The organism is Amphibacillus jilinensis Y1, from assembly GCF_000306965.1.
In the GTDB taxonomy this organism is placed as follows: domain Bacteria; phylum Bacillota; class Bacilli; order Bacillales; family Amphibacillaceae; genus Amphibacillus_C; species Amphibacillus_C jilinensis.
Genome location: NZ_JH976434.1, coordinates 955,111 through 1,012,781 on the forward strand (window position 1 = coordinate 955,111; position 57,671 = coordinate 1,012,781).

The following is a 57,671-nucleotide window of genomic DNA, read 5'->3' on the forward strand; positions in this document are numbered from 1 at the left end:
GTTTTACTGATGATCATCTGTGATAAGGCACTAATATCAAACCGTCCGCTTGAACCGATCACCGATCCTCCTTACCCTAATTAACACCATATGTTATCATACGTAACTAAACCGACCTCTCATTCGTCAATAATTATATATGAAGATTCGTTCATTTCAAATACTTGGTTTATAGTCTAAATGTACCCTTTTTGCAGGACAGAAATGACAAAATCGATTTTGACTAACCATTTACCCAGAAAACCTAGCTCCTATTGATTAAATAAAACGAAGCTCCAATCAGGCGTCGTATTCGTTCTTCCACACTACTTGGTAGTTGAGTAAATTAGGACATTAACGTCTGTTATCGCCCCCTAAATAGATGTAGCTCTGTTATTTATTTTGAGGTGGATGCTTTACAGACAAATTACCTATAATAAAAAATTCTATGTTATCTTCTATTTTTTATTGGAAAACATAGTTATATAGAAAAGTAAAAGCGGACAAGATGTTGCAGATGTTGTAAAATAGGAATAGGTTGGCGAAGAACTAAAAGATGTTTATTAAAAAGGAGATTATTCAAATGAGAAAATTAATAGCTACAAGTTGTATCACTTTACTTGCTGTCACTTTTTTTATATATACAAGTATCCCGATTGCATTGGCTGATGCCATTGAAGGGGAAACGATTGTGACATTAGGTGAAGATTTATCACAATCACAACGAGCGACAGTTTTAGAAGACATGGAAATAACTGATGAAGACGAAATAGAGATTATTTATGTCACTAATGAAGAAGAGCACAATTATTTAGGTGATTACATTCCGGCAAGCCAAATTGGTTCAAATGCTATTTCATCTGCAAGAATTACATTACGAAATGATAATACAGGCGTTGCGGTAACGACGAATAATATTAATTATATTACTGGCGCCATGTACACAAATGCTCTTGCCACAGCAGGTGTCAGTGGTGCAGAAATTTACGCTACAGCACCTTTCACCGTTTCAGGAACAGGTGCATTAACCGGCATCATGAAAGCATACGAAGCATCGACAGGGGAAACAATTGATGAAGAAGTTAAGCAAGCAGCAAACGAAGAAATGGTCGTTACCGCTGAGCTAGCTGAAGATGAAGACATCGATGAAGACGAAGCGGTTGATTTTATGAACCAAATAAAAGAGCGTATTGAACAGGAAAACCCACAGTCTGCTGAAGATGTGCGTGATCTGATCTCACGCTTGGCTGACGAGCTCGGTATTAGCTTAAGTCAAGACCAGCTTGAGCAATTGGTTTCGCTGTTCAATAACCTACGTAATTTGAATATTGATTGGGGTAAAGTAACAGATACGATCGATGCTACACGCGACTGGATTAGTGATTTCGCAGAGAGTGAAGAGGGACAAAATGTTATCCAGAGCATTATCGGCTTTTTCCAATCTATTTGGGAATGGTTCCTATCTGTTTTCTCTAACAATTAATCAGAGCGACGTGCTACATTTGGATTAAAGCTATAATAAAAAAGAAACGCTGAATTCAGCGTTTCTTTTTTATATTGTTAATCCTACTCCTTTTAATCAATGTGCTGAATCGCTCGATATAGGCTGGAAAATGTATCAATTGATGTAAACTGTACATCTCGTTGAACAAGCTTTTTAGCAAGGTCTGGACGTATACCGCACAGAATCGCTTTAATTCCAATAACCTTTAAGGCTTGATACACTTTGATAAGTACATTAGCAACCATTGTGTCCACCACTGGGACACCAGAAAGATCTAGCATGAGATATGACAACTTCATAGAGCGCCCTTGTATCAATGCTGTGTCCATAAGTTGATCGGATTAATTGGACTTTGAAATCAATGGGAATGAGCGAATGATTTTGCTTAGACGCATGCATGAATAGGTTGGATATATTTGCAAATTCAAAACTGTGCGTCCAAATCTTCTTTGATAATAGATAACTAACCTTTGTTAGTTCATTGATATCCATTGTTTTAACCAGCTCCAAACGGGGTAATGATAATACGAAACTTTAATCAGCGGACGGTTTCATCCCTCGCCTACTGATTATGAGTTCGATGAATCAGGCGATTAGTGTCCGTTAACTCACACCTAAACAGAAATTCTAACCTCTACTTTGTTGTCGGTGTTCTACGGACGATTATCTGTAATAAATGCTCATTATGAAAATATTTATCGCTTTATCCCTTTATAAACCAAGTAAGCTATATTATTGTTACAAAATGTTTACTACTTCTATATTATTACCACTATTAGTAATGAAGCAAGAAGGCCTTTTTGGTGCGTTACTAACAAAAGAATAGATAAGGATGAAGATAATGAGTCAAGTTAATACACACCCAATTGCAGTTACCATGGATGTCGTTTGTGGAAAATGGAAAGCACAAATTCTTTTTCAATTGCTAGACGGTAAAATGCGGTATAACCAATTACAACGGACGGTAACTGGGATTAGCAAAAAAATGCTTACACAACAATTACGTGAGTTAGAAAAAGATTTACTTATTAAAAGAGTGGACTATGCCGAAACGCCACCTAAAGTAGAGTACTCACTAACCAGATACGGTAGAAATTTAGAAGCAACATTACGGTTTATGGCTAAGTGGGGAAAGGAACACAAGGAGATAATGGAAAAAAGCGGAGCCTAATTTTCGCCAAGCATCCGTGATTTTGGGACAAAAATAAATGTCTTAATATAATGAGGCTGGGACATAACTAGCCTAAAATGAAAGAAAAAGCATTTGATCACCGATTCTTGGTGATCAAATGCTTTTTTGTCCTTGCCTTTTGAATTGTTTGGGGATTGGCTGTTGTCCGAGGCAGTGTATTTCCTCAAATTCACTGCCATGAACGCGAAGCCCATTTCATTTTTCACCTTTTCGTTTCCTCTTACGGAGAATCGGGTGAACGCCAAATTAGCCTTCAAGAATCCGAAGACTGGCTCTACATCAATCTTTCGCTTGCCGTAGATTTCACCCGTTTTCTCTTCTGAAAGCTTTTCTCGAATATAGGCTTTTTGGTTCTCCCATGTTTCATTAATATACAGTCTCCGGTTATTTCCTTCTTTCGCTTTTGTACACCGGTCACGCAGTGGGCAGCCAGAACAATCTTCACATTCATAGGTTTTGAAATGACGTATGAATCCATATCTATCTTTTCTTGTTGAAGGATGACAGAACGAGAGCGTGCGATCGTTCGGACAAGTAAATGTATCTGTTTCCTCATCATATGCCCAATTGGCTGTATTCAAAGGGTTATTCTTAACCTTCTTTTTCTTCTCTTTCCGATATTGGTTGTAGGTGATCAAAGGGGAGCGATCTCTATTATTCACGACATCCATGTAATTCTGTTCACTGCCATAGCCGGCATCCGCTACAATATATTCGGGAAGATCGAAAAAGTCTTTTTCGATTGTATCCAGGAAAGGAATGAAGGTGCGTGTATCCGTCGGATTTGGAAAAATATCATAAGCAAGCGCATACTGGCCTTCGGTTGCCAGTTGCACATTGTAGCCGGCCTTAAGCTGTCCATTTTTCATATGGTCGTCTTTCATGCGCATAAAGGTGGCGTCATGGTCCGTCTTAGAATAGCTGTTTCGGCCGTCAAAAATCTCCATATCCACACGGTATTTCTCTTTGCGTTGTAAAAAATTTTGGAACTGTTTGCGATACTGCTTTGGTTCCTTGCGCTCCGAGCGTAACTCTTTTCGTACAGCAGCATCCTCACTTGCTTCAATTTTCTCATCATATGCCTGGACTGTTTCATCCAGGTTTTCAATAATGCTGGATAGCTCTTGTTCAGAAAGTGCGTCCCAACTTTCCCTTTCTAGCTCTGGGATAATCTCTTTTTCCAGAAGCTCTTCGTACATACGATTCGACCGTTCCACCAAACTGGCACTGTATCCTTCGACCGACTTTTTCCAGACGAATGTGTACTTGTTCGCGTTCGCCTCAAGTTTTGTTCCGTCTATAAAAATGGCTTCTTCCTCAATTTGTTTCTCCTCAACCAGTTTACAGCGGAACTGTACAAAGCACTGACGCAACAGTTCATTCACCTCAGGATGAACCCGGAAACGATTGATCGTACGATAGCTTGGCTCATAACCCTGGGCCAGCCACATCATACGCACACTGTCCTTCAGTAGCCCTTCTATCTTTCTTCCGGAGAACACAGACTGGGTATAGGCACACAGAATAATCTTCAACATCATGCGTGGATGGTACGCTGGGCAGCCTGTTGCACGCAAAAAGCCTGCGAAGGCTTCTTCAGGAATCGACTCCGTGAGCTCATTCACAGCGTAAGCAATATCATTTTCCTGCAATTTCATCTCCATATCGAGCGGTAAAACAACCTGATTTATGTTATAATCTTTAAACATAGGGAGACCTCCTTTGGATTAGGTTGTGGTGACTTTAATTCTAACAGAAGGTTTCCCTATTTTCCTGTCTAAAACATCAAAAAAAACGGATCTGAAGGAGATTTCTTCAGAATCCGTTTTTTTCTTTTAGTGGGTTTTGTCCGACTAATTTACCTGTATATACCACACGTTCTATAGCAATTGAAATAGAGGAGACTCTTGCGGGAATAGCACGAGTCCGAAGATCCACTTTAGAAGCGGGTTTTGCTTCTAAAGTTAGCTGAGGCCGTGCCCGCAGAAAGCGAGTCTATTTCACATTGCAATGACTTTTTGAAAGAACCCTTCGTGTTTTAGACAATCATTTTTGTTTCGTCCCAGCCTCGATATGTTCGATCAGCTTTCGCACGTAAAAGCCCTTACCTTCAGTCCTATTTAATACTTCACGTTTAATATAAAGAACAATGGGGTTGACATTAAATATACCATATGATCTAATAAGTATTAAAGTCAAGGTTGTTACCAATAATGTGGGCTATACTTGATTTCTATAACATATGATTTAAATTAGCTAGCTGATTCAGTCTCACTAAGGAGATAGCATTTGTGAAAGTAAAAAAGGTGATTAACAATAACATTGTCAAATCTGTTGATAGCGCAAACAATGAAGTGTTGGTCATGGGAAGAGGGATTGGCTTTAAGAAGCAGATTGGCGATCCTATCGATGAAGACGCTGTTGAAAAGGTATACACAAGTAATAAAGATACAACTACTAATAAATTGACGCAACTGCTTGCTAATGTTGAGTTAGAACACTTACAAGTTGCCAATGAAATCATTAGCTTTGCTAAAGTATCTTTAGGAAAGAAATTGAGTGAAAGTATTTACCTTACCCTTACTGACCATATTGATTATGCTATCGAACGTCATAAAAAAGCTTTACCGATTAAAAATGCGCTATTGTGGGAAATTAAGCGCTTTTATAATCATGAATTTTTAATTGGGAAAGAAGCTTTAGTCATTATCAAAAATAAATTAGGTATTTCTTTACCTGAGGATGAAGCCGGTTTCATCGCGTTACACATTGTTAATGCAGAATTAGATATGTCTAAAGTTAGCGAAGTATCTGAGATGACTCAGGTTATTCAGAATATCCTAAACATCATTAAATACTACTATAAAATGGATTTAGACGAGTACTCATTGAATTATGAACGCTTTATTACCCATTTAAAATTCTTTGTCCATCGCTTATATAGCGGTGTAGAGCTTGAAGAAAATAAGGATGCTGGATTTCTATTCATGCTTAAAGAACGTTATAATGCAGAGTATTTATGTGCATTAAAAGTTCGCGATTATATTATTAAAGAATTTGGTCGCGACTTAAAAGAAGATGAAATGATTTACCTAACCATTCACATTAGACGAATTACAAATAGTAAATAAATATATATAGGATTGTTACTGGTTAAGCAGGCTATACCTAGATAAATTCCTTACTCAATCTCAATTGAGTCCAAGGGATCTATTTAGGTATTTTTTTTGCAATCCTTAGAGGAGGAAATGTAAGATGAGTTACAATGATTTAGCTAAAACGATATTAGATAACATTGGTAGCGAGCAAAACGTCTCTAGTTTAGGGCATTGCGCCACCCGTTTACGATTCAACCTAAAAAATGATACAGTTGCCAATACCGATAAATTAAAGAATACAGCCGGAATTATGGGTGTGGTATCTAAAGGCGGCCAATACCAAATTATTATTGGTAGTGACGTCAGCAGTGTATACAAAGAAATTATTAATGAAGCCCCCTCACTGGGAAGTCATGCGGATCAAGATGACAATAAAGATGACCGCTCTGCATTAGCTAAGGTAATTGATACGATTACTGGAATTTTTACACCGATATTACCAGCGATTACAGCGGCAGGGATGTTAAAAGCCGTGCTATCTTTGTTAGTCGTTTTTAACGTGGTTAATGATGAAAGTCAAACCTACCAAGTCGTTGACTTTATGGCAGATGCTGCTTTTTATTTCTTACCTATTTTATTGGCCGCTTCATCTGCACAAAAATTTAAAACAAATGCTTATCTCGCTATGATGGTTGGTGGAATTTTGTTACACCCTAACTTTGTCGCCATGGTTCAAGCATTAGAAGGAACAGAGGGGATTAGCGTATTTGGCTTACCTGTTACACCGGTCACTTACTCTTCTTCTGTTATTCCCATTATATTAGCCGTCTGGTTTATGTCTTATATAGAACCTATTGCTGACCGTGTATCACCAAAGGCGATTAAGTTCTTTAGTAAACCTTTAATTACGATTGCCATAGTAGGAACAGTTTCAATTGTTGTTATTGGGCCGCTTGGGCACTTTATTAGTGATGGTATTTCTGCTGGGATTACAACGCTTGAAAATGTTAGCCCTTGGTTAGTCCCTACATTATTAGGTGCATTTTCGCCACTTTTCGTTGCTACAGGTACACATTATGGACTTGTTCCGATTGGCATTAACAACCGTATGGTATCGGGTTACGATACGGTTATTTATCCCGGCATGCTAGCATCAAACGTCGGACAAGGTGCTGCTGCTTTAGCTGTTGGCTTCAAGAGTAAAGATTCAACGATCAAACAATTAGCTTCATCAGCTGGTTTAACAGGGATCTTTGGTATTACTGAGCCGGCTTTATACGGTGTTAATTTACGTTTTAAAACTCCCCTGTACGCTGCAATGATTGGTGGCGGTATCGGTGGGCTATTTATGGGTATTTTCAGAGTCCGTAACTTCGCGGGTGGAGCACCAGGTCTATTAACTTTACCTAGTTATATTGGTGATGATACATTAAGCTATTTTACTTTCGCTGCAATTGGCGCTGTTATCAGTATCATCATTGCTTTTATCGTTTCTTATATTCTTTATAAAGATCCAAACCCTGAGGAAGATGCATTGGTAGCTGATAGAGAAGAAGTTAAATCTGATATTGGTGAAGCAACACTTGAGCCAACAAGTAACAAAGTTTCTGAAGACGTTATTCTTGCGCCAATAAAAGGGGAAGTTGTCTCACTATCCGCAGTAGAAGATGGTATGTTTTCAGAGGAGATTTTAGGAAAAGGCGTTGCAATAAAACCCGCCGAAGGGGTCGTTGTCTCACCAATCTCTGGAACAGTATCTGCAATCTTCGACTCCAAACATGCGATTGGCTTAACGGCGGATAATGGACTTGAACTCCTTATCCATGTAGGTATTGATACGGTTCAATTAGAAGGGGAAGGTTACCAATATTTCATTGAGCAAGGACAGCACGTTGAAACCGGAGACCAACTGATGACTTTTGATTTAGAGGGAATTGCTAGTAAAGGCTTCCAAATGATAACACCTGTTGTGATTACCAATTCAACAGATTATGGTGATATCATTAGCCTAAATGCATCACAAGTAGACACAGGTGCAGAAATTATTAAAGTTATCCGATAAAAAAACAGGAAGAAGCGTTAGTGAAATGCTTCTTCCTGTTTCTATTATAACTTTGATATCATAAACTTTAGTTACTGAAGATATCATCTACTGAATGTGTTTGTTTAAATCACTCGCCACACCAGATAAAATATTAGCAGAACTAGAAATTTCCTGCATCGATGCATTCAATTGCTCAATAACAGCAACGATATTCTCAATGTTTCCATTAGAATCATTAACTGTATTCGATACCGTTTCGATAGATTTGTGAACTTGATTCATATTTGTTGTCACATCAGTAATCGCTGTGTTCAAATCTTGCACAAATTCATCCACTTCATCAACGTTCATTGCAATATCTTGGAACACCTGTTTAACATCATCATTTAACGATACACCACTCTTAATCGAGTTTGCACTCTCAGTAATGACATCGATAACTTGTGACGTACCAGCTTGTATCTCTTGAATAAGAACTTGTGTCTTGCTCGTTGCACCATTTGTTTGTTCCGCTAGCTTACGAACTTCATCAGCAACGACAGAAAAGCCTTTACCATGCTCTCCTGCACGAGCAGCTTCAATTGCTGCATTCAAGGCAAGTAAATTGGTTTGATTAGAAATATCTGTTATTAATGAAAGAATATCATTAACTTGGTCTGTCTTCTGATCCAGTTGATGTACGACCTCAATCGATTCTTTAACTTGATTTCCAATTAAATCCATTTGATTCGTGATTTTTTCAACAGCTTGATCGCCGTTTTTCGTTTTATCAATCGCTTGATGTGATGTTTCTGAAACAAATTTAATACTTTCCCCTATCTCTTGTAGACTGAAAAATATTTGACCTGATGTTTGATTAATGTCATGAATTTCATTCGCCTGTGCATCTGCTCCAGCAGCCATATCTTGCATCGTTGAAGATATTTCATTAACCGCATGACTCGTTTCACTCGTTGTTGACATCAGCTGCGCTGAAATAGAATCTGCTTGCCCAGCTAGGTCTTTTATCCCTTCATCTGCCGTCTGACTCTCAATAGGGGCCACTGTTTCTCGTTCTGATGATAGCATGGATTTGGCCATCTCACGAGCATAAACAAATGAGCCAAACATTACAATTGCAATCACCGCGATAACCGTCAACCAATAAATCCAACTTGTTAAACTAAAAACAAATAAACTGTTGATTAGTGTTAACACTATAATCGGCACAAGTACAGCTATAAAAGCAATCGATACTACCTTTATCATAAAGCCATGATCTTCTGTCAATAAATCTTTTTTCTTTACATTCATAATTATATTCGCCCCAATTTTATTATAGAGTCATATCTGGAACACCTAAGAATTTTAACGCGTCATCTAAACTAGTAAAGGCTTTTACCGTATCATGTGTACCAGCACCTCTTGATAGTCGATTTAACTGCATTTTTAATGTCACATTGGGAGCTACGGTAGCATTCTTCTCGACATGCTTAGCTATATCTTGCATAAGCTGTCCCCAAACTTGATTGACTTCTGGTGTTGCAACGGCTTGAATCGTACTATTGTCGTTTAAGAATTTTGTAATATGGGGCTTCTGTAAAGCTTGTCTCACCACATCAGCTTGTTGCTTTGCTTCTTCTACTGTCGTAGCCATTTCATTATATTTAAAATAGAACACATCTTTATACTCTTTCGTTTCGAATTTTGCCATTTTATTTTCCTCCTAGTTTGTTGTTTCGTCTTGTGAAAGTACATCTTTAAAAATATGTAGCGCATGAATTGATTTTGGAAAACCAGCATAGGCACTACAATGATTGATAACCTCTAATATTTGCTCCTGCTTTAAACCAACATTTAATGCTGCGCGAAAATGATAGGATAAACCTCTCCCAGGATCACCTTGAGTAATCAATGAAGACAAGGTGACAAGTGCGCGTTGCTTCAAATCAAGCTGATCATCTGCATAAACATCTCCATAACCAAACTCTAACGCCAGTTTGGCCAACCGAGGGGAAAATTCTTCTACTGCCTTCATCGAATCAATACCCGATTTCCCAGCTAATTCTTCGATTTTTTTCCATCCCATTTCCCGTTTATCCATTATCTCACCCTCTTTTGATTAACTTCGTTTTAACGTTGGGGGGACTTCATCTTGCCAGGTTAGTACTTCAATGACTGTTGGACCTTGGGCCGATAACCCTTGTTCTACTGCTATTGTTAGATCATCTAGTGTCTTACAACGTGTACTATTTGCACCTAAAGACGCCGCAAATTGGGTTGCATCAATACCAGAAGCATATTCAACACCGATTGATTTACCCCCAGTCATTCGTTTCATTCCCTTGTCAACCATGTCAAGCATACCGTTATTTAGAACAATAAATATCACATTTGCGTCTTGATCAACAGCCGTCGATAATTCCATGCCGTGCATCATTAGACAGCCATCACCAACCAAGCATACAATCGGATCATGTGGCTTTGCTACTTTAGCACCAATGGCAAGACCCAATCCATGCCCCATAGCACCAAAAACATCATCAAAATAGAACGTGCCATGTTTTAAAATATCAAAGTACTTGATTCCATAAAACGTATGACTACCATCATCACCAAATACAATCGTTTCAGATGGCAAAAGATCTCTTAGTTTCAACATAACAGAGGCTGTCGATAATCGTCCTGAGCGTTCAAAATTATTTTTGACCGTATCTCTTAGCTTCTGTTCATCCAACCAACATTGCGTTAAATCACGTTCTGCCACCTCTTGTTCAGGTTGAAAATGCCTATTTAACTGCAAGAGATTTTCTCGCGCATCACCTTTAACAAACAAAGTCTTTACTGGTAGGTTTTTACCAATAAAGGTAGGGTCCGTATCAAAGTGAATAATCGATTCAGGGTATAAAGCTTCACTTAATCCAGCCGTTGACATATCAGAAAGCTTTGACCCAATGACAATCATGACATCGACACCGTCTTTAAGATAAGCTTCCGAGGCTGTTGTTCCACCTAATCCAAAACTACCTATAGATAGCGGATGATTAGTAAGGAAAGCACCCTTCCCTCCAGGTGTTGTCATAACAGGAATTTGCCATGTTTCTGCAAATTTCTGAACAGGATGATAAGCATTTGCAATATGGACACCTTTCCCTAGTAATAAAAGTGGACGTTTGGCTTCAATTAATTTGTCTTTAACAAGACTTAAATGTCCAGAAATTGTGATATCATCAATCTCCCAATTAGGTAACTCAATACCTGAAACTTCAGCCATTAATACATCCATCGGAATCGATAAATGAACTGGACCTTTATCACCGGTTAAAGCATGCTGCAACGCATGTTGCAAATAGCTCTTTAACAACTTAACATCGTCTATTCTGGCACTAAATTTGGTAAGCGGCTTAAATAACTGAACTAAATCCGTTCCAAAAAAACTTGAATCTTGTCCTAATGCTTTCCCTTCATCTTGTAAAGGCGGGTGACCGGTAATAAACAATACAGGTGCATGAAAGGCTTTTGCTTGTCCAGCAGCAGTTAGTAAATTCGTTCCACCTGGACCTGATGTCCCTACAGCTACACCTAATGTACGATTTTGCATGGCATATCCAGTGGCCATAAAGCCAGCTCCACCTTCGTGACGGGCCAAGACAAAATCTAAGCCTTGTTGTTCAATTGCACTAATCAATGGAACAAGTGGTTTTCCTGGGATACCAAAAACTTTCTCACAGCCTTGCTGTTGTACAGCTTTAACAATGTATGTTGCCAAATTTGCCATACTTTTCACCTCCTTTTAGATAAATACTTTTAGATGTTCTACAACTAAAGTCACATAGAAATATAGAGCTTCTAAAATAGATACTCCCTTTATATCGACAATTATCGGCAAATATATCTATTAATTGAATATTTTTTAAAAAATATAACAAAAGACCCATTTCTTTTTAACTTTACAGATGTCATGCAAAAATGAGAATTTAGGTTATACTTTTTACTTTTATATCCTACTTTTATAATGATTTTGCCTTTCCCCCCACACACTGCTCATCAAATAGGTATAAATAACCACGCCAGGGTAACTACCTTACATTTTACGTTTTTGGCAAATACCTTACCTTTTGTCACAAAACATATGTATCAATGCTTAATTTTGTCGACAGTTATCAAATAAATTAATTTAAACGATAATAAAAAGAAAAACTTCCCATCAGTTATTCACTAAAATTGTTTACATGTATATTTAAACAAATCTGTTATACACTATTGAAACAACAGACTTTTTCATTACTATTCATTTCTAATCATAATCCTTGACAAATAAAATAGATACTTTATAATAACTTATATCGAATTAGAATTATTATCGTTAATCATTTGATCAGTTTAGTTATGATTAACAATAAATTCTATTAAAAAATTTAAGGAGGACGACAGTTTATGTCTCTTATTGGAACAGAAGTACAACCATTCTCAGCACAAGCATTTCAAGCAGGTAAAGATTTCTTTGAAGTAACAGAAGAAAATTTTAAAGGTAAATGGAGTGTGGTTTGTTTTTATCCAGCAGACTTTTCATTCGTTTGCCCAACTGAATTAGAAGATCTACAAAAAGAATATGATGAACTTAAAAAATTAGATGTTGAAGTATATGGTGTATCTACAGATACGCATTTTGTACACAAAGCATGGCACGAGCATTCAACAGCTGTAGGTTCAATTGAATATATTATGATTGGTGACCCATCTCAAACGATTTCTCGTAACTTTGATGTTTTAGATGAAGAAAGTGGATTGGCTGATCGTGGTACATTTTTAATTGATCCAGATGGTGTTATTCAAACCGTTGAGATTAATGCAGGTGGTATCGGTCGTGATGCAAGTACAATTATTAATAAAGTAAAAGCAGCTCAATATGTACGCAAGAACCCAGGTGAAGTTTGTCCTGCAAAATGGGAAGAAGGACAAGAAACACTTAAGCCTAGCCTAGATATCGTCGGCAAAATTTAAGGAGCTTGATAATTATGTTGGATCAAGAGATTAAACAACAACTTAAACAATATATGGAGCTCTTGGAAAGTGATATTGTTATTAAGGTAAGTCTTGGTGACGATAAATTTTCTACAGAAACAAAAGAGCTTGTGGATGAAATTTCATCTATGTCTTCAATGATCACCGTTGAAGAGACTAAATTGGAGCGTACACCAAGCTTCAGTATTAGTCGTAAAGGCGAGGAAACCGGCGTTACTTTCGCCGGTGTTCCCCTTGGTCATGAGTTCACTTCACTTGTTATGGCTCTCCTTCAAGTAAGTGGCCGTGCACCTAAAATTGAAGACAACCAAATTGAACAAATTAAAGCCATTGAAGGCGAATATCACTTTACAACTTATGTTAGTTTGTCTTGTCACAACTGTCCTGATGTTGTTCAGGCTTTAAACATTATGAGTGTATTAAATCCTAACATCACCCATACAATGGTTGATGGTGCGGCATTTAAAGATGAAGTTGAAAGCAAAAACATCATGGCCGTTCCATCCGTTTATCTAAATGGGGAATTCATGGAATCAGGACGTATGACACTTGATGACATCTTAGCTAAAGTAGGCTCCGGCCCTGATGCAAGTGTAATCAGTGAAAAAGATCCATTTGATGTGCTTGTTGTCGGTGGTGGCCCCGGCGGTGCCAGTGCAGCAATCTATGCAGCGCGTAAAGGGATTCGCACAGGTCTAGTAGCAGACCGCTTTGGTGGGCAAGTGATGGATACATTAGGAATTGAGAACTTCATTAGTACTTCTTATACTGAAGGACCTAAATTAATGGCAAGTGTAGAAGGACATGTCAATGACTATGACGTTGATGTCATGAAGAGCTTGCAAGCTACAAAACTCGAAAAGAAAGACTTATTTGAAGTTGAGCTTGATAATGGGGCTACCCTACAAAGTAAATCTGTTATTATTTCTACAGGTGCTCGCTGGCGAAATATCGGTGTTCCAGGCGAAGCAGAGTTCAAAAATAAAGGTGTCGCTTACTGTCCCCACTGTGACGGCCCATTGTTTGAGGGGAAAGAAGTCGCTGTTATTGGCGGAGGTAACTCTGGTGTAGAAGCAGCTATTGATTTAGCTGGTATCGTGAAGCATGTAACCGTACTTGAGTTCTTGCCAGAGTTAAAAGCTGATGCAGTCTTACAAGAACGTCTTCATAGCCTACCTAACGTCACGGTTATATTGAACGCTCAGACTACAGAAATTACAGGTGATGAGACGGTTAATGGGATCACTTATGTAGATCGTGATACAAATGACGAGATTCATATTGAGCTTGCTGGTGTCTTCGTTCAAATCGGTCTCGTTCCTAACACTGATTGGCTAGGCGATACCGTCGAACGTAATCGTATGGGTGAAATTGTAATTGATAAGCATGGTCAAACAAGCTTACCAGGTGTATTTGCTGCAGGCGACTGTACAGATACCCCGTATAAGCAAATTATTGTATCAATGGGATCTGGTGCGACAGCTTCACTCGGTGCATTTGATTACCTGATCAGAAATTAACGATTTAGAAAAATAAGCCAACGCACCTCCAGACGTTAGAGTCAAAAACTAACGCCTGGGGGTGTTTTTTGGTTCTGCGTCAAATGACGTTGGTAAGTCCTAGTAGTCAACTAAATTATCATGTGTTCGAGGCCGGGACGAAACAAAAACGGTTGTCTAAAACACGAACGGTTCTATCAAAAAATCATTGCAATGTGAAATAGTATTTCCTCTGCGGTTCAAGCATCATTCTGTCATCATTTAACGATGTTGAAATGAAGATCAAACGATCACTTGAAACATAGAATTGAAAAATGACGTTAGTGCGTTTTTTTAATCACCAACGTCATTTATTTTACAACCTGTTTTTTAAGCTTTTTCTGTTTGCAGATTGTTACCCCCCATTTCAGAAACGTTAAAACCCAAGGCATATCAAGATTCAACACATACGCTAATTAGAAAATATAAATCGTGATATAAAACCCTTACACCCCACGCACGATTTGCAAAACGAAGTCAAAAATAGTATAGTTAAATCGTAATAATTACTATTTAAGAAGGGGTGTAAGCATGTTACCAAAAGATATGCAAATTCCCGTAACCATATTGACGGGTTATCTAGGTGCAGGTAAAACAACGTTGTTAAATAGAATTCTTGCAGAAAAACACAATCAAAAAGTAGCGGTCATTGTAAATGAATATGGTGAAGTAGGAATTGACAATCAACTTGTTATTAATTCTGATGAAGAGATTATTGAAATGAATAATGGTTGTATCTGCTGTACAGTTAGAGGTGATTTAGTTAAAATACTTCGTACGTTAATTATGGCTAAAGATAACAATCACGTTCATTTTGATCGTGTGGTAATTGAGACGACTGGCTTAGCAGACCCAGCTCCCGTTGCACAAACCTTTTTAATGGATCAAGATTTGACTGCCCAATTTATGATTGATAGTATTGTCACTGTTGTTGATGGCAAGCATATTTCTCGCCATTTAGATGAGAAAGATGAAGCTCAAGAGCAAATAGCCTTTGCCGATATCATTCTTTTAAATAAGTTAGATTTACTGCAAAAGCATGAACGACTTGAATTGCAGCAACGAATAAACATGATTAATCCAACTGCAAAGTGGTTATTTGCAAAACATTGCGCTATAGCAATCGATGACATATTAAATGTCCAATCCTTTAATTTGGACGACAAGCTACGAATTCACCCTCAATTATTAGAAGATCATCATCACCATCATAATGACCACATTAAATCAATAGCCTTTGTTGAAGAACAACCACTTAACCTATTAAAAGTAGATCGTTGGATGAGTTGGCTAATTCAAGAAAAAGGTGAAGACCTTTTAAGGTACAAAGGCATTTTAAATATTGATGGTGTTGAAGAACGTGTCATCTTCCAAGGCATACATATGCTATTTGCGGGAAGAACAGATCGCAAGTGGAGAGTTGAAGAGCCAAGGGTGAGTAAATTTGTCCTGATTGGCAAAAACCTTGATGAAGAAATGTTAACAAAACAATTTAAGCAATGTTTAGCTTAAAAGATCAATTTCAAGGATGACCGGTGAATTCTTCAAGTTTAATGCCTTAACAACAAAACATAACCATTACAGCAGGTGAAAACATATTTTTGAAAGTATCCATAGCCCTTCTATTTAGGCCATGGATACTTGTTTTTATGAGGATGTGCGTTCGCCACCATTAGGATGTAAGGTTTGCCCCGTCATAAATCTAGAATCATCTGAAGCTAAGAAAACATAAGAAGGTGCAAGTTCAAATGGTTGTGCCATTCTTTGCATTGGGTTTTGTGATCCAAAAATGGCGACATCGTCTGCTGGAAAACTAGCTGGAATTAACGGTGTCCAAATACGCCCAGGTGCTACTGCATTGACACGGATTCCCTCTTCGATAAGATTCATTGCAAGCGCACGTGTAAAACCAATATTAGCTGCTTTAGTGGCTGTATAATCAATCATTTGTGCTTCACCCGCGTATGCAACAATAGAAGCGGTGTTAATAATTGAACTACCTGCCTTTAAATGTGGAAGGGCTGCACGCGTTGTATAAAATGGAGAATAAACGTTCACTTTAAGGGTATCATCGAACTGTTCATCGGTAATATTTAATAAACCAGGTTGGCGAAACTGAATACCAACATGATTAACCAAAATATCTAGCCCGCCAAATGTAGCCACAGTATCTTCCACTATGCGTTCACTCTGTGCTTTTTTTCTTAAATCGCCTGGCAACAATAAACACTTTTGTCCCCGTTCTTCGACCTCCCTTTTTGTGCGGTTCGCATCTTCATGCTCATCTAAGTAGGCTATCGCTACATTTGCTCCTTCTTTTGCAAATGCAATGGCCACCGCTGCGCCAATTCCGCTATCTCCACCGGTAATAAGTGCTACTTTTCCTTTTAACTTACCACTGCCAATGTAGTTTGGGTTGTCTATAATTGGCTTGGGTTCCATTAATTTTTCCACACCTGGTTGACGAAGTTGTCTCTGTTCAGGCGCACTTAGTGGTATATCTTCGTATTTTGTTATTGTTCCGAAATATGGATAAATAGGATAGGCTTGTTGTCTTTCTTTTTCGTCATTGTCCTTCTGATACATTAGGCATCCTCCTTATTTTTATCACTATGCTAAATTATGTTTGTACGTAAAAAAGGTGCCTATTGATTGATATCAAACAGCTTTCACGTTTCCAGCAGATCAACAACATAGATCATAGAACAAAATAATACAGGTTGCATAACTTATAATTAAACGAACCTTCAATCAGTGGGCAGCTTCGTTCTTCACCGCTGATCAATCGTTGAGTGAATCAGAACATTAGCCTCTGTTAGCTCCCGCTTAAACAGATTCATTCTATGGCGGGCGTTTGACGGAGGGTTATCTGTGATAAATAAAGGAGGAAATGAACGTGAACCCTTATCAATACTCTGGTGTTCAGCTATTGTTACTCGATCAGTCGGATCAAACCGTCCAAATGAGGTATAATGATAATCCCTATACATGGCCAATGCGTTTAATCGGCCAACGACCACCCTATTATACAAATCCGCGCTACACTCAAACATTTCCAATTATTTAGTAAAGATAAAACGAACCTTCAATCAGTGGGCATATTCACTCTTCTCCCACTGATTGGTCGTTGAGTCAATCAGGACATTAGCGTCCACTTAAACAGATTCATTTTGCTCTCTATTTTGTGATCAGCGTTTTACGAACGCTTATCTGTCATAAATCTCACCTGCGCGTCTAAATCGAAAATCCATATCCAAAGTCAACGCTTATATTTACTATGAGGTTTACCCTTATGCTATCTTAGTTGCACCTGAAAATTCAGATGAGAAAGTTGAGTTATTTAAAAATACAGCTACCATTTTTAAAATCTACACTTTTACTCGAATGAAGGTGAGGGTGTTCGGTTAAGCTAATTTAAAATGAACGCAAAGGATGAAAGAGATGACAGTAATCAGTGAGATTGGTTTAGTAATTGGACGAATATTAACAATAATCCCTTTACTATTAGCAGTTGTTTTATTTATGGGAAAACGCGCCATTGGTCAATTGCCCGTTTTTGACTTTATTATTATTATTGTGCTGGGTTCTGTCGTTGGTGCAGACATCGCTGACCCCGATATTGACCACCTACCTACTGCTGTTGCTGTCTTGGCTATTGCAGGCTTTCAGCGTCTTATTGCTAATAGGAAATTGGCTAACAGGAAACTAAATCAGTTACTTACCTTTGAACCAACTGTTATCATCCATGAGGGGAAATTTATTTATCCACACGTAAAACGCATTAAATACACAATTGATAATATTCTTCAGATGCTCCGAGAAAAAGATATATTTGATATTGGAGAAGTCGAAACCGCGATTATTGAACCTAATGGTAATTTAAGCGTTCTGAAAAAAAAAGGCGGACAAGCCAGCGAAGCCTATCCGATTATTATGGATGGTGTTATTGAACGTGATATTTTGAAGTTTGTAAAAGTAGATGAAAAATGGGTATTAGACCAACTGACGAGGCTAGGCATTACAGATCTTGGGTCCGTCTTTTTCGCTTCGATCAATATTAATCACGAATTACATATCTCACTAAAAAATCAAGTGCAACCTCAAGTACCTCCCATTAAGTATTAATATACTCACCTTAGTTTAATAGGCTAGTTGAGTTGCCAACTAGCAGTCAAATCTACTGACTTAACTTTTATCAACGGGTGATTTTTTCACTAATACATAGGATGTAATCGCAGCAGTTACCGGAATAATAAGTGCAACACCAATACCTGCACACAAAATAGTAATCATTTCAGCACTAAAGACTTTTGAATTGATAATTTGACCAAAACTATAAGACAAATCCTTATAACGCACAAGCAATGCTAAATAACCACCAAAAAAAGCAAAAAATAATGTATTTGCACTCGTGCCTAATAAATCCTTACCAATGCGCATTCCTGCATGAAACAAGGCACTCATACTAATCGTTGGATGGTGACGGTGAATCTCAAACATAGGCGAACTAATTGAAATCGCTTCATCTGTTACCGCTCCAATTGTGCTCATAATCACAACTGACGTTGCCACCTGTAAAAAGTCAATGCCTAAATAGAAGGAGTAAATCGTTAAACCTTCGACCTCTTCATCACCAAACCCTTGTACCATGACCCGATCGGTGACAAATTGAATAAATAATAGCAAAAGAACCGTTGTTATAATGGTAGAAACAAAAGCTGTTTTTGTTTTGACATTTGATTCATTAATAAAGAATAATGTAACAGCACTAATTAATGCACAAGCAATAGCCGTTAAAATAACGGGACTCGCATTTGAATCCGTCATAATTAATATGGTTACTAACAGTACTAAGAAGTTAATAAACAAAGCTACAAAAGAACGGACTCCTTTTTTGCCACCAACTAGTGTCATTAAAAAAAACAAAATAGCTGTTAAAATGACTAATGCATTCATACACTCGCTCGCTTTCGATTAATAAAAAAGATCGTCGTATATAACCCAATTGGAATAGTTAAAACAATACCAATACCGCCCGCCAAGGCTCTTGTCAACTCTAGTGATAAGTTTAGTGATAATGTAAATCCTAGCGGTGCTCCATTCATAAAATAAACTAACAAGGTAGGGATCGTTCCACTAACATAAGCAAAAAACAAAATATTTGTCATCGTTCCCATAATATCTTTTCCTATCTCAATTCCTGATTGCTTTAGATCATGATCAGAAATCTGATGATTTTTATCATAAAGACTAAATAGTGATGAGGAAATGGTGACCGCGACATCCATGACAGCTCCAAGCGCACCAACTAAAATACCCGCCATAAATACAGCTTCAGGTGGTCGCGTTAGAAATTCCATCTCTTCAAACCGCAAACCCTCCGCATTAGTCATTGCCAAAACCAACATTGTAATAAAAAGCAAAGAAAATGTTCCTATTAAAGTTGCTATAATCGCTGCATAGGTTTGGTGTGTAAGCCCACTAACCAACACTAATGATAAAGCGGTCATAGCGATCACTGCTAGACTCATAATAAACAATAGTGTTACATCATTTGTAGCAATATACACATCTAGAGCTAGGCTGATCAAAACCGCATTAACGACTAAACTAATCACAGCAAATAATCCTTGACGCCGACCAACAGCTATCAAAACCAGCATAAAAAACCAACCGACTAGCAACAAATAATGATCGCGTTTAGCATCGATAATACTACCCGTCAAGTCATCTCCCTCTTGCACTTGATCTATTGTAACAAACACGTCATCCCCCACTTGAAATTCTGGGTGATAAACACGAGATTGACTAAATTCATTCTCCAAATAAACGCGCTCACCTTTTTGTAGACTATTTTTCAACTTGCCCTCAATTGCTTGCGTATAGATAATATCGATATGCCCTTGCCCGTCGGTGACTTCTTGTTCGTCAATGATCGTCACTTTAGTAACTTCAACAATGGGATCTTGGTAAAAAGCGTGATTGTGATAAACAAAATAAATCGAACTAACCAATACAGTACTTAATATAAACAAGAATACAAGTCGCTTTCGCGGTATTTTTTTTATCATATTCATAAGAAAACCCTCCGCTTTTCCCAAATAACCAAGTTCATCTTAACATATTTTCAGCAAAGCTAGAAAAAATTTCAGCTCTGACGACTTAAAATTTTGATTTTAAACAACAAAATATTTAAACTTAACCGAAAGGAGTGAAGCGAAGTGCAAAACAACATTCGAACAATTCAAGCAAACAGCATGCGAACGAAAGCTTACCAAAATCAACATAAGCTACGAAATTTCAATTTTATGATTGATATCCCTCGTGCTTTAGGGGGTGAAAACAAAGCAGCTACGTCAACCGAATATTTGCTCGGTTCATTAAACGGTTGTCTGATGATCGTTATCGAAATGGTAGCCAAAGAACGCCAACTGACGATCCAGTCGCTTGCTATTCATTCAGAAGCGACGAGTGATCGCCGTGGCATGCTAGGAACAGCAAACGTACAACCCTACTTCCTCACTATTGACCTTTATATTACATTGACGGTTAAGGAAGATATAGATATTGAAAAATTTATCGAGATGTCACTCTCACGTTGCCCAACTTATAATTTGATTTACGATAGTCGAACTAAAATTAATATCCATATCTGATATCTGAGCCATATTCGTTCATTTTTCTTCGCTTAGGATTAATTTTGTACTTCGGAACAAGTAACAAGAAGCAAAAACTCACATGAGATTATGTGAGTCTTCACTTCTTAACTTGAGCTTTATTCAAATAAATAGTGCTTTGTTATGGCCAAGAATGCTTCTTGAATCACAGTTAGGGCGCGTTCATCAAAGTCAAACAGTGGATGATGATGAGGATATCCTGTAGCCTCATTACTTTTCGAACCCACTCTAAAGTATGTGCCAGGCTTTTCTAATAAAAAGTAGGAAAAGTCTTCTGCCCCCATCATCGGTTCAAACGCGACAACCCGCTCACTTGAAAAGTAATCTTTAAAAACATCGGTGACTTGCTCTGTCGTTTGCCTGTCATTGTTTAACGCCGGGTAACCATTTAAATAATCAATGCTTATATCAGCTTGATAAGCTGAACCAATACCAGCCACCATCAAGCGAATCTGCTGTTCAATCATCGTTCGTACAGTTTGATCAAAGCTACGCACGGTCCCTTCAAGTATTGCTTGGTCAGGAATGACATTAAAGGCATGGCCAGCTTGAAAAACACCTATAGTGACTACGGCTGATTGCAATGGATCTACACGCCGACTAACAATTTTTTGCAAGCCATTAACCACATCACTACCAATCACTATTGGGTCATTAGAATCTTGAGGCCGGGCGCCATGCCCCCCCTTCCCTTTAATCGTCATCTTAAATTTATCAACAGCAGCCATTTTATAACCCGGACCAATGGCTAGCTGGCCAACTGGCAAATCTGACGCCAAATGGGCAGCGAATACATAATCGACATCTTTTAAAAAATTATGTTCTAGCATCGCCTTTGCCCCGCCTGGCGGTGTCTCTTCTGCCGGCTGAAAAATAAAAACAACTTCTCCTTTTAATTGGTTCTTATAATTTGTTAGTGCTTTAGCTAACCCTAATAATGCAGCAGTATGGCCGTCGTGGCCGCAAGCATGCATCACACCTTTAACTTTCGATCGGTAAGCCACTTGTTTTTCATCTTCAATAGGTAAGGCATCAAAATCCGCACGAAATGCAATGGTTGTGCCAGGTTGATGACCAACTAACCTTGCAACCATACCATAACCCCCGATACCCGCTTGCACTTCTAATCCAAAACCTTGCAACTTCTCTTCAATAAATGCTGCTGTTTCTTTCTCGTGAAAAGATAGTTCAGGATGCTTGTGTAAATACCGACGCCACTCCATTACTTCAGCTTCCTGCTCTCTAATCTCCAAAGCAATTGCAGCTTCAATTCCCGTCATGACTTGCTCCCCCTTCACAGAAATAATCCGATTGAATCGATAGGATTAATACGTATCATACTTGATTTATAATATGCTTGCAATGCTTATTTACAAAAAAATAAACTTAATCATATGTCGCTAGTAATCTGAGAATTTCGCTCGAATCCAGTACCCGTTCGCTCGGATTTCAAGAATTTCGCTCGAATCCAGTACCCGGTCGCTCGTATTTCAAGAATTTCGCTCGAATCCAGTACCCGGTCGCTCGTATTTCAAGAATTTCGCTCGTATCCTACACCCGTTCGCTCGTATTTCAGAATTTCGCTCGAATCCAGCACTCGTTCGCTCGTATTTCGAGAATTTCGCTCGAATCCAGCACCCGTTCGCTCGAATTTTAAGAATTTCGCTCGAATCCAGTACCCGTTCGCTCGTATTTCAAGAATTTCGCTCGAATCCAGTACCCGTTCGCTCGAATGGACACGCTCAATATACAAAATGAAAAACCTCATCCCTGACTAAGGATGAGGCTCTTCACTATGTTAAGTCTGCTCCATTTGTTTCAATGACTTTCTTATACCAATCAAATGATTTTTTCTTCTTACGCTCTAGTGTTCCATTACCATAATCATCTTGGTCGACGTAAATAAAACCATAACGTTTGGACATTTCTGACGTACTGGCCGAAATCAAATCAATACATCCCCAACTGGTGTAGCCCATCACATCAACACCGTCTTCGATTGCATGACCCATCTGCTCAATGTGAGCGCGGAGGTAATCTATACGATAGTCATCATTTATTGATCCATCTTCCTCAACAGTATCGTAGGCACCAAGCCCATTTTCCACTATAAATAAAGGCACTTGATAGCGATCATACATTTTTTTCAATGTTATCCGTAGCCCTTTAGGATCAATTTGCCAACCCCAATCTGAAGCCTCTAAATAAGGGTTTTTCACGCCACTAAAGAAATTCCCTTTCTCTTTTTTCTTCTCAGGTGATCCACTTGCCACCATTGACATGTAATAACTAAATGATAGAAAGTCAACAGGATGGGCTGCTAATATCTCTTGATCTCCTGGTTGCATCTCAATGTTAATGTTATTCTTTTTAAAATAATCTAACATAAAGTTCGGATATGCACCCCGGACTTGAACATCAGTGAAGAATAAGTTCTTTTGATCTTCTTCTAGCGCTGCCAATACATCATCTGGGTGACAGGTTTCCGGATACACTTCCATACGCGCAAGCATACAACCGATCTTCGCTTCTGGTATAACCTGGTGACAAGCTTTCACCGCAAGTGCACTTGCAACAAATTGATGGTGCAACGCTTGATAAATACTTTGTTCTCGATTCGTTAGTCGTTCTACTAACATACCACTACCAATGTATGGAGAAAGTGTAGAAATATTAATTTCATTAAATGTTAACCAAAGTTTAACTTTATCTTTATAACGATTAAAAAGGGTCTCTGCATAACGAACAAAGAAGTCAACTAGGCGACGGTCTTCCCAGCCATTATATTTTTGTACAAGGTTAAGTGGCATTTCATAATGTGAAATGGTCACTAATGGCTCTATATCGTGTTTCAACAATTCATCAAACACTTTATCATAAAAGGCTAAACCCGCTTCGTTAGGTTCAGCATCATCACCGTTAGGAAAAATACGTGGCCACGAAATCGACAATCGGTATGTTTTAAAACCCATCTCAGCAAACAATGCAATATCTTCTTTATAGCGATGATAGAAATCAACACCACGACGTTTGGGGAAGTTATCACCCTTTTCACCTGCTAATAAAGAGGCCAACTCTGCTTCACTTTTTATATCCATTTCAATAGCGCCACGCTCTTCTTTCGGAACAAATGTAACCATATCAAAAATAGAAAGGCCTTTACCATCCTTATCAAAAGCACCTTCTACCTGGTTAGCCGCTGTAGCGCCTCCCCATAGGAATTCTTTTGGAAAACGACTTTTTGTCATCAAATATACCTCCTCATTTTATGCTTACATGTTGTACATATTTAAGACGTTGTACTTCTAGGATATAAGGCGTCACCTAGTTTGTATAGTGGTGTTGCATAATCTGTTCCATATCACATCATTCGTCACTTGTAACAAATTTGTAACGCTGTGTTTTAAAACGTTTGTATGTTATAATCAAGCTATCAATTTGACGTGATAGAAGTGAGGAGAATCCTTTGTTTTCCAGTGAAATAATTGCATCATTCAATGATTTAGAAATATCCATTTACAATTACATTTGTCAAAACAGCGAAAAGGTCGCTTACATGCGGATTAGAGAACTCGCCAATGCCACACATGTGTCAACAGCTACGATTCTTCGATTTTGTCGAAAATTAAATTGTGAAGGGTATTCCGAGTTCAAAGCTAAGTTGAAAATGGAATTAAAAAAGGACAAAAAAACATCAATTAAAAGTAGTCAGCACGCCATGCTAGAATTTTTCGAACGAACCTTAAACACCGATCGAGATCAACAAATAACTGAAGCAGCTAAACTCATTTCGCAAGCGGATAATGTCATTTTTATTGGTAACGGAAGTTCTGGCATCCTCGCTGAATATGGTGCCCGTTACTTTTCAGGGCTAGGCAAATTTTCAACCTATATTAAAGATTTTTCATATCCGATTCATTCGAAACTTAGACAAAATAGTGTCACGATTGCCTTGTCCGTCTCAGGCGAAAATATGTTTACATTGTCGCAATTAAATCAACTAAAGCAAGAGGGAAGTCAAGTGATCAGCATTACAAACAACAAACTCTCTACCCTTGCCAAGATTTCAAACATTAATATCTCTTATTATATTACTGAAGAATTTTATCAGGCAACGAACATCACCACACAAGTGCCAGTTGTTTTTATCATTGAATCGATCGCAAGGGAAATTCACCAATTATGACATTTTTATGCTAAGTAGAAGGAGTAAACGGAGCAGATGAAAACACTTATTTTCGATGTAGACGACACATTGTACGATCAATTATTACCTTTTGAACATGCAGTTAATGAAACATTACATATCAATTCAGACAAACATTTCATTCACGAACTCTATTTAGCGAGTCGCAAATATAGTGATCAAGTCTTTGAACAAGAACAGCGCGGTGAATGGTCAACACTGGATCTTCAGATTTATCGAATTCAGCAGGCTTGTCTCGATTTTGATATTCAGATAACAACTAAGCAAGCGATAACCTTTCAGAAAAACTATTTAAAACATCAAAGGCAAATCACCTTATTCCCTGAAATCAAGCAATTACTCGATCACTTAAGTCATCAAAATGTGCAATTAGGCGTACTGACAAATGGGAATGCTGATCATCAAGCGATGAAAATTGAACAGCTTAATCTTAAACGGTGGATCGACCATGACCATTTTTTTATATCAGGCGCTATTGGCATGGCTAAACCAAACCCCGACATTTTTAAATATGTCGAGCAACATTTAAAACACAAACCTACTAAACGTTGGTATATCGGTGACTCATATGAAAACGATGTACATGGTGCTAAACGAGCAGGGTGGCAAGTGGCCTGGTTTAATCATCGAAATCGTCACATTCCAAATTCCACACATATACCTACGGTTACATTCAAAGATCCGAACGCGATTTTCGATTTCTTTTCCAACCACTCATATTAACGATACTTAAGGCAGTATGTCATACACGTACTGTTTTTTCTTTCCTATATGCTCCCATGTTTATACTATTTAGAAAGTGGGAATAGCTTAGAGCTTAGCTAATACAAATAGATAAACATCGTATCATAAGTATGAATCTTAGCGATTCGTACTATTTATAAGTAGTCAGGGTTATCTGACTATCCATAAAATGACCCTATAATCAGGGGCGGTTTTGTTCTTTCCACACTAATTGATAGTTGCGTGACTCAGGACATTAGCGTCGATTAGCTACCGCCTTACTCCATTGCACTCGATTCTCGATTTTGTGGCGGTCGTTTTAGGGACGGTTGTCTATGATAAATACAAAATAGCTCTTTGAAGGGATGATTGCTCGTGTTTTTAGCTTGGAACGAAATAAAATATTCAAAAGTTAGGTACTTATTGATCATCGGGGTGTTATTTCTTATCTCATACCTCGTGTTTTTTTTAACTGGATTAGCTTATGGGCTTGCCCAAGAAAATCGGACAGCGATTGACAGCTGGGATGCTGATGGCATTATATTACCAGAAGAGGCAAATGGAAATTTTAACATGTCGCTTTTTTCTGCTGAGGAGCTTGACAATATACAAGCAGATGAAAAAGCAATCTTAGGTCAAACCCCCGCTGTCATTGAAAAAGACCAAGAAGATTCAGGTGAGGATCGACTTGATGTTCGATTTCTAGGCATTGATACCGAACAGTTTTTAACGCCCGATGTCGTAGAAGGACGCTTAGTTGAAAGCGATGGAGAAGTTGTCGCAGATATCAGTTTAAAAGAAGAAAACGGTCTAAATTTAAACGACTCAATTACACTAGTTGGCGGTGAACAAGCGTTTGAAATTGTTGGTTTTATGGAAGATGCTAAATTAAGTGTAGCACCTGTTCTATATACAACAATCGAAGCTTTCCAAGAGATTCGTTTTGGTGAGCCTGTCTCAGACGATAGTGAGCTAGCAATTAGTGCGATTGTTGTCAGAAGTGAGACGGATGAATTAGATCAAATAACGATCGATAATGATCAATTAGAATTGATTCCGATTGGGGACTTTATCAATGACTTACCTGGGTACAATGCTCAACTTCTAACTTTTGTGTTCATGATTAGCTTTCTCATTGTCATTGCCGCAATTGTTATTGGTATATTTATTTACGTCTTAACCATGCAAAAGGTAAACATATTCGGGGTCATGAAGGCACAGGGGATTTCCAGTGGCTACATCTCAAAATCAGTTATTGCACAAACATTTTTACTAAGTTTGATCGGTGTTCTTGTTGGACTGCTAGCAACACTTGGAACGGCTCTATTACTACCAGCAGCAGTACCCTTTAGAAGCAATGAACTTTTTTTAATTGTTGTCAGTATGCTAATGATTGGCATCGCTATCCTAGGTGCACTATTTTCCGTACGAACCATTGTAAAGATTGACCCATTGAAAGCGATTAGTTAACAAGGAGGTAAACATATGAAAGCTATAGAATTTATAAATGTAGATCGAGCCTTTAAAGACGGTGATAAAACAGTAAAAGCTTTACAGCCAACCAATTTTTCAATTGACAGAGGACAATTTGTCGCTATTATTGGTCCTTCTGGTTCAGGGAAAAGTACATTTCTTACGATAGCCGGTGGACTTCAAGCACCTTCTCATGGTGAAGTTAAAATCAATGGGCAGCGTTTTAGTACAGAATCTGAAAAGAAACGCTCAAAAATTAGACTATCTGAAATTGGATTTATATTACAAGCTTCAAACCTTGTCCCATTTCTAACGATCAAGCAACAGCTTCAATTAGTTGATCGCGTTGATAAAGGTAAGGCGAATAGAGAAGAGATCCTGACATTGCTCGAACAGTTAGACATAGCCGATTTACAAAATAAGTACCCAGGCGAGATCTCAGGCGGTCAGCGCCAACGTGCGGCAATCGCCCGTGCCTTATACAATGATCCGACGATTATATTAGCAGATGAACCCACAGCGAGTTTAGACACAGATAAAGCTTATCAAGTTGTTGAAATCCTTGCCCAAGAAACAAAAAGGAAAAACAAAGCAACCATCATGGTGACACATGATACCCGCTTAATTGAATATTGTGATCAAGTGTTTGAAATGAAAGATGGTGTACTACAAGAAGTTCAACTAACTGCTACAACATAATCAAACAGGCTGGGAGATAACTATATAATGAAATGGCGTATCCGAACATTCTGAACAAAGCGTAGGAAAAACACGTAGACGCCTCGAAAATAAAGAACGATTTTCTTCGTGCTATGTATGATCAATGACGCTTTCCTTATCCTGTGGGAATAGCACGAGCTGAGGATCCACGGAAAGCGAAGTGTTTTACCGAAGCGCTACATGTATCAGACATTAATGTTCGGATTTTTCTTATCTCGTTACTCTTTTGTCCCAGCGTCTTTTAAATGTTTTATAAGATTAGCGCACCAATCATTTCCTCTTACATTTTCATTACCTGTTAACTACTAAATATGATAAGATCAAATAACGTAGGAGGAGAGAACAATGAATAAAAAAGATATTGCAAACGTACGCAAGCAGTTTAAGCGAGAAAATGATCTACTACATATTAGTGAAATTTTAAATGTATATATTATGAAAGAATCTAGTGAAATTTATCATCAGGTAAGTCGACCTTTTTCCATCCTTGATCAAGATGAACAAGAATTGTTTTTAGCTAATTTTAAAAAAGTATTAACAGGCTCACTAGATGAAAAGCTATTCGAATTAAAATTTCAAACAGATATAGAAGATTCAAGTCAATTAATCTTGCATCAAGGCTTACTTGCTAACGAAGGGGATCGTTGGCAAGAACAAATGCTTAAGCTTGTAGAAAAGATGTTGAATGAGCGTGAGTACGACATGGATATTGTTGTTACCTTTATCAAAGGGGACTATTTAAAGCCAATCAAAAAACGCAATGATGCAACTGAAGAAAGTGACCGTGATTCAGTCTATTCGCACAACTTTATCCTTTGTACCATTAACAAGACACAAGATCCTAAAAAAGAATTGTTATTTGATTATGTTGAAAAACAGTTTAAATACAATGTGATTGTGGATCCCATTATTAACTTAAAAGCACCTATTGGTGGATTCTTGTTCCCATGCTTTACCGATCAGGCATCAGATGTCAATCACATTCTTTACTCAGCACCAAAGGCAAATGAACCTGATCCAGACTTTATTAACGACGTTCTTAATGCAGAAGAATCCATCACCGCTCAAGAAGATAAAATTATCTTTGAAGAGATTGTCAGGGATGCGGTTGGACATCAGCTTAACACGTCAACGCTCGCAAATGTCTATCAAGAAGTAAACCGTATCGTTGAAGAAAATGAAGCAGAAGACGACACACCTAAATTAGACTACAAAGACGTTGAACAGGTGTTAAAACACAGTGGTATTGAAACCGTTGATCATGAGAAGCTCCAGACAGCATTTCAAAATGTTGTTGATAATGATCAATATGAGCTAAAAGCCAAGCATATTGTACCTAAATATAACTCAAAATCAATTAAAATCAATACAAAAGTAGCTAATGTTGCGGTTAGTCCAGAAGATTTACGTTTCGTTAAACAAATTCACTTTAGCGGAAAACGCTATTTAATGATTGAAGTTGAAGAAGATACTATCATTGACGGGTTCACTATGATTCCAGAGGTATTTGGTGAGAAGAGAGAAGACTAATATATGTATGCTTAGGACTTGCTACCTGATTTTGTGTTTCACTTGTGATTAAATTAGTCAGTCAAACCTGCACATAGAAAGGCGCGTGAGGCCATGCACATAGAAAAAATCAAGTATTTTATTGATCTTGTCCAATGTCGAAATTTCACGGAAACTGCAAAACTAAATTATGTCTCACAAACGACCATTAGTCAGCAAGTTGCTTCACTAGAAAAGGCATTTGGCGTAAAGTTAATTGATCGAAATCAACTACCCATTGAGCCAACTCAAGCTGGTTGGGTATTTTATCGTGAAGCGAACATACTCTTGAAGCAGTACAACCATATGAAGGAAAAAATGGCTCAATTTCAATACGACCAGCGCCATGTGCTCAATATCGAATATTCTACATTAACAGATATTCAAGGGGTACTTCAGTTTATCCCAAGTTTCAAACATAAACACCCAAACATTAAGCTTGCATTAAATAAAGTCTCTTTAAAGGATGTTGCTACCTTCCTTGAAAAGGGCCTTTATGACCTTGCTATATCTGTTAATTCTGAATTTTACGGGAAGGAAAACATTGCAACCTACACCCTCTACAGTGGTAAATATTGTGCGGTTGTGAGTCGTAATCATCCGCTTTTTCACAATGAAACGCTGACGAAAGCTGAACTCTATCAGCATCCTTTAATCATGTTAAATTCAAATGCCATTGGTAATTCTTATGACCTAATGATTCAACACGCCGTTGAAGACGGTTACCAACCTCATATCGTGCGTACCGTTGAAGATGTAGAAACTGAGCTTTTTCATATTGTCACTGACAATGTGATTGGCTTCTTACCAGATAATTATTTATTAAACTATCCAAAAGAAGACTTACGTCTAATCGCTATTCAAGATACTCATCATATTTATCAGATTCAAATAGGGTATTTAAAAGAAAATACAAACCCAGCCTTAAAACCATTTATTCAAGCGATTCATCATTGGTTTTCCCAATAGGCTATTTGTTTTTTCTATTAGATTTTGTTCATTTTTTCACATAAACTATAATTAATAATTGTGAAAGGGTGAACAAATAATGGGGAAATTATTATTAACAGGTGTTGATGGCAATTTGGGAAGACAAGCTGCCGAAGATTTACTAAAAATCGTTGATATGGATCAAGTAGTCTTATGTGGTTATAACCCTGAAGCATTAAAAGATTTTGAGGAAAAAGGAATTGAAACGTACGTGACCAACTTCAATCAAATTGACGGGCTAAAAGAAGCATTTTCTGGAGCGGACAAACTCGCCCTTATCTCGATGCCTTTTGTTGGCCAAAAACGGCAACAAGCACACAAAAACGTTGTTGATGCCGCCAAAGATGCTGGTGTTAAGCAGATCATCTACACGTCTCTTGTTAATGCTGCCGATCCATCGAACCCAAGTGTTGAAAAAATAGATCATATCTACACTGAAGACTATATTAAAAAGATTGGACTCGATTATATTTTCTTGCGTAACTCACAGTATGCCGAAGCAATGATTACAAATTACTTTACCTATGTCAAGGGGGATGGGGTATTAAAAAATAGTCAAGGCGATGGAAAGATGGCTTATATTTCACGGAAAGATTGCGCGAAAGCGGTCGCTCACGCACTAGCTACAACAGACTATCATGAAGCTGTACTTAATATCAATGGCCCAGAACTAATGACAATGACCGACTTTATTGAAATCGGCAACAAGGTAACAGGACATCATGTGACTTATAAGGAAATTACCGATGAAGAAAACTATCAGATCTTTGATGCGATGGGCGTCCCTCGAACAACCGACGGAACATTCAAAGACGGTTCAGAGGCTCCCTTTTCTTCAGAGGGGATGGTAACCTTTGCCCAAGCAATCCGATTAGGAAAAATGGATACATTTACTGATGATTTCTACACACTAACTGGCCAAAAACCACTTACTGTAGCCTACATGTTCAGACATGCCAATGACTTTCAAGTGGGAGAACGCCATTCAATGGATGATTAGTATGACTGGTGAAAACCATTAATACAAAGCGCGCATTTGCTAATTTGAAGCAGATGCGCTTTTTCTATAGATGAATAGGGAATAAAGTATATTGACGAACATTTTAATAAATTTAATCTAAAAAGTTCGTAAAATGCATTGACGAAAATTGTCTAAAAATGATATAAATAATACTATTAGTTTTTACACCCGACATATTCTTAAAGGAGGGGCTTATGGTTTTATCAAATTACGACGAAGACATTAAAAAAATAGCAGATGATATTTATCAAAATCCAGAGTTAGGTTATAAAGAAACCAAAACAAAAGCCACAGTTATTAAATTTTTAAAGCAAATAAATCCTAATATTGAATTGGAGTACTTTAGTACAACTGGGTTTAAGACGCGTTTAGGTAATGCAAAGTCACTTCATATCGCTTTTATTGCTGAACTTGATGCCGTATATGCACCAACGCACTTTAAAGCGGATCCAAGCAATGGTGCCGCTCATAACTGCGGGCATTATACCCAAGTCGCTATTGCACTTGCACTATATCAAGAGCTTTTTCAAACAAAAGCATACGAATCATTTGATTATCAGCTATCTTTTATCTTTGTTCCAGCTGAAGAATATTTAGATTTAGGCTATAGAGAGCAATTACGACATGAAAAAACGATACATCATTACGGTGGAAAACCGGAAGCTATGCGATTAGGCGTATTTGATGAAATCGATGCGGCCATTTGTGTACATGCAATCGGTGGGGAATTTGAAAAACGTACGATTGAAATAAATTGCGCTTTAGCTGGGTTTCTTTACAAGAAATATGATTTCCAAGGAGAGGCTTCACATGCTGGCTTTGACCCCTTTTCATCTGTAAATGCCTATAATATATCGACGTTGTTTAACACTGCGATTGGACTATCACGACAACAACTTGATGAAAAAGAAATGGTAAGAATTAATCCGATTGTGATCGAATCAGATATGTCAACAAACGTCATACCTAACCGTATTACCGTTGGTACGGATCTTCGAACACAATCGATAGCATACATGCAGGAAGTCGCCAAACGATTAGACAACGCGGCCTATGGTTCTGCCCAAGCGTTGAATGGTAAAGTAGCTATTAACACAGAAATGGGATACTTACCTTTCAAACAAGATCGCTATTTATCAAGTTTTGTCGCAGATGCGTTTGATAAAAACCATCAGATTGAAGCGTTATTAAATAACAATGCGATTAGTGCAGCAGGCGATATTGGCGATCTTTCTTACATGATCCCATGCATCCAAATCGGCTATAGTGGCTTCACGGGTACGATTCATGGTGATGATTTTATTGATATTGATCCTGAATTTATATACGGAATTTTTCCAAAATTCTTAAATCAGATCCTTCATGAAATGAACGGTGCTATCGACCGAAGTAAATTATATAAAAAGAGTTACAACGATTATTTACAGTTAATTAATCAAATTTAAGAAAAAAGCAAAGGGGCTAAACAGATGAAACGTCAATTAATTTTTTTATTATTATTTGTTCTTTTTGTTATTACAACAGCTGAATGGATTGGGTTCCAAAACATTACGATTGGGGCCATCACCATTACGTTGCTGCCACTTGTATTTGCCATTTTAATTACCATGGTATTGGGGATGAAACTTTTCAGACAAGGGTTTATGAAACAAATTTATAGCAAAGCAAACGTTAGTTTTGCCAGTAAGTATCTTATCTTCATTATGCTACCTTTAATGGCGAGATACGGAGCAGATGTGGCTCCACAAATTAATGATATTCTTCAAGTGGGCTGGGTTTTTATCATTCAAGATTTAGGTAATCTAGGAACGGTTCTTATTGGTTTACCTATCGCGGTGTTTATTGGACTTCGTCGCGAAGCTATTGGGGCTACCTTAGGGATTGGACGAGAGGGTGAACTCGCTTATATATCAGAGAAGTATACATTAGAATCCAAAGAAGGGCGTGGCGTACTATCGATTTATATCATCGGTACACTTTTTGGCGCATTATTTTTTAGTATTTTCGCTCCTATTTTACTCGATATTGGCTTGCGACCAGAAGCTTTAGCAATGGCATCCGGTGTCGGCTCGAGCAGCATGATGACCGGGGCTTCATCAACCTTAGTCGCACGATTACCTGAAATGGAAAGTACTATTCTCTCTTATGCTGCAGCGAGTCAATTATTAACAAGTTTCTTAGGCACTTTCACGATGATCTTTCTTGCTGTTCCGCTTCAGCGATTTATGTATAAAATCTTAGTCAGAGGTGATCAATCATGACCGAAAAACAAGGGCTACCTTCATACGTTAAATATGCACTCATTCTATTATTAAGTATCACACTGATTCTCTTTACACAAAGTATTAAACTCGTTTTTAATCCAGCTAGCACACCGGTTAATGGCATGACGATTGCAGGACTTGCAAGCTTGTGGATCTTCTCTGTCATCGGTATTGGGATATCCCAACTTCTTAGTAAAACGAATATTGCAATACTGAAGAATTTCCCTATACTTGGTTGGGTTTCCATCACTTCGCTTGTCATGTGTCTTATCTTTGATTTTTTCGTAACCGCTATTCAAGCTGTTGACTTTCTGTCGATAACAACTCCTATTTTGACTTTTGCTGGTATTTCAGTAGCTGATCGCCTGGTTGATTTGAGAAAGACCTCTTGGAAGGTTGCGATTGTAGCGATCTTTGTATTTATTGGTACCTATTTAGGAAGTGCGTTACTTGCCCAATTCGGATTAATGGTATCAGGAAATTGAGCGAACGACGCCCACCACTTACCCCCTTTGCGGTTTGCTTGATGCGGGGGCTTCTTTCGGAAGTGCGTTAAATAAAGATGAGAAACAACAGTCAGGCATTCTTAATGTGCCTGACTGTTTATCTTTATCACAGATAACCATCCGTTCAACGCTCGCCTCAAGCAAATCTATTAAGGCGAGAGTTAACAGACGCTCATGTCCTAATCCAATCCGCGGGGAAAGAGCGAACACACCACTGATTGAAGGTTCAATTTATTTAATGATCATCGCGTAGCATTCATTATAACGGTGCAAGGCTTAGGCTTGTTTTCTGTTATTCAAGTAATCCTTAATGATCTATTAGTAAACAGGTATGAACGTTGATCACGCAGCACCCACACCCTGTTCTTCTTTCACTAATTTTTTATCGTATGCTTTAATAAATGGATAATAAATAAGGAAAGCCGCCGCCACACATATAAATGCCACAATTGCTGCGCGCCAATCTCCGCCTGTACCTATATATGCACCAATCCCTACAGGTGATGGCCAAGGTAACAACGCAATGATCGGATTAATCCATTCTAGTGTAATCGCAAAGTAGGCGATTGATGCACTTACCATCGGTGCTAAGAAAAATGGAATCGCTAAAAACGGGTTATAAATTAACGGGAGACCGAAAATAATTGGTTCATTGATATTAAATAGCGCAGGAACCATTGCTGCTTTTCCAATCGCTTTTAATTGTTCAGATCGAGCTAAGAACGCAATAAACAACGTAAGTACTAATGTTGCACCTGAGCCACCTACTGTAACATAAGCATTGTTAAACTCACCAGCTAGTGGAATATTGGCACCGGCAGCATTTGCTGCTAAATTCGAAAGTGTAATCGGCGTAATTAAAGCAAAAATAATATTGGCACCGTGAATCCCGACCAACCATAGCGCATGTACTAAAAAATAGATAACCATAATACCAAGCCACGTATTAGTGAGATTGGTTACAAAACCAAATGGCACCTGAATAATTTGGAATACATCTGTGTTAAAGACGACAAGCATACCATTAATAATTAGCACAACAAATGCTACAATAAATGCAGGAATTAACGCTGTAAAAGCACGCGAGACACCTGGAGGAACTTCTTCTGGCAACTTAATCACCCAGTTTTTACTGACACATAGCTTATATAAATTAACTGCAATGATCGCCATTATAATCCCAGTAAAAATACCAACTGTACCTAAACGTTCAACACCATCAGCCCCAATTCGCCAACCATTAATAATATTTGTTTCTCCCGTTATTTCACTGACACGCGTCACTACACCATTTTCAAATATCAGTTCAGGAATAGTCATAAAGAAAGCAAACATTGATAGAAGTGCACCATTTAATCCACTCATATTTAAATCTTCTTCTTCAGCAATGATTTTGGCATACTCATAACCTAAACTAATATTAAAATATAACGCTAATAAACCCATAGTTGTGGCATTAGCTAACATATATAAATCACTGAATCTAAAAAAAGATGCATTGAAAAAGTTCTCCAAGAATGGAAAGGTTAAGGGTAAGACATTAAAGACTAAAAACATAGACCCTACAATGGTAAAGGGTATTGATGCCATACCGGCACCCATAATGCCACGAACGACTTTATACTGCGCAACCTTACCTAATGGTCCCATTAGATATTTTTCTAACATACCGAATAATTTATTATTTTCACTCCCCATATGACTCACTCGCTTTCATTGATTTTTTAAAGTCGAGAAACAGCTTATATCCACGATCATGATTTAGTTGAATAGCTTTTATCTTTTTCAAACAAAGTAAACTTAACATCATTCCTATGATTAAGATCGCAACGGTTCCTAATACACCATGCAAATTGACATTCATAAATGGAAAGGCGATGGTAAACGTAGGCGAATAAAAAGATAAACTGATTAAAAAGCCATTAGCTACTAATTGAGCAACAAAATAAAGAGACGTCATTTTAAGAGTGACACCCTCTGGTTGACTATATAATTTAAATAACTCTTGTATCGGTAATAAAGCTAAGAAAAGCATGATTAACGGGAGCATCATCACAACTGATCGACTAGGCAACATAAAAATAAACCAATTCAAATTAGCGAAGAAAAAACCAGCTATCGTATAGCGTAATAAAATATAGCGATTGTACTTCATATGTTTAAGAGCCATCTTTTGTCTAGCTCCCATGGTCATCGCTCCTTTTCTAATTTTTGATACAAGATCATCATTTCTAATGCGACTTCCCTTAATGTCATTGTTGTCATTAGATGATCTTGGGCATGTACCATAATCACCTCTATCTTAATTTCTACACCATTCGCGTACTCATGTAATAAGTGGGTTTGAATGCTATGCGCTTTAACTAAACTGTCATTTGCTTGTTCTAGTTTCGTTCGCGCCTCGATAAAATCCTCCTCTCTCATCGCCTTAAATCCTTCATGGACTAAGGTGCGCGCTTCACCACTATTTAAAATGATTTGAAATGCAATTTCTTGAATTTTTGTTGAATCCATTTTAAATCCCCTTCACTCTGTTAATTGTAAAATAAGTTTATGTCTAAAACTGGTAAAATCTTTCGACTCAATAAGCGGTTGAAGCTTATCGTTATCTTCAATAAGGGGTAACAGCATTTTACTTACCTCATCCAATTGATGCTGCCCTAAGCGATCAGGAAGCATGAGCATGGTTAGTTTTATATGTTCATACTTCCCATCCCAACTTATCCCTTTCGGAGTGATTAATATCGCAACGCACGGTTGATGGCACACTCCTTCTAACGGATGAGGGATAGCTACATAGTCTGAGAACACAACACTGCTAAAGCGTTCTCTAAGTTTGAGCTGTCTTTTCAAAAAAGGTATATTAATACTCTGGTCGAATTTGATGCTCTGATTAATTAACAATTCAATCGCTTCTTCTCGGTCTGTCACTTGTTCCGAAATCATAAATAATTCTGAATCAAAATACCTATCTATCAATGGGATGACGCATTTTGAATCAGTCCCTAATGATGGATTGGTGTTCTTTATCATCGTTGTATGTGCACCTATCGCCTGATTAATGGCTTTGATATCTTTATCATTTAAAAGTACACTCACATTGACAACAGGAATCTTAAAAACAACATTGGATAAATCAATAGATGATACAATCAAATCGATGTTTTTTAATGATAAATCGTTGATCTGATAATAACTAATGACATCAACAATATTTAATTTTGATCGAAATTCATTTTCCAAGCGCACTTTTAACATTTGTGAACTACCTAAACCCGTCGCACAGATGACGAGTGTATCCTTTTTTTCCACGGCAATATTTCTCTCCATTGCTGCAATGACATGCAAAGAAATATATGCCCACTCATCATCAGAAATCGCAAATTGATTTAAGCCAGCCATTTCAGAAAAGTGTTTCTTCGTTAATTCAAAAGCAGCCGAGTATTTTGCTTTAATCTCATCCAATAATGGATTAGCTAAATCATTATTGTTTTTCAGACGCGTTAAGAAGGGCGAAAAATGATCAATTAATCCATTCAGTAAAATCTGGTCTTCAGAAAGAGGCAACCCAGATTCTGTTTCCATTCGTCTCAGTATAGCTATAATTTTGTCTTTTATCGTTTGTGTTTCAGCATCAATTGCACTAAAGTCACTCTTTGAGCGTTTATTTTTTAAATGAAGAGCAATATTGTAGATCTCTTCATCAGGTAATTCTAGAGATGACCGCTTCCGCAAGCGATTGACTATTTTGATAGCAGCCTTATATTCATTTACGTTACTTTCCGGATCAAATGAGGGATCAAAATTTATTTGATACCCTTCTTCCACCCTCTTTAAGGCTAGAGCAATATGTGTGACGATATTTAAAATGACTGTATCACTTAATGTTAAATTAGCACTTCGACATTCATCTATAACTATCAATAAGATTTCTTCTGAACTAATCGTAGTTAATAACTTGGATATTTCACCAAGAGATCTCAAATTATTCTGTAAACGTTCAACAAAAAAGTAATTCATAATAAAATGACGTTTTTTCTGTTCTTCTCCAGTGATGTAGATCCCTATTTTTTTACTTGTTTTCAAGGCTAAATCATAGGGCGTTAACTGTCTGTTTATGTCTTTTAAATCATTGAGTAACGTAGAGTGGGAAATCGCCAATTCAATGAGAATCTCATCGATAGAAAAGGCTTCATCTTCAAAGAATATCTTTTTTAAAATCACATACTGACGGTCTTTAGATTGTTCAATTGACGTAATATCAATTTTTTCCTCTAACGCCTGCTTATTTCGGTGATAAAAAGCCATGTATGCTTTTTGATCATGGACTTTAAGCATAAACCCATGTCCCGGCACAGATAAAACCTCCGCAACTTCATCGTCAAGCCAACTATTAAGTTGTTTAATATATTTACGGGCTGTTTTTTCTGTTACACCTAAATAATGAGCAATGGTTTTACTTTTTAAATAATGAGCATCGTGTTGATTGAAAAAATCTAAAATTGATAATTCTTTTTGATTGAGCACATTCATCCAACCTTTTTTAGATATTATCTTCAACTAATTTTGCCATTTTTTCAATGCCTATTAGAATCGGAACATATGCTTGAGGTGGAATATTTACAATCGGCTTTCCAGTTTTATTAGCTGCTTTTTCAAGACTATTAAAATACATTTTTGTTTGTGGGCTGACTAAATAGAGATCAAACGCATCTTTTTCTATCATCTTAGCTCCTTGTGCTTGGCTAGTTGCATCCAATTCAATTTCCTGGCCTTGACTTTGTAAATAATCTGTTGTTTTTTTGGCAATTAAAGATGAAGACATACCGCCTGCACAAATGATTAAAGCTTTTTTCATTATCTTTCTCCTCCTTATCTTTGGGTTAACTCCACCATAAAATAAAGCGCTTACAATTAATAGCTAACAATTTACCGTTGCGTAACGGTCTTCTCTTAGAATATGTTCAGTTAATCATTGCTGCAAAAAATAATCTTCCTGTATAGCTTTTAAAAAATGACACAAACTAAAACCGTTCCCATACATATGCAAAATTAATTAATATTAAATGAGGTGTAGCGAATGATTTTCGACTGTATTATTGTAGGTGGTGGACCAGCCGGACTAAATGCGGCGCTTGTGTTAGGGAGAGCAAGACGAAAAGCAATAATATTTGATGACAAACAACCAAGGAATTTTATCACCCATGCTTCTCACGGTTTTATTACTAGGGATGGCATTTCACCCAAAGGATTCAGAAATTTAGCACAGCTAGATATTGATAATTATCCATCAATTGAACGAAAAGACGAAACCATCGTTAGTATCACGCCAACCGATTCAACCTGCTTTACTTTAAAAACAACCGATGGACAAACCTATACTAGTAAAACGGTTATTTTAGCTACCGGCCTAAAAGAAACTTTACCTAACATAAATGGGATTAGCGATTACTATGGTGAAAGTCTATTTAGCTGTCCTTATTGCAATGGTTGGGAACTAAGAGATCAACCACTCGTATTAATCTCTGAAAAGCAAGATGCAGGCCATATGGCAAAGCTTATTTACCAATGGAGTAAAGACTTAATCGTCTGTACCAATGGAACCAATAACTTACCAAAGGCAGATGAACAAAGCTTGAAAAATAAGGGGATTAAAATCCAAAAAGATCAGATTATTAATTTAGTTGGTGCAAAGGGACAATTAGAAAAGCTTATTTTTAAAAGTGGGATAGAGCTCAATAGGAATGGCGGTTTCGTTTCAACTGACCCAAAACAGCCAAATGCATTAGCCGTTGAATTAGGTTGTCAATTAAATGAAGATGGTGGCGTAGTCGTTGATCAATTAGGCCGGACAAACATTGATGGCATCTATGCTGCAGGTGATCGTGCCATTGTCAATCCGGCAAAATTAATCATCGCTGCTGCTCATGGTGTTCGTGCAGCGATGGGGGTTAACAGTGATTTAACGACAGCATGCTTTCAATAAAATGAACCTTCAGTCAGTGAGCGTTTCCCTAACTGATTGGTAGTGAATCGATCAAGACATGAACGTCCGTAAAACACCCGCCTAAATAGGTTTACTCAACACTCTCGTTTTAGGCGGGCGCTTTATGGATCGTTCTCTGTGAAAAATTACGCGTTAACCTTAATCAAACATTGGAAAGTAGCAGTCTTGGTATTGCATAGCTTCATTCCACATCGCTCTTGACTTCGGTATAATCATTCGATCTTTTCATTTTGATAAATGATAGTTGAACTTCTAAACCAGATGCCAAATAGCACATCCAATCCTCATCCTTCTATTCATAAGATAATCGTTGCAGATCCGATCACTGGACAAACGCATATAAATATTGATCTTGAAGTAGGACCATATATTCTCCCGGGCTATTTCTTAACACATGGACCCTTATCGGCACCGCTGGAAGCAAATAATCCTCACTTCGATAAAGTTCTTCTGCTAATTCCATTTGTCTCGAAAGCACATCTGCTTCTTCTATTTCGCCATCAAACAACTCGCTAGTCAACATTTGCATCATATCTAATTCTGCCGTTGTTTCATCAAAACCTTCAATCGACAAAGTAACAACAAATTCATCCTCATCTACTTGTTGTGTATCAATAACTTGATAATCTGTCTGTTCCATACTTAGCATAAAAATCGTTACGAAATCATCCAATTCTTCTTCTGTCACAGCAAAGTCACCAAGGTTCCGTCTTGTATTTTCTTTATAAAACGATTGAAATAAACTTTTCTCAGCTTCACCTTGTTCTTGCTTTTCTTCTTGAGAAGCTGATCCTGGCACCTTTTCCACATAACCGTCAACATTTCCATATACAGTCGCTTGAATTAAAGCTTCTAGGTAATCAGCAGCTTCTTGGGCAGCAGTTGCATCTTCATCACTTGGGTTAAAGGCCTCAGCAAAAATAGCTGGTTTCTCTATCGTATCATGTTCATCATAACTTACGTATTCAAACAGATAGGATTCATCATATTCTTTGTTTTGATTATTTACCAATGTTTTAAAGTGTATCCTTTTATCGACTTCTTCAATAAAAAAGGTCTCTTTATCAATAATCACTTTTATCTCTATATCAATAGGCTCAACATTAGCAAATTCCAGCTGATAATGTTCAAGGCCTGCTGTTTGTTCACTCCATTTCTCAGTAAAACCTTCGGCGACTTTCCTTTGACTTTGATCGTCCCCTTCATATAGCAGCGTATAACTCGTTTCAGTCTCTTCCAACGAAAAATGCTCCACAATATTTTGATCAAACGTTGCTAAATATGTTAATATGTTTTCGTACATCAAAATATAGTTATTAAATGTCCGATGATAGATTTCTTTTGGCGCTTGCGTATAAGACGATGGCTGACCATACTCGGCAAAATAAAAGTCATCATTATCTTGATATGTAATAAGTTCAAATTCAGGCCGTTCAAAATAGGTTACATTATTGACACGATCCATCTTAAAAACACCATTAATATCCCCATACCCTTCTAAATTATCGGTAACCGCTAACTCAAAGTAATCCATATCTTCATGCGCAGCGTTTACTTTATTAAATACATCATCAACAGATAGCTGATCTGCTTGGTTAGAGCAGCCCGTGACGCCTAGCAATACGGTAACCATGATTAAAAAAAATGCGTTCTTCATAAATTCTACTTCACATCCCTATCATTATATTAAAATCTTATAGATTTTCTCCTCGTAAACTATAGCAACGATAAAGATAAAGTAACATATGTTAATAGCACTATTTATTGGCGATATATGTCGATATGACCAGAACCAAAGACTACCTTCACTAAAGTTATCGTACTACATCTATCATATTGCATGACAACTTTCCATTTTCGACAATTTTAAATAAGAGCTTACAACAACTTGCATTCGCTCATTATTAATACACCGGTTAGCATTGTCGATCCTCCATCCTTTGTTAAATAGGTTTATTTTCCATCACGGGTGAAAAGTTTCGTGACACACAGATACTTACGCTCAGATGTAGGGGTATTTAACGTTGGTTATTAGCTGATCTGCTTGCTTCTTGTTTAACAAAATCAATGGCTACGACTAAGGCAATCATGATCTGTTCAAAGCTTTCATCTTCTACATCAATTTCATAAGTGTCGCCCCATGTAAACCACTTTTCATTAACATGCCCGATGACTTGGTCTCTGCTGAGCACATCAAAATGTTTATCCCACCAATCACCTCGCACACTAATGTTCTTTCCTTCAATACGATAGCGCGCTTTAAAGAAAGCGAACTCTTTTTGAATCATTAGCTCCTCTTCTCCACCAACTTCAACAAAGAACTTCGGTAAAAAGCTAAACATTTTCTTAGTTACTAGTGCGACCTTCGTTTCGTTCGCATCTTTAATTGTAAATGTTTTTGGGATTTTAAAGAAACTTCCTTCCACAAAATATTTATCTGTTTCATTCTGATCTTTAATGGTAAATCGTTCACTTAAGCTAAATACTTTTTGTTTCATGTATAATCGATTCATGTTTATCCCTCCTTCTTATTTACTTTATCCATTGAATAGGCGAGCCTGTCTTTTCCATTATAAAATACGAACAAGGGATTTAGATAGAGCTATTTTTACAGGTATTAAAGCACACTAAAAATGCACAACAATTTATGGATATCAATTCTCAAATATGTTAAAATATGTACAGATACACATTTAAATCATTATAAAACGAACCTTTGATCAGTGGGCATTTTCGTTCTTCCCCCTCTGATTGGTTGCTGAGTAGATCAATAGATAAGCTTCTGTTAGCTCCCGCCTAAATACATTTGCTTCACTACCAATTCTGAGGTGTTTTTTCACTTACCATTATCTGTGATAAAGTTGGAGAACACGTTCGACTTAAAAACCTTTTTACAGCTTTATTATTTGCAAACTATTAAAGGAGGAATTTTCATATGAATATAAGAGGTGTTCGTTTAAGCTACGTAATAATAACTCTTGTCACTACTTTATTATTTATTGCTAGTCTAAAAGAAATATTTTTAGACGGTAGTCATTTTATCTTATTGTTGTCTATGACTTTATTAATCTTCCCCTTACTTTTGGTAAAACGAAGGGAATGGTTAACATACAATCCTCATGTATTTAAAACGAGGCAGAAGTGGGCAAAAGATGATTATTTACATGTTTGCTTAGTAATTATAGGTTCAACGATCACCTACATCTTGAGTATTGACATTGACCTCGGTCCGATTTTAGCTGCAGCTTTAGTTGGTATGTTCTCAGCTCTATTTGTACCTAGCTATCAAAATGCGCTATACTGTGGTGCGTTTGTAGGCATGAGTTGTTCGACCTTCTTACCAAACCTCTTTTGCATCCTACTAGCCGGGCTATTAACCGGCATCATTTATATTCTTTCCAAAGCACTATTCAATGGGTTCGGAGGTAAACTTGGAGCAATCGCAATGATTGGCACCTTAATGACCAGTTTTATAACAGGTTATTACCCACTAAATGCGAGTATTCCCTCTAAAGAGATTGTTCATCTGCTTATCTTTTATGCTATTCTAGCCTCTGTCTTAACGATGTTTCTCATCCATCGACTTAAACGAAGCCCTGTACTTAGCTCGGCTATCGTTTCATTTTCAGGCACCTTATTATTAACCTCAATTCACTCTCATTCAGAAGATATTTTGTCATTAATGGTTATGTGTGCTAGCTTTGCTGGCATGTCAAGCCATGAGCGTATACCTAATGAAGGATACATGATTATTGTGGCATTTATTGCTGCCATACTCTTCAAATATAGCCAACCTTTTCTCGATAATGCCGGTGGTAAACTTGGCACGATCGCTTTCACTTCAACAATGACTACACACGGACTGATTCAATCCACTTATTATTTGCAACAACAACTATCCGTAAAGCAAAAACACCATCGCATTAAAGCTAAATTACTATCTTCTTTTCAAATAAAATAAAAGGAGGGAATGGCATTCCCTCCTTCACCTATCATCTATATTGAATACTTACTTATAAACCCATTTCACCTTTTAAGCGCTCAAGTTCATCTTCTACTGCAGCAGAGCTTTGATCCAACGCATATTTTTCTTCAAGGCTTTTTGCTTCATCAACAGGTTTCTCATTTAATGAAGCCATTGCACTCGCTTCGTCTAATTGTTGCGTTACTTTTTCCTCCATACGTTGGAAAGATGACATCGCACCCTGTGCTTTACCTGCCGACTTCGTCATATCATTAAGTTTCTCTTGTGTATTCGCTACTGATATTTGAGCTTTAAGCATAGCCCGACGGCCTTTTAGTTTTTCAATGTCAGAAGCTAGCTTGTCATGCATCTGTCGCATTTTACTAGCATTTTCATGTGCGGTAGCATATGTCTTTGCTAGGCCAACGCCGATGTCTTCTAATTCTTGTTTCTTTTTCAAGAAAACACGAGCATCTGCTTCATTACCCGCCGTAAGTGCTTTTTTAGTGAGCTCCGTATACTTCTTAACTTCTGCATCATTATCATCAACTTGACGTTTTGCTCTTGTTTCTTCTGCCATCACGCTAGCTGTATTTTCTTTAACTTCTGCTAAATCTTTCATCATATTTCGTAAATACTGATCAATCATCTTCTCGGGATTTTCCATCCGATCAAGTACTGAATTAATGTTAGAACTGATAATATCTTGAAATCGTGCTAAGATTGACATGTTTAATTCCTCCTAAAAATATTATGATGGTTGGTTCGCCTTATTCTCTTCTTGTTCTGGTTCTTGGTCTGATTCTGGTTCTTGGTCTTGATATTTGCTTGACAAGTCTTCTGCTTCATATTGACCAAAAGTATCTATATCAGCAGCTAACATTTTTTCTAGTCGTTCTGCTTCTCGTTTCTTTTGTTCTTGCCGGCGCTTCCACCAAAGAAAGCCCACCACTAGTAAAGCTATCACAACGATTGCCGTAACAATATTAACCCACGGTGACGTGGTCACTTCCATAATGCGATTTGCTGCATCTTGAAAAGCTAGACTAAAGAATTCTGCATCGGTGAGATTATCTTGTTCATAGTAATATTCTAAGTAATCGAGCAATATGTCGGTAGCTTCTGTATCGATCACACTTTGAGCTTGGGTACCTACAACATAGTGCTTAGCATACTCTCCAGGAACCGGTTCAAAAAAGACCAATAACAAATGGGCTTCATCAGTAAATAATTCGTCATATAATGCATTTGAAAAAGACTCAATGTCATCCATTGAAGGCTCTATATCACCATCTATATCCTCAGTAATGTAAACATGAGGTTGCACACCTGTCTCACTATAGAAATGTTGTAATCCCCTTAACATTACCGTTTGGTTATCAATCCACCCTATCGTATCTGTGAAATAATCTGTTTCATCTACAGCTCCAGATGGCAAAGGTTCTCTCTCAACTGTTGATGAGGTAATCTTACCAGAATCCGTTATCGCTGAGAAAATCATTGAAACAGCAGCAAGACCAATTAGTACTAAAATAACAATACCAACATTTCTTGAGCACCCCATTCGTTGCCTTTGAGGACGAGGTGGTCTCCGATCGTCACGATAATCTCTTCTTTCTGAACCCTCTCTATATTGCGAACCTTCATGATACTGATCCCCGTGATGATGGTGATGGTGATGATGCTGATCACGGTGATAATAAGGGTCTGAGTAGCGGTTTGAAAAGAAGCGTCGTCTTCGAACCGGACGATAGTAGCCACCAGGCTCATCATAATATCCATAATCATAATCCCGGTGTCTATTTCTACCAAACCATGACCGATTTCTCGTATCCTCTCTTCTAGATGTAGTCTCATTGCTCTTTCTATTATTCTGTGTTGACTTATTCACACTACTTTTACTAGGCTGTTTCTGCTTATCTACTTTTCTTTTTTCGCGAGCAGTTGTATCGACTTTATTTCGTCCAGTATTGGTAGGTGTTTCCTTACCTCTTCCTCGGTTGGTTGATCCAGATTGCCTGTTTTTACTAGCACTTGACGTACTGGTATTTTTACCTCTTCCTATACTAGAGGATGAAGCAGAATTTCCTTTGCTTCTCCCTGAACTTAAAGATGCAGAGGTTTTGCTTTTCGACTTACCCGATGTGGAACTACTTGCTCCACGGTTTCGCCCACCACTACCTCGATTACCACCAAAAGAGCCACTCCTCTTATTTGTTCCGCTCTTTCCTCCCCTACTCATAAAACACTCACTCCCTCTTATGTCCTAGCCGTTTTATCTTACCTAAAAATTAGCATACGAGAAAGGAAGTGTCAACATAAGAATTGCTATCCAACCTACTTGAGCACTGCCATACTGGGATTTTAATCGCGATTTAAAGGAACTTATTTTATATTGTAAAAACTTAGAAATGCCCCTCTCACCCAAAGGAGCTGTTAGCACTTTAAAGCTTATATTTAGTTCCTTCCCACTTCCATGTAAACATATTTGTTTGCAAACATATATAATAAACCTTCAATCAGTATGAGTCGTTCTTCTCCCACTAATTGAAGGTTTAATTGAATCAGGCCGTTAGCTGTATCTATATAGATGATTTCTGTTTTCTATTTAAGGCGAGCGTTTTACGATCGGTTATCCGTGATGAAAAGAGCATCTAGTGTGATGACCGCTCATGCCCTTATAGTAATTTAGATAATGGTCGATCAACTTTCTCAAAAGCCAGTGCAACATTTGGATTCGTTATATGCCCCTTAAAGATATTCATGCCTGTATATATCATTCGATTTTGTTTACATGCATCCACTAAGCCTAAGTTAGCAATCTGTAAGGCATATGGAAGGGTTACATTAGTCAATGCTACCGTGGACGTTTTCGGTACAGCTCCGGGCATATTCGGAACCGCATAGTGCAATACATCATGCTTTATATAAATCGGCGCATCATGTGAAGTTGTTCGATCAACTGTTTCAAAAATCCCACCTTGATCAATGGCAATATCTACAATGACCGACCCAGGTTTCATCGTTTTCACCATCTCTTCAGTTACAAGGATTGGAGCTTTTGAGCCCGGGATCAAGACAGCACCGATCACCAAATCTGCTTCAGTTATCACTTTGGCTATATTTACTTCATTAGACATTAAAGTAACAACACTTTGTCCATAGACCTCTTCTATTTTTTGTAGTACATTAAGTTTGACATCTAAAATCGTTACATGTGCACCGAGTCCCTTTGCTATTTGCAAGGCATTCTGACCTGCAACGCCCCCACCAATAATAACAACCTTTCCGTTTTCAACGCCAGGCACACCGCCAATAAAAATCCCTTCTCCTCCTTGAGGACTTTGGAGAAAATAAGAACCTAATTGAACCGATAAACGCCCTGCAACAGCACTCATCGGTGTCAATATCGGTAAGCTACCATCTTCTTCCTCCATTGTTTCATAAGCAATTGCTGTCACTCCTGCTTGGCTTAGCGCTTCTGTTAATAGCGGTTCATTAGCTAAGTGCAGATAAGTAAATAAAATTAAGCCCTCCCTAAAGAATCGATATTCACTTGCTTGAGGCTCTTTCACCTTAATTACCATATCTGTTGCCCACACTTCTTCTGCCGACACCGAAAGCATTGCTCCAGCTTCTTGATACTGATCATCGATAAAGCCAGCACCCTCTCCCGCTCTCGATTCAATAACAACCTGGTGACCTTGACGTGTTAATAGCTTAACCCCCATCGGTGTCATCGCCACACGACGTTCATTATTTTTAATCTCTTTTGGCACCCCAATTCTCATAGCTAATCCCTCCTGAACTTAAACACTCATTAAGTCTAGTGAATATTTTCACATGAATTTAATTTAACACTTAAACACCAAAGCTGCTAGCCTTATGTCTGAATATCTGCCAAATGAATCCACAACTTAATTTTTAATAAAACGAACCTTCAATCAGTGAAGTTTTGCACTGATTAGTAGCTGAGCGCGTCCGTTAGCTCACACCTATACCAAATCATCTCTATGCTCTATTTTGAGGTGGGGGTTTTTACGGACGGTTATCTGTGATAAAATCTTATACGCTTTTAATATGTAAAAAAAGCAAGAGTTATAGACAACCCTTGCTTTACTTAACAATATCAATTAACTAGCTAACCTTGTCTTCATTTTTTCTTCAATTTCATCAATATAAATCATTTTTGATATTTCTTCTTGCTCCTTTTCTAATACAACAAGTGTTGGTAAATAAATCGAATCAAACGGTGCGAAGAAATCATGATCTTGATCAAAATAAACGGGTAACTTAATCGCCTGATCTTTTATAAACTGATTAACCTTATCGATATCACGATCGGCTTCACATAAAGGGACATGAATCGTTATAATTGAATCACTGTATTGATTGTGTAGTTGATTAAAGATATCCTTACAATGCTTACAGCTTAACGACCAGAAATAAATCATTTCTATCTTATTCACATCTTGCAATTCAAACGTGTTGCTTAATTGCTCTAAAATAACGGCTCTATCCATAAGTCACTACTCCCTTATTATTTTATTCAAGCGATGATTAAGATTAAAAATCGCCAAGATAATCAGTAAGAACATAGCTAAACTGACACTAATGATAACCAACCACTGTATACGATCTGTTAACGAAAACAGATAAATGATACTGAACAGTAAACCCGCAAGCAAGCTCCACCCAATCATTTGTTTATAATATATTTTTGCTGACATCGTACCTTGAGTCATTAAATGCAAAAAAACAAGTATGCGCAATCCTATTGTTATGACAAACAGCGTATTGAAGCAAATAATAGCTGAAAGGACTGGAAGTGAATCGGTGTATACCGCCAAGACATGAAGCACGATCACCAAGAAGAGACTAGGGAGGATTGCAACAGCTTCAATAGATAGCACTTTAAATAACAGTGAACCAGGTGTTGTCAACAGATCCTCTGAGTGATAATGCCGAACCATTCCAGAAAGGAATCCTCCAAATAGATGGGAGACAATGACAAAACTAAAAATTAAATAATAGAAGCGTGGTGAAATATTCATTAGTGCTAGCGCTAGTACAACCGTTACAACTGCTTGTAAAGTGAGACTTTTATAACTTTTTCGCAAAAGTAGCCATTCAAACCAAACAAAGGCAAATGACTTTGTTAAAGACTTTCCTCCCCACCAACTGTTGCTAATCGTTTTTCTATTGGACATATTAAGCAAGGCGTTAACATCTTGATACTGTGACCAAAAATCCCCTTCAAAGACAAGGCGTTCTTTAAAGCTTGCTCTTTCACTAAACAAGTAAATGATCACTAAGCTCACAGTACTCACTGTAAGTAAAACAAGTAATGAAATAAAATGTAATCGGCCATTTAACAACTCGCCTAACTTAATGAAGAAATCATTAAAGCCTAACACATAATCTCTAAACATCAAGAAGTACGATATCATCACAAATCCAATAAGAGCAAGTCCTAATAAACCTGAGCAAACAGAAGTGAGAACAACATTTCCTCTTAAGGTAGACAGCGAGAATGAGAGAAGGTCGAAGCTGATAAAAATCGAATAACATATCAGCCCTTTAATCACCACGTTGTACCAAGAGCCCTGTGCTAACATGATCAACTCAACAAGTAGAGCTGAAGCTAACCAAACAGATAATCTAGGAATAACCTTCGATAAAAATAAGGCAACCATAATTTTAAAGCTTGACTTGGGAACCGAATATATCCAGGTAATCTCATTCAGATGACTAGGCAGCCGATTTGAAATAACACCAAAAAAGGCATGACAGAGTAATAACCCCAGTACAATCCAACCTTGCCATAGGGCATAAGCGGTATCCCATTTTACAAATAGGCTGTATTGAAACCACGCAATGGAAAAAAAACAAATTATCATTAATAATATGATATGACCTGACTTTAATGACCATTGTGTAAATTTCCGATGCTGTCGTTTTAATTGCAATTCAATGATATTATTCATGAACTTGGACAGCACCTCCTAATCTTTGAATGACATGATCACCCCAGGCTAATTTTCCAGATTGAGCTTGCGGAACTTGATCTACGCCCTGACTTTTACCTTTGTGCAACATCAAACAACTGTCAGCCACATCCTTAATAAAATCTAAACTGTGCGACGACACCAGGATCGTCTTTCCCTTTGCTTTCTGATCAACAAGCCATTTCGCTAACCATTGACGCGAAGGAATATCTAATCCATTAGTTGGCTCATCTAACACGAATAGTTGTGCCTGATGCTGATAAGCTGACGCCAACATGACTTTTTGCTTTTGGCCTTTTGACAAACTTCCGCTCGTTCGATCTGCATATGCTGACAAGCCAACGACTTCTAGAGCCTGCCCGACCGATTCCTCGAGCTTATCCCGAGGCACACCAAAAGCCTTTGCCTTAAACAGAATATGCTCAGCTACAGTTAATGAAGGAAAGAGGTGGGGATGATCCGGCACAAAAGCTGTTAAACATTTGGCTGCTTCGGTACCCGGTCGGTTCCCTGCAATGTCAATCACCCCTGCATCTTGCTTCAATAAGCCCACAATGCATCTTAGTAAGGTTGTTTTCCCAGCTCCATTAGCACCAATAATACCTACAATCGTTCCAGGAGCAGCTTGGAAATCAATATTAAAAATCCCTTCCCCTTGCCGATACGCTTTAGTTAAGCCGGCTACTTCTAACATAAATACAACCACCTCTACATTACTTTTTATCACAGATAACCGCCCGCAAAATACCCGCCACAAAATAGAGCATAGAGCAAGGCTATTGAAAGACGGGAGCTAACTGGCGCTAATATCCTGATCCATTCAGCTATCAACCAGTCGGACAAGAACGCCCCCAATGATTGACATGGATTCAATCTAGCGAAACACGTCACATAACTTTTGACTCACTAAGAGGTGCTAAAGGTTGGCGTTTCACTTTTCGTTTACTCATTTGATAATCGATCAATGGCAAAGATGTCATTAAGAAATTATAAATAAAGTGGGCCACAAAAACAGTTAAAAATCCGAAGTAAACATAAACTACACCTAGAATCATACCGATGATCACTAATTGTAAGCCTCGATATAGAGAAGATGAAAAGCCCAGACCTTGATGGAGACAAGCCCATAAAATCGAGGTTACCACAATCGCTATAACGGTTTGATTGATGAATAAGCTAAGCAATGAAATGCCTAGCAATCGATAGATAACCTCTTCAAGTAAGGCGCTTTGTATCGACATACTAATTGATTGTTTATACTTATAACCCGATAAAAACGTAGAACGTGAAGACAATTCAGGAGCTATGCGAAGAAAACCATGTTGTTGTAAAAAGTGAAACAGTAAATTTGTTAACGATAAACAGAGAAAGCCTGTACCAATCCCAGCAAGCAACTGTGTAATCGGATTTTGAAACACCATACTTCCATTTAAATAAGCGAGATTCAAACCAACAAAGGATAATAAAAACATGAGAAAACCATAAGCAATTATACCAACTAAAGCAGATAAGACCCCAACTGTATAAATTGACCTGACAGTTAATCGTGAATCATAGGCATTAATTAGACTTAACTTAATATCGTCTGCAGCGGTTAATAAAATAGAGACAATCATTAACCCAGTTAGAGCGATACTCGTATAAACATTAATCACTTGTTCGATATTAATCAAAACGAAGATAGCCACAGTAACCGCAATTAACGAACCAATAAAACCACTTAAATTAAGCGCCGTTTCGCGATACTCTTTTCTTACAATCGCTTGCATGTCACTTGTATTGATTTCCGTATCATTAACTACTTCTGTCACCCGACCGTCCTCTAAAATGACCGTGATTTTCATCCGAAGGTCACCTTGACTAATCATGTACCAATAATGCTTAATATTTGCTAATTCTTCTGTTCGCTCACCTTCCCCAGTCGCTTCTATGCGATCCCAAATACAACTGTGCTTATGTTTTATTTGACTGATGACATCAGCTGATGATGTCATTGTTGTATGCGCCTCATTATAAAGAGCCGCATCTCTGATCGTCGTACTTAAGAATGTGATTTCTCCCTTGGCGCTAATATTAATAACTATTGAGTTATCTTGATCAATAAACCGTATACGCCACGCTTCTACGATGCCCCAATCAAATAATAGATGACGCCATCTATCTAATAGATTTAACTTATGCATTCGGTTAATTAACTTGTGGTCATACCAATAACTTGTGTACCATCTCCACTTACTAACGTCTACCCCTACCAGCTGATTGATATAATCAGTTGCTATACGCACTGCTTTTTCCTCGGGTAACAACGAAGATTCATAGCTAGCTGGTCTGAATCGCCAATATATAAACATCGAAGCTAACCCTAACACAAACAAAAGCATTTCAATCACCGTTTTATCACATCCTTCTAAGCAAATGAATGAGGAAGATCTACCTCATCTGGAAAGTTAACTTTTGAGAGACATCGACATGTTCTAGCCCGCTGTTGTAGAGCTTGTAAGTTAGCAGGTTGACCTAAAGTCTCAAGGCTGTCTTCTAAAATATGACCTAATGCCTCTGTTTCAATTTGACACGGTGTAACAAGACCATCAGCTCTAATGTACCATTGCAGATAACCAGGCGTGCTGTATTCCGTACAACCCTCATTGTTTTTGCCATCCCATACTTGAAGATAGATTTGATCTTGATATTTTTGATTAGCCTCAAAAAATTGAGCTTGCACGTCCTGATATTGTTCTTGTGATAAACTGAGCGTATCTAGCTGTTCTGCTCGTCCTAAAGGCAAGGTCATGCCCGCTCTAAATCCACTAGCACCAGCTTTAACACAATATTCAATCACCTCAGCGACGGTTTGATAATTGTTGGGATTAACGGTCATCGCAACTAAAGTCGGCACACCATGATTTGAAAGTTTCTCGATCGTATTTATAGATTCTACAAACGCTCCTTCTTTTCCTCTTAACAAATCATGAATTTTTGGTGAACCATCGATACTAATTTGCACGGAAACATTGGCTAAATTGGAAATGAGCTTAATTTCATCTTCCTTCCAATTTAAACCGTTCGAAAATAGGTTTACCGTTGAAAATAAAGAACTCGCTGTTGTGACAACTTCCTTAAATCCTTTAACTAACCGGGCTTCGCCACCCGTTAATGTAATGTCGTTGATGCCATTGGCTGCTAAACGATGCATAATTGCTATCCAATCCTCAGCCTTTAATTCACCTTTAAGTCGCCTACCTGATGACGAATAACAAAAAGAACAAAACAAGTTACAACCATTTGTGAGCTGAAGTGTACAACTAATTGGCAAATAGGATTGGGTCGATCCTGTGACCACGAAAGACGGAACATTATGTATCCATGCTTCTGTTAAGGGATGAGCTGCCAATTGATCCGTTAAATCTTGCGCACTAATAGCTTCTTTTTTCATGATACTGAGTACTTGAGCGGTCTTTGCTAGCGATTTATTTTTAGCTAATAGTAAAGCTATTTCCACTGCTTCACCACTTAAGCGAAAATAATACATGCTCTTTCGTTCAACTAGCAATGCACTATGTGGTTGTAAGTGGATGTAGTATTCTGATTCTTGAGCAGCTTGCAAAGTAAAAGCCTCCTTGACATTTAATTGAAGGGAAGACGATTGGCACATCAATCTCCTCCTACCTGTTTCATCTCACATAGATAGATTGCTAAAGTTATTAGCAATAATCTGCTTTTAAACGCATTTTTTTTAAAATCAAGTTCATAACCCTTGATAAAAGAATCCATTCAATCGTCGGTAAGACACCCACCTCAAAATAGTGAGTAGAGTGCAGCTATTTTAGGTGGGTGATAATGGACGCTCAGGTTCTGTTTCACTCACCTTAACCATCAGTGGGCCGAGAACAAAAACGCCCACTGACTGAAGTTTGTTTTATATGGTGGCTTTTGCAGGACTTAGTGGCGGCCAACACGCTTTCGTTAGTGAAACAGTCTTCGTCGCCCAACAAGCTGTACAACCAACAGTTTTAACAAGTGGTCTAGCCACGGGTTTCCCTGTCGACGCATATGTTGATTCCCATCTGTTTTTGTTAGATATGTCTTTTGTCATTTTTTCACCTCCCCTTATCTCTTAGTTAAACTATATTATTTACTAGTCATTTTATGACAATTAACAGAATGATATGCTTGTTTCTTTTGATTGAGTAGTTGTGACTATATTATAAAAGTACATTCTTTATGATCCGTATCACAGATTGATAGCAGGCCTGTTTATCTTAGTAGCTGTTAGGTTAGTTCATTCAACCTTATTAATGAAGCACACCTTTCCCCGTTTCTTAGCGCGTCCGTTAACTTATCTTTTAAAGCTGTCTTGTAATAGAACATTAATAAATAAGGATGGGCCAGACAATCCTTTTGACACACCTCGTGATTCCATTCAGACTCAAACACATTTAAGACTTACATATAAGCAATAATCATCAACGTTGTTTGGCATGATTTCCATCCCTGCTTTAAAGTGTTAGACTAAAAACGCACTCCTATGGCTAGTATTTATCTAGCCATAGGGGTGCGTTTGATCTGCAACCTAAGATAGTATTCTGTTAATGATCGCATTCTTCTTTAATCGTTACTCTCGCTTGTTAAATTAAATGCGATGTCAATCGGTTAACGTGCACCACCGCCTCCACCGCCTAAGGAACCGGCACCACCACCAATGCTTGTTATACCCCCGCTACCCGCTACAGCACTTGTTGTCGAACTAAGCCCTTTTTGATAACCTTTTGCAAAACTTCTCGAAAACGCATTGATTACCGCCATATGCATATATACAACCTGGATTTGATCAACATATTGAGGACAAAAGCCTCTCAGTTGCTCAATCACTGTTTCCGACATTCCATATAGACTCGCCCATACCAACACATCTTCCCACAAAAGTACGTCATTCTTTCCAATTTCCTGAAGAAGAACGTCATCATTTAAATAGTTCTCAAACTGGACAAGTTGGTTGAACAGCGCTTCTCCTTTTTCGGTCCCTTTCATGACTTTCGTTGACAGGACTTTCATATATTTAATTTCTCGTTCCTCTATGTAAAATTGTTGTAAAAGTTGTTTTTTTGATCGACTAGACAAGGATCGCTTGAGCACATCAATTTTTTTGTAGTGCGTTATTGCCCAATTTTTTAGTTTATTCGCTTCTAATATACCTTCCGTTCCTGCGGCTGAAACGATAATGTCCCAAAATTTTTTTTCGACTGACTTAGTAATTGGCTGTGCATGATTCAGATCTATCTTGATTGCCGATACTTCTTTTTTTGTCAGTACACTTATTGCAGTCGTTTCAACCACTCTCTTTTCCTTAAACCACTTTAACATAAACGCCGTAAAATAATCTTCAAAGCTTCCTATATCAAGCGCTTGAAGTAAATACGCCACATCCGTGATTGAACCGTGCTTATATGGAATATCGCGATAATACTTCCCCTTATTCAATGCCCTTCTCTGTTTACCTGTGATAAGTGGATCTGCTTTCTTTATCGCTTGGTGACGTTTGATTGCAATTATACAATATAAAATAATACCACATACAATTAGCAACAATACAGCTTGTGCGCCCCTTACTATTAACTCATCACCATTTGATTGAACATTATAGGAACTGTTTTGCTTAGCCCTTTCTTTTTGTTCACTTAAAGTTTGATCCAATGCTAAACTGGACTGAAACGGTTGATCTAAAAACTGCATGATTATAGTAATATGGTTCTGGTTAGATAACGCCACATTAGACCTAGCGACCAAGTGACCTGCTTCTAAATTAACTTCGCCTTCAAAACCAAATCCCCAAATTTTCGTATTGTCTTGCGTAAATGGTTGAGGACCACGAATAATTATCGTAACCTCTTCTGGGTTTATATTGTTCTTTCCATCAAACAAACGCCAGTTCATCGCCTGACCATCCTCAAGTTGGCGCACCATATCAGAAACAGTGTAACTAACTGTGTACGCGTGTTCACCGTATTCACCAATTCCCCAACTTAATTCAATCCCACGGTTCGTTGTAACAACCCCATATTTCCCAGCCTTTTCTTCGCGACTGGCATCAACATCCCAATTTGGCTGATATGTTAGTGGCTCCCCAAAGTCTTTAACATGAAAATCTGTTACTACAGAACCATCTAAGTTTTCCATTACGATATAAATTTCTGTTTCTCTAGTTAAATACATATGCCGGGTTTCAATAACCCGCCCCGTTCCATCTTCTTGTAACTCAATGTCATAGTGAAGCGAGGACATCGAATTCGCAGATAGACTTGCTCCGAAGCTAATCTTCAATCCTATGACAATGAGTAACACCATTATCATTCTTCTCATATTAATATTTTTGCGCACATGACCATCCTCCGCGGTGTCTTTGTTTACTTGTTTCATTTTTAAAGTACTTTTCTCTCCTATAATTAAACCTCATTGCATTTGATTAAGCGGTGCAAAGTGAATCAGACGATAATAGCCTCCATCCTGATCAAACATTTACGATTAACGAAATTAACTGTTGATCGTTGTCACGATTTTCACGTTGCTAGATTTACTTATAGATCTGGATCATGCTCAGTAATCGAAAATCGTTTAACGCTAGAATAACCACCGAAACATGAAGGATTAAGAATAATAATGGGTCCTTTTTTATCAGATATAGAGAAACGAACTTTTTTCAAATCAATTACACCCATTATAGCTAATCGTTTATTTTAAATGCAAAACAAATAGCACCAAAACGAGTCAATATTAAATAGGAAATGGGCTTTTTCAGGTAGTGGTGGCTAGCTGACCAATTTTTCCAATGCCCATGTTTATCATTGCGGGAATCGGGAACGTCCATAATAAACCCCCAATGAACTAAACTACTTTTTTGAAAGGAAGGCTGACGAAATGTATAACTATACTAAACAATATATTAATGGCAAATGGGTTGAATCTTGAATCTACTAACAAGGAAACCATTGCTGTTTACAACCCAGCTACCGAATAAAAGATCGGTTCGATAAGTGCCGGGACCACACAAGATTTAGATAAAGCTGTTCAAGCAGCAAAAGAGACTTTTCCAAATTTCTCTAAAACGTCAAAACAGGAACGCGTGCAATTATTAGAGAATATAGCTACAGAATACGAAAAGCGAAAAGATGACTTCATTAACATCATTACAGAAGAGCTGGACTCGCCT

Annotated in this window: 50 protein-coding genes and 1 pseudogene (1 of these 51 running past the window's edge); 23 read left to right on the plus strand and 28 right to left on the minus strand. The window is 37.8% G+C overall.

What is annotated here, in order from left to right:
• Positions 1–562 precede the first annotated feature (562 nt).
• Positions 563–1,462: a DUF1002 domain-containing protein gene (locus B494_RS0105020; protein WP_017471279.1), complete on the plus strand. Its 900-nt coding sequence runs from the start codon at positions 563–565 to the stop codon at positions 1,460–1,462.
• Between the two features lie 92 nt (positions 1,463–1,554).
• On the opposite strand, the gene B494_RS20460 is transcribed toward B494_RS0105020, so the two are convergent.
• Entirely contained in the window at positions 1,555–1,782 is a 228-nt protein-coding gene (locus B494_RS20460; RefSeq protein ID WP_161603087.1) for an STAS domain-containing protein, read from the minus strand.
• A gap of 542 nt (positions 1,783–2,324) precedes the next feature.
• Here B494_RS20460 and B494_RS0105030 point away from each other — a divergent pair.
• Positions 2,325–2,654, plus strand: coding sequence for a winged helix-turn-helix transcriptional regulator (locus tag B494_RS0105030; protein ID WP_017471281.1), 330 nt, complete (start codon positions 2,325–2,327; stop codon positions 2,652–2,654).
• On the opposite strand, the gene B494_RS0105035 is transcribed toward B494_RS0105030, so the two are convergent.
• The gene (locus tag B494_RS0105035) at positions 2,651–4,384 is read right to left on the minus strand and encodes an IS1182 family transposase (protein WP_017471282.1); all 1,734 of its coding nucleotides are present in this window, start codon (positions 4,382–4,384) and stop codon (positions 2,651–2,653) included. The genes B494_RS0105030 and B494_RS0105035 overlap by 4 nt on opposite strands.
• A 582-nt stretch (positions 4,385–4,966) precedes the next feature.
• On the opposite strand from B494_RS0105035, the gene licT reads away from it, so the two are divergent.
• On the plus strand, positions 4,967–5,806 hold the full coding sequence (gene licT, locus B494_RS0105040) for a BglG family transcription antiterminator LicT (RefSeq protein ID WP_017471283.1): 840 nt from the start codon (positions 4,967–4,969) through the stop codon (positions 5,804–5,806).
• Positions 5,807–5,930: 124 nt separating this feature from the next.
• Complete coding sequence (locus B494_RS0105045; protein WP_017471284.1) at positions 5,931–7,835, plus strand: beta-glucoside-specific PTS transporter subunit IIABC; 1,905 nt, start codon at positions 5,931–5,933, stop codon at positions 7,833–7,835.
• Between the two features lie 87 nt (positions 7,836–7,922).
• Here the strand turns inward: B494_RS0105045 and B494_RS0105050 are convergent, their stop codons facing one another.
• From B494_RS0105050 to B494_RS0105065, 4 genes are read right to left on the minus strand one after another with little or no spacing between them, the layout of a single operon-like run.
• Entirely contained in the window at positions 7,923–9,110 is a 1,188-nt protein-coding gene (locus tag B494_RS0105050) for a methyl-accepting chemotaxis protein (protein ID WP_017471285.1), read from the minus strand.
• Positions 9,111–9,132: 22 nt separating this feature from the next.
• Positions 9,133–9,510 (minus strand): hypothetical protein, encoded by a 378-nt coding sequence (locus B494_RS0105055; RefSeq protein ID WP_017471286.1) that lies wholly within the window; start codon positions 9,508–9,510, stop codon positions 9,133–9,135.
• Positions 9,511–9,522: 12 nt separating this feature from the next.
• Positions 9,523–9,900, minus strand: coding sequence for a carboxymuconolactone decarboxylase family protein (locus B494_RS0105060; protein WP_017471287.1), 378 nt, complete (start codon positions 9,898–9,900; stop codon positions 9,523–9,525).
• Positions 9,901–9,918: 18 nt separating this feature from the next.
• On the minus strand, positions 9,919–11,574 hold the full coding sequence (locus B494_RS0105065) for a thiamine pyrophosphate-binding protein (protein ID WP_017471288.1): 1,656 nt from the start codon (positions 11,572–11,574) through the stop codon (positions 9,919–9,921).
• 659 nt (positions 11,575–12,233) lie between these two features.
• Here B494_RS0105065 and ahpC point away from each other — a divergent pair.
• The 3 genes from ahpC (at position 12,234) to B494_RS0105080 (ending at position 15,871) form a co-directional block, all read left to right on the plus strand.
• Positions 12,234–12,800, plus strand: coding sequence for an alkyl hydroperoxide reductase subunit C (ahpC, locus tag B494_RS0105070; protein ID WP_017471289.1), 567 nt, complete (start codon positions 12,234–12,236; stop codon positions 12,798–12,800).
• Positions 12,801–12,811: 11 nt separating this feature from the next.
• Positions 12,812–14,341: an alkyl hydroperoxide reductase subunit F gene (ahpF, locus tag B494_RS0105075; RefSeq protein ID WP_026065155.1), complete on the plus strand. Its 1,530-nt coding sequence runs from the start codon at positions 12,812–12,814 to the stop codon at positions 14,339–14,341.
• A 549-nt stretch (positions 14,342–14,890) separates the two neighbouring features.
• The gene (locus B494_RS0105080) at positions 14,891–15,871 is read left to right on the plus strand and encodes a CobW family GTP-binding protein (protein WP_017471291.1); all 981 of its coding nucleotides are present in this window, start codon (positions 14,891–14,893) and stop codon (positions 15,869–15,871) included.
• A 135-nt stretch (positions 15,872–16,006) separates the two neighbouring features.
• On the opposite strand, the gene B494_RS0105085 is transcribed toward B494_RS0105080, so the two are convergent.
• Entirely contained in the window at positions 16,007–16,945 is a 939-nt protein-coding gene (locus B494_RS0105085; protein ID WP_017471292.1) for an SDR family oxidoreductase, read from the minus strand.
• Between the two features lie 310 nt (positions 16,946–17,255).
• On the opposite strand from B494_RS0105085, the gene B494_RS21140 reads away from it, so the two are divergent.
• Positions 17,256–17,426: a hypothetical protein gene (locus tag B494_RS21140; RefSeq protein WP_017471293.1), complete on the plus strand. Its 171-nt coding sequence runs from the start codon at positions 17,256–17,258 to the stop codon at positions 17,424–17,426.
• Positions 17,427–17,800: 374 nt separating this feature from the next.
• Positions 17,801–18,484, plus strand: coding sequence for a DUF421 domain-containing protein (locus B494_RS0105095; protein ID WP_017471294.1), 684 nt, complete (start codon positions 17,801–17,803; stop codon positions 18,482–18,484).
• Positions 18,485–18,544: 60 nt separating this feature from the next.
• Here B494_RS0105095 and B494_RS0105100 read toward each other — a convergent pair whose 3' ends face one another.
• Both B494_RS0105100 and B494_RS0105105 read right to left on the minus strand, forming a co-directional pair.
• The gene (locus tag B494_RS0105100) at positions 18,545–19,315 is read right to left on the minus strand and encodes a YibE/F family protein (RefSeq protein WP_017471295.1); all 771 of its coding nucleotides are present in this window, start codon (positions 19,313–19,315) and stop codon (positions 18,545–18,547) included.
• Complete coding sequence (locus B494_RS0105105) at positions 19,312–20,436, minus strand: YibE/F family protein (RefSeq protein WP_017471296.1); 1,125 nt, start codon at positions 20,434–20,436, stop codon at positions 19,312–19,314. The genes B494_RS0105100 and B494_RS0105105 overlap by 4 nt, the downstream gene beginning before the upstream one ends.
• A 144-nt stretch (positions 20,437–20,580) precedes the next feature.
• On the opposite strand from B494_RS0105105, the gene B494_RS0105110 reads away from it, so the two are divergent.
• Positions 20,581–21,015: an OsmC family protein gene (locus B494_RS0105110; RefSeq protein WP_017471297.1), complete on the plus strand. Its 435-nt coding sequence runs from the start codon at positions 20,581–20,583 to the stop codon at positions 21,013–21,015.
• A 119-nt stretch (positions 21,016–21,134) separates the two neighbouring features.
• Here B494_RS0105110 and B494_RS0105115 read toward each other — a convergent pair whose 3' ends face one another.
• Positions 21,135–22,316: a M20 metallopeptidase family protein gene (locus tag B494_RS0105115; RefSeq protein ID WP_017471298.1), complete on the minus strand. Its 1,182-nt coding sequence runs from the start codon at positions 22,314–22,316 to the stop codon at positions 21,135–21,137.
• Positions 22,317–22,829: 513 nt separating this feature from the next.
• On the minus strand, positions 22,830–24,284 hold the full coding sequence (locus B494_RS0105120) for a glycoside hydrolase family 1 protein (protein ID WP_017471299.1): 1,455 nt from the start codon (positions 24,282–24,284) through the stop codon (positions 22,830–22,832).
• A 218-nt stretch (positions 24,285–24,502) separates the two neighbouring features.
• On the opposite strand from B494_RS0105120, the gene B494_RS0105125 reads away from it, so the two are divergent.
• The 10 genes from B494_RS0105125 to B494_RS0105170 all read left to right on the plus strand — a co-directional run bounded on the left by B494_RS0105125 (position 24,503) and on the right by B494_RS0105170 (position 34,467).
• On the plus strand, positions 24,503–25,222 hold the full coding sequence (locus B494_RS0105125) for a MurR/RpiR family transcriptional regulator (RefSeq protein WP_017471300.1): 720 nt from the start codon (positions 24,503–24,505) through the stop codon (positions 25,220–25,222).
• 36 nt (positions 25,223–25,258) lie between these two features.
• Positions 25,259–25,966, plus strand: coding sequence for an HAD family hydrolase (locus B494_RS18990; RefSeq protein ID WP_017471301.1), 708 nt, complete (start codon positions 25,259–25,261; stop codon positions 25,964–25,966).
• A gap of 375 nt (positions 25,967–26,341) precedes the next feature.
• Positions 26,342–27,436 carry an ABC transporter permease gene (locus B494_RS0105135; protein ID WP_017471302.1) on the plus strand — a complete coding sequence of 365 codons (1,095 nt, stop codon included), beginning with the start codon at positions 26,342–26,344 and terminating at the stop codon, positions 27,434–27,436.
• A gap of 15 nt (positions 27,437–27,451) precedes the next feature.
• On the plus strand, positions 27,452–28,138 hold the full coding sequence (locus tag B494_RS0105140) for an ABC transporter ATP-binding protein (RefSeq protein WP_017471303.1): 687 nt from the start codon (positions 27,452–27,454) through the stop codon (positions 28,136–28,138).
• A gap of 366 nt (positions 28,139–28,504) precedes the next feature.
• Positions 28,505–29,689, plus strand: a complete 1,185-nt coding sequence (locus B494_RS0105145; RefSeq protein ID WP_017471304.1) for a DUF4317 domain-containing protein — start codon at positions 28,505–28,507, stop codon at positions 29,687–29,689.
• Between the two features lie 93 nt (positions 29,690–29,782).
• Positions 29,783–30,676 carry a LysR family transcriptional regulator gene (locus B494_RS0105150; RefSeq protein WP_017471305.1) on the plus strand — a complete coding sequence of 298 codons (894 nt, stop codon included), beginning with the start codon at positions 29,783–29,785 and terminating at the stop codon, positions 30,674–30,676.
• 79 nt (positions 30,677–30,755) lie between these two features.
• Positions 30,756–31,697, plus strand: a complete 942-nt coding sequence (locus tag B494_RS0105155; RefSeq protein WP_017471306.1) for an NAD(P)H-binding protein — start codon at positions 30,756–30,758, stop codon at positions 31,695–31,697.
• Between the two features lie 215 nt (positions 31,698–31,912).
• A complete protein-coding gene (locus tag B494_RS0105160; RefSeq protein WP_017471307.1) occupies positions 31,913–33,163 on the plus strand; it encodes a M20/M25/M40 family metallo-hydrolase in 1,251 nt (416 codons plus the stop codon).
• 24 nt (positions 33,164–33,187) lie between these two features.
• Positions 33,188–33,979 (plus strand): DUF3100 domain-containing protein, encoded by a 792-nt coding sequence (locus tag B494_RS0105165; RefSeq protein ID WP_017471308.1) that lies wholly within the window; start codon positions 33,188–33,190, stop codon positions 33,977–33,979.
• Positions 33,976–34,467 (plus strand): hypothetical protein, encoded by a 492-nt coding sequence (locus B494_RS0105170; RefSeq protein ID WP_017471309.1) that lies wholly within the window; start codon positions 33,976–33,978, stop codon positions 34,465–34,467. The genes B494_RS0105165 and B494_RS0105170 overlap by 4 nt, the downstream gene beginning before the upstream one ends.
• A gap of 363 nt (positions 34,468–34,830) precedes the next feature.
• Here the strand turns inward: B494_RS0105170 and celB are convergent, their stop codons facing one another.
• Genes celB through B494_RS0105195 form a run of 5 tightly spaced genes read right to left on the minus strand, consistent with a single transcriptional unit; the run spans position 34,831 to position 39,346 of the window.
• The gene (gene celB, locus B494_RS0105175; protein ID WP_017471310.1) at positions 34,831–36,186 is read right to left on the minus strand and encodes a PTS cellobiose transporter subunit IIC; all 1,356 of its coding nucleotides are present in this window, start codon (positions 36,184–36,186) and stop codon (positions 34,831–34,833) included.
• The gene (locus B494_RS0105180) at positions 36,176–36,676 is read right to left on the minus strand and encodes a hypothetical protein (RefSeq protein WP_017471311.1); all 501 of its coding nucleotides are present in this window, start codon (positions 36,674–36,676) and stop codon (positions 36,176–36,178) included. Before B494_RS0105180 ends, celB begins: the two co-directional genes overlap by 11 nt.
• A gap of 2 nt (positions 36,677–36,678) precedes the next feature.
• Positions 36,679–37,002 (minus strand): PTS cellobiose transporter subunit IIA, encoded by a 324-nt coding sequence (locus B494_RS0105185; protein WP_017471312.1) that lies wholly within the window; start codon positions 37,000–37,002, stop codon positions 36,679–36,681.
• 12 nt (positions 37,003–37,014) lie between these two features.
• Complete coding sequence (locus B494_RS0105190) at positions 37,015–39,015, minus strand: BglG family transcription antiterminator (RefSeq protein ID WP_017471313.1); 2,001 nt, start codon at positions 39,013–39,015, stop codon at positions 37,015–37,017.
• A 16-nt stretch (positions 39,016–39,031) separates the two neighbouring features.
• Positions 39,032–39,346 (minus strand): PTS cellobiose transporter subunit IIB, encoded by a 315-nt coding sequence (locus tag B494_RS0105195; RefSeq protein WP_017471314.1) that lies wholly within the window; start codon positions 39,344–39,346, stop codon positions 39,032–39,034.
• A gap of 222 nt (positions 39,347–39,568) precedes the next feature.
• On the opposite strand from B494_RS0105195, the gene B494_RS0105200 reads away from it, so the two are divergent.
• A complete protein-coding gene (locus tag B494_RS0105200; RefSeq protein ID WP_017471315.1) occupies positions 39,569–40,474 on the plus strand; it encodes an NAD(P)/FAD-dependent oxidoreductase in 906 nt (301 codons plus the stop codon).
• 343 nt (positions 40,475–40,817) lie between these two features.
• On the opposite strand, the gene B494_RS0105210 is transcribed toward B494_RS0105200, so the two are convergent.
• Both B494_RS0105210 and B494_RS0105215 read right to left on the minus strand, forming a co-directional pair.
• Positions 40,818–42,152, minus strand: coding sequence for a DUF6612 family protein (locus tag B494_RS0105210; RefSeq protein ID WP_017471317.1), 1,335 nt, complete (start codon positions 42,150–42,152; stop codon positions 40,818–40,820).
• Between the two features lie 361 nt (positions 42,153–42,513).
• Positions 42,514–43,008 carry an LURP-one-related/scramblase family protein gene (locus B494_RS0105215; RefSeq protein WP_017471318.1) on the minus strand — a complete coding sequence of 165 codons (495 nt, stop codon included), beginning with the start codon at positions 43,006–43,008 and terminating at the stop codon, positions 42,514–42,516.
• 422 nt (positions 43,009–43,430) lie between these two features.
• On the opposite strand from B494_RS0105215, the gene B494_RS0105220 reads away from it, so the two are divergent.
• Positions 43,431–44,456: a hypothetical protein gene (locus B494_RS0105220; protein WP_017471319.1), complete on the plus strand. Its 1,026-nt coding sequence runs from the start codon at positions 43,431–43,433 to the stop codon at positions 44,454–44,456.
• A gap of 52 nt (positions 44,457–44,508) precedes the next feature.
• On the opposite strand, the gene B494_RS0105225 is transcribed toward B494_RS0105220, so the two are convergent.
• The 10 genes from B494_RS0105225 to B494_RS0105275 form a co-directional block, all read right to left on the minus strand.
• Positions 44,509–45,189: a PspA/IM30 family protein gene (locus tag B494_RS0105225; RefSeq protein WP_017471320.1), complete on the minus strand. Its 681-nt coding sequence runs from the start codon at positions 45,187–45,189 to the stop codon at positions 44,509–44,511.
• Between the two features lie 21 nt (positions 45,190–45,210).
• Complete coding sequence (locus B494_RS21335) at positions 45,211–46,701, minus strand: hypothetical protein (protein WP_017471321.1); 1,491 nt, start codon at positions 46,699–46,701, stop codon at positions 45,211–45,213.
• Positions 46,702–47,137: 436 nt separating this feature from the next.
• On the minus strand, positions 47,138–48,250 hold the full coding sequence (gene ald, locus B494_RS0105235; RefSeq protein WP_017471322.1) for an alanine dehydrogenase: 1,113 nt from the start codon (positions 48,248–48,250) through the stop codon (positions 47,138–47,140).
• Between the two features lie 342 nt (positions 48,251–48,592).
• Positions 48,593–48,982: a TlpA family protein disulfide reductase gene (locus B494_RS0105240; RefSeq protein ID WP_017471323.1), complete on the minus strand. Its 390-nt coding sequence runs from the start codon at positions 48,980–48,982 to the stop codon at positions 48,593–48,595.
• Positions 48,983–48,988: 6 nt separating this feature from the next.
• A complete protein-coding gene (skfF, locus tag B494_RS0105245; protein ID WP_017471324.1) occupies positions 48,989–50,446 on the minus strand; it encodes a sporulation killing factor system integral membrane protein in 1,458 nt (485 codons plus the stop codon).
• The gene (locus tag B494_RS0105250; RefSeq protein ID WP_017471325.1) at positions 50,439–51,161 is read right to left on the minus strand and encodes an ABC transporter ATP-binding protein; all 723 of its coding nucleotides are present in this window, start codon (positions 51,159–51,161) and stop codon (positions 50,439–50,441) included. The genes skfF and B494_RS0105250 overlap by 8 nt, the downstream gene beginning before the upstream one ends.
• A 193-nt stretch (positions 51,162–51,354) precedes the next feature.
• Entirely contained in the window at positions 51,355–52,848 is a 1,494-nt protein-coding gene (locus tag B494_RS0105255; protein ID WP_241211406.1) for a CPBP family intramembrane glutamic endopeptidase, read from the minus strand.
• A 26-nt stretch (positions 52,849–52,874) separates the two neighbouring features.
• A complete protein-coding gene (skfB, locus tag B494_RS0105260) occupies positions 52,875–54,119 on the minus strand; it encodes a sporulation killing factor system radical SAM maturase (RefSeq protein WP_017471327.1) in 1,245 nt (414 codons plus the stop codon).
• 264 nt (positions 54,120–54,383) lie between these two features.
• A complete protein-coding gene (skfA, locus tag B494_RS20465) occupies positions 54,384–54,560 on the minus strand; it encodes a sporulation killing factor (protein ID WP_017471329.1) in 177 nt (58 codons plus the stop codon).
• Positions 54,561–55,117: 557 nt separating this feature from the next.
• Entirely contained in the window at positions 55,118–56,881 is a 1,764-nt protein-coding gene (locus B494_RS0105275; RefSeq protein ID WP_017471330.1) for a DUF2207 domain-containing protein, read from the minus strand.
• Between the two features lie 498 nt (positions 56,882–57,379).
• Between B494_RS0105275 and B494_RS19860 the strand changes: the two are divergent.
• Positions 57,380–57,671 (plus strand): annotated as a pseudogene (locus B494_RS19860) (aldehyde dehydrogenase family protein) (it continues 1,155 nt past the right edge of the window).

Bases quoted from the DNA above. Each gene is read 5' to 3' on its own strand.
- B494_RS0105020 (WP_017471279.1), top strand. From the start codon at position 563: ATGAGAAAATTAATAGCTACAAGTTGTATCACTTTACTTGCTGTCACT.
- B494_RS20460 (WP_161603087.1), bottom strand. From the start codon at position 1,782: ATGAAGTTGTCATATCTCATGCTAGATCTTTCTGGTGTCCCAGTGGTG.
- B494_RS0105030 (WP_017471281.1), top strand. From the start codon at position 2,325: ATGAGTCAAGTTAATACACACCCAATTGCAGTTACCATGGATGTCGTT.
- B494_RS0105035 (WP_017471282.1), bottom strand. From the start codon at position 4,384: ATGTTTAAAGATTATAACATAAATCAGGTTGTTTTACCGCTCGATATG.
- B494_RS0105045 (WP_017471284.1), top strand. From the start codon at position 5,931: ATGAGTTACAATGATTTAGCTAAAACGATATTAGATAACATTGGTAGC.
- B494_RS0105050 (WP_017471285.1), bottom strand. From the start codon at position 9,110: ATGAATGTAAAGAAAAAAGATTTATTGACAGAAGATCATGGCTTTATG.
- B494_RS0105055 (WP_017471286.1), bottom strand. From the start codon at position 9,510: ATGGCAAAATTCGAAACGAAAGAGTATAAAGATGTGTTCTATTTTAAA.
- B494_RS0105060 (WP_017471287.1), bottom strand. From the start codon at position 9,900: ATGGATAAACGGGAAATGGGATGGAAAAAAATCGAAGAATTAGCTGGG.
- B494_RS0105065 (WP_017471288.1), bottom strand. From the start codon at position 11,574: ATGGCAAATTTGGCAACATACATTGTTAAAGCTGTACAACAGCAAGGC.
- ahpC (WP_017471289.1), top strand. From the start codon at position 12,234: ATGTCTCTTATTGGAACAGAAGTACAACCATTCTCAGCACAAGCATTT.
- B494_RS0105080 (WP_017471291.1), top strand. From the start codon at position 14,891: ATGTTACCAAAAGATATGCAAATTCCCGTAACCATATTGACGGGTTAT.
- B494_RS0105085 (WP_017471292.1), bottom strand. From the start codon at position 16,945: ATGTATCAGAAGGACAATGACGAAAAAGAAAGACAACAAGCCTATCCT.
- B494_RS0105095 (WP_017471294.1), top strand. From the start codon at position 17,801: ATGACAGTAATCAGTGAGATTGGTTTAGTAATTGGACGAATATTAACA.
- B494_RS0105100 (WP_017471295.1), bottom strand. From the start codon at position 19,315: ATGAATGCATTAGTCATTTTAACAGCTATTTTGTTTTTTTTAATGACA.
- B494_RS0105105 (WP_017471296.1), bottom strand. From the start codon at position 20,436: ATGAATATGATAAAAAAAATACCGCGAAAGCGACTTGTATTCTTGTTT.
- B494_RS0105115 (WP_017471298.1), bottom strand. From the start codon at position 22,316: ATGACGGGAATTGAAGCTGCAATTGCTTTGGAGATTAGAGAGCAGGAA.
- B494_RS0105120 (WP_017471299.1), bottom strand. From the start codon at position 24,284: ATGACAAAAAGTCGTTTTCCAAAAGAATTCCTATGGGGAGGCGCTACA.
- B494_RS18990 (WP_017471301.1), top strand. From the start codon at position 25,259: ATGAAAACACTTATTTTCGATGTAGACGACACATTGTACGATCAATTA.
- B494_RS0105140 (WP_017471303.1), top strand. From the start codon at position 27,452: ATGAAAGCTATAGAATTTATAAATGTAGATCGAGCCTTTAAAGACGGT.
- B494_RS0105145 (WP_017471304.1), top strand. From the start codon at position 28,505: ATGAATAAAAAAGATATTGCAAACGTACGCAAGCAGTTTAAGCGAGAA.
- B494_RS0105150 (WP_017471305.1), top strand. From the start codon at position 29,783: ATGCACATAGAAAAAATCAAGTATTTTATTGATCTTGTCCAATGTCGA.
- B494_RS0105155 (WP_017471306.1), top strand. From the start codon at position 30,756: ATGGGGAAATTATTATTAACAGGTGTTGATGGCAATTTGGGAAGACAA.
- B494_RS0105160 (WP_017471307.1), top strand. From the start codon at position 31,913: ATGGTTTTATCAAATTACGACGAAGACATTAAAAAAATAGCAGATGAT.
- B494_RS0105165 (WP_017471308.1), top strand. From the start codon at position 33,188: ATGAAACGTCAATTAATTTTTTTATTATTATTTGTTCTTTTTGTTATT.
- B494_RS0105170 (WP_017471309.1), top strand. From the start codon at position 33,976: ATGACCGAAAAACAAGGGCTACCTTCATACGTTAAATATGCACTCATT.
- celB (WP_017471310.1), bottom strand. From the start codon at position 36,186: ATGGGGAGTGAAAATAATAAATTATTCGGTATGTTAGAAAAATATCTA.
- B494_RS0105180 (WP_017471311.1), bottom strand. From the start codon at position 36,676: ATGGGAGCTAGACAAAAGATGGCTCTTAAACATATGAAGTACAATCGC.
- B494_RS0105185 (WP_017471312.1), bottom strand. From the start codon at position 37,002: ATGGATTCAACAAAAATTCAAGAAATTGCATTTCAAATCATTTTAAAT.
- B494_RS0105195 (WP_017471314.1), bottom strand. From the start codon at position 39,346: ATGAAAAAAGCTTTAATCATTTGTGCAGGCGGTATGTCTTCATCTTTA.
- B494_RS0105200 (WP_017471315.1), top strand. From the start codon at position 39,569: ATGATTTTCGACTGTATTATTGTAGGTGGTGGACCAGCCGGACTAAAT.
- B494_RS0105210 (WP_017471317.1), bottom strand. From the start codon at position 42,152: ATGAAGAACGCATTTTTTTTAATCATGGTTACCGTATTGCTAGGCGTC.
- B494_RS0105215 (WP_017471318.1), bottom strand. From the start codon at position 43,008: ATGAATCGATTATACATGAAACAAAAAGTATTTAGCTTAAGTGAACGA.
- B494_RS0105220 (WP_017471319.1), top strand. From the start codon at position 43,431: ATGAATATAAGAGGTGTTCGTTTAAGCTACGTAATAATAACTCTTGTC.
- B494_RS0105225 (WP_017471320.1), bottom strand. From the start codon at position 45,189: ATGTCAATCTTAGCACGATTTCAAGATATTATCAGTTCTAACATTAAT.
- B494_RS21335 (WP_017471321.1), bottom strand. From the start codon at position 46,701: ATGAGTAGGGGAGGAAAGAGCGGAACAAATAAGAGGAGTGGCTCTTTT.
- ald (WP_017471322.1), bottom strand. From the start codon at position 48,250: ATGAGAATTGGGGTGCCAAAAGAGATTAAAAATAATGAACGTCGTGTG.
- B494_RS0105240 (WP_017471323.1), bottom strand. From the start codon at position 48,982: ATGGATAGAGCCGTTATTTTAGAGCAATTAAGCAACACGTTTGAATTG.
- skfF (WP_017471324.1), bottom strand. From the start codon at position 50,446: ATGAATAATATCATTGAATTGCAATTAAAACGACAGCATCGGAAATTT.
- B494_RS0105250 (WP_017471325.1), bottom strand. From the start codon at position 51,161: ATGTTAGAAGTAGCCGGCTTAACTAAAGCGTATCGGCAAGGGGAAGGG.
- B494_RS0105255 (WP_241211406.1), bottom strand. From the start codon at position 52,848: ATGCTTTTGTTTGTGTTAGGGTTAGCTTCGATGTTTATATATTGGCGA.
- skfB (WP_017471327.1), bottom strand. From the start codon at position 54,119: ATGTGCCAATCGTCTTCCCTTCAATTAAATGTCAAGGAGGCTTTTACT.
- skfA (WP_017471329.1), bottom strand. From the start codon at position 54,560: ATGACAAAAGACATATCTAACAAAAACAGATGGGAATCAACATATGCG.
- B494_RS0105275 (WP_017471330.1), bottom strand. From the start codon at position 56,881: ATGAAACAAGTAAACAAAGACACCGCGGAGGATGGTCATGTGCGCAAA.